Below are 56532 nucleotides of genomic sequence, written 5' to 3' on the forward strand. Positions count from 1 at the left end.
ACCGACGTCCCGTTGTAGGTCAGGTTCTTGATGCGGGAGCCCTCGGCCGCTGCGATGTCGATGTCGTACGAGACGCCCGCGGCGGTGTCGTACATGTAGTCCCAGAAGTTGTTGGCGTTGGTCAGCGTCGCGGTGTCCACGGCCGTGCCCGCCGGCACCTGGTGGTAGTACTTCGCCGCGTACTCCAGGTAGTCCTTGAGCTGGGCGCCGGTGAGCTTCTTGCCGTAGAGGGTGTTGTCGTAGATGTAGAGCCCGGCGATGTCCTTGATGGTGACGCTGCCCGCGGGGATGTCGGCGGTGCGGGAGAAGGGCGCGGCGACCGAGATCAGCGGGAGGGCCGCGTCGGAGGCCGACAGGCCCGCCTTGACGGTGTCCATCTGGACCTGGTGGATGAAGTCCATGATGGGGACGTCCTTCCAGCAGGACTCCGCCGCGGAGAGGTCCTCGGTACAGGTGCCGACGGCCGTGTTGACGTACTTCACGACCAGCTCGTGGTCGGCCTCCAGGAGCTTCTTGATCTCCGGGTCCTCGTCGACCGTGTTGGGGTTGAGGGTCTGGGCGGTCTTCTTGGTGACCTTCCACTGCCCGCGCACGAGTTCCAGCTCGAAGTCGAAGACGCTGAGCCGGTAGCCCCAGCAGTACGGCTCGGAGAGCAGGACGTCCTCGCCGGTCTCGTCGTTCTTCACGGTGTACGACGGCACCTCGACGTGGGTGTGGCCGACGAGGATCGCGTCGATGCCGGGGACCTGCTGGGCGACGAGGTTGGAGGCGTTCTCGACGTAGGGCAGCTCGTCGCCGTACGACGAACTGCCGTCCAGGCCCGAGTGGTCGGTCAGGAAGACCACGTCACAGCCGAGCGCGCGCAGCCGGGGCACGTACTTCTTCGCCTGCTCGACCAGGCCCGGGAAGACCATCTTCCCGCTGACGTTGTCCTTGTCCCACAGGGCGATGCCGGGGTTGGTCAGGCCGAGGATGCCGACCTTGATGTCGGGGGCGCCGGGGACGCAGATGCGCTTCACGGTGTACGGCTGGAAGGCGGGCCGCAGCGTCTTCGCGTCGAGCGCGTTGGCGGCAAGGAGCGGGAAGTGGCACTGGCTCTCGAACTTCCTGAGCACCTCGATGCCGTAGTTGAACTCGTGGTTGCCGAGGGCGGCGGCGTCGTAGCGCATGTGGTTCATGGCGACGGCCATGGGGTGCTTGGGCGCGCCCTTGTCCGTGATGGGCTGCACGCGCGCGAAGTAGTAGGCCAGGGAGGTGCCCTGGATGATGTCGCCGGCGTCGACGAGCAGGACGTGCTCCTCGCCCTTCGCCGCACGCTGCTGCTTGATCAGCGTGGCGACCCGGGCGACGCCGACGGAGTTGCCCTTGCTGTCGGAGTAGGCCTTGTCGAGGTAGTAGTCCCAGTCGAAGACGTGGCTGTGCAGGTCGGTGGTGCCGAGGACGGAGAACGACCAGGTGCGGTTCTTCTTCGCCGGCTTGACCGGCTTCTGCTCGGCGGCCTGGGCGGGAGCCGCCGCGACGCTGCCCGCGGCGGCGACGGCCGCCCCGGTGACGGCCGACTTCTTCACGAAGTCCCGGCGGTTGAGGGGGCTGACGGGCATGGAGGCTCCTGGGGGCAAGGGGCGGGAGGAACGGCACTACACGCGTAGATGCTGGTCTCACACCCGGGCGCCCGGGAACCAGGAAAAGGCCATGGGCCGGTCAAGGAAGTCCCCGACCGGCCCGACGGCTGACGAACAAAAGGGATTTACAGGAACGAGTTGATCTCGATCGTCTCGTCCCGGCCCGGGCCCACGCCGATCGCGGAGATCGGGGCGCCGGACATCTCCTCCAGCGCCTTCACGTAGTCCTGGGCGTTCTTCGGGAGGTCGGCGAAGGTCTTGGCCTTCGTGATGTCCTCGCTCCAGCCGGGGAGGTACTCGTACACCGGCTTCGCGTGGTGGAAGTCGGTCTGCGAGTACGGGAGCTCCTCGACGCGCTCGCCGTCGATCTCGTACGCGACACAGACCGGGATCTGCTCCCAGCCGGTGAGCACGTCGAGCTTGGTGAGGAAGAAGTCGGTGAGGCCGTTGACGCGGGTCGCGTACCGGGCGATCACCGCGTCGAACCAGCCGCAGCGACGGTCACGGCCGGTGGTGACACCCCGCTCACCGCCGATGCGGCGCAGCGCCTCGCCGTCCTCGTCGAACAGCTCGGTCGGGAACGGGCCCGAGCCGACGCGGGTCGTGTAGGCCTTGAGGATGCCGATGACCCGGCTGATCTTCGTCGGGCCCACGCCGGCGCCGGTGCAGGCGCCGCCCGCGGTCGGGTTCGACGAGGTGACGAAGGGGTAGGTGCCGTGGTCGATGTCCAGGAGCGTGCCCTGGCCGCCCTCGAACAGGACGACCTTGTCCTGCTCCAGGGCCTGGTTGAGCACCAGGACCGTGTCGGCGACGTACGGCTTGAGCCGGTCCGCGTAGCCCAGCAGTTCTTCCACGACCTGGCCGACCTCGATGGCCCGGCGGTTGAAGACCTTGGTGAGGAGCTGGTTCTTCCCGTCGAGGGCCGCCTCGACCTTCTGGGTCAGGATCGACTCGTCGTACAGGTCCTGGATCCGGATGCCCACGCGGTTGATCTTGTCCGCGTAGGTCGGTCCGATGCCGCGGCCCGTGGTGCCGATCTTGCGCTTTCCGAGGAAGCGTTCCGTCACCTTGTCCACGGTGACGTTGTACGGCGTGATGATGTGGGCGTTACCACTGATCAGGAGCTTGGAGGTGTCGACGCCGCGGTCGTTCAGTCCGTTCAGCTCGGAGAACAGGACCGACGGATCGACGACGACACCGTTGCCGATGACCGGGGTGCACCCCGGAGACAGGATTCCGGAAGGGAGGAGGTGGAGGGCGTACTTCTGATCGCCCACGACTACCGTGTGGCCGGCGTTGTTGCCGCCCTGGTAGCGCACCACATAGTCCACCGAGCCACCGAGCAGGTCGGTCGCCTTTCCCTTGCCTTCGTCACCCCACTGAGCGCCGAGCAGCACAAGTGCGGGCACGCGCGTACACCCCTTCCGGGCGGGGCATGTCCAAGGTCGGGGGCGTACGCGTACGGTTCCTCCGTCGCGTGCACCACGGCCGTCGTCGGCCGCTGCCCGTCGGACCCGGATGCCCCGGAATAGACGAAGCCCCTGGCGCAATAGCGCAAGGGGCTCTTGCACAAAGATGCTACCCGAGGAAGCGAGGCATGGCCGAGGTGGCGACTTCCGCGACGTCCGATCAGCTGCTGGTGGTGATCGACCCGGTCGCCCGGCAGACGGACGGCGAGTCCGTACGGATCGTGAAAGACGTGCTCAGCGCGGGTGCGGCGACGAAGGTGTGTCTGCCGGACGGGCCCGAGGAGTTCGCCCGGGCGCTCATGCGGCGGGGTTCTCGACGGCCGGTGGTCGTCGGGGACGACCGCGCCCTGATGCGTGCGGTGCTGCTGCTGCACCGCCGACGGGAGCTGGCCGGATGCGTGCTGTCGGTGGTGCCGGTCGGCCCGGTCCTGGGCGTCGCCCACGCGCTGGGGGTGCCCCTGGGGGCGGTGGCGGCCGCGCGGGCGGTCCTGGACGGGGCCGAGCGGCGGCTGGACATGCTGGTGGACGACAGCGACGGGGTGGTCCTCGGAGCGCTGCGGATCCCCGCGCCGGCCACGCGGCAGGAGTCGGTGGAGGCCGCACGGCCCTGGCTGCGGACCTGCCGGTCCCTCGTACGGACCCTGGTGCCGGCCCGTCCCGCCCGGGAGACCGCGCCCGCCGTACCCGGGCCCTCGCGGCTGCGGGTGGAGGTCGACGGGGTGACCCTGGTGGACCTGGACCAGCCCCTGGAGGCGGTCTCGGTGAGCCCTGGCTTCGGCGGTGGCCTGGCGTCGGTGGAGGTACGCCCGCTCTCGGTGGGGGCGGAGGCCTCCCCCCTGCTGGCCACCGGCAGGACGGTGACCGTGACCGGGGCGGACTTCCGCTACCGGGCGGACGCGGGGGTGGCCGGACCGGTACGGCGGCGGACCTGGACGGTGCGGGAGGGGGCGCTGGGGTTGGTGTTGCCGGAGGTGGGGTGAGGACGGGCGCCACCGGCCGTCAGCCGGTGCCCTCCCCTCGAACTCCCCTCGAAGCAGACCTGACACCCCTCAGAGCAGCCGGTCGGCCCCAGTGCTGTGATCGCTTTCGTCCTTGAGGCCCACCCCCGTCCCGCCCAGTTCGCGTGCCCTCCCCATCAGCCCCGCCAGCTTCCCGGCCGCCCCCTCGTACGACAGCCCCCGCGGCGGCCGGATGTTGGACAGGCAGTTGCGGTCGGCGTCCGTCGTCACGCCCGGCACCGGCCGGTACGTCAGATACGCGCCCAGGGAGTCCGCCGCCGACATGCCGGGGCGTTCGCCGATCAGGACGACCACCATCGCCGCGCCCATCGCATGGGCGACGTCGTCGCCGAGGGCCACGCGGGCCTGTTCGGCGAGGACGACGGGAGCGAGATGCCAGGAGCCCAGGCGGGCCGCCGTCTCCCGGACGACCGGCGCCGCGTGCTCGTGCACCGCCCGGCTGGAGAGCCCGTCGGCGACGACGAAGACCACGTCCCACTTCCCCACCGGGAGATGGGCGCGGTCCGTCGGGTCCAGGCGGCGGCCCAGGTCCGGGCGTTGGAGATACGTCAGCCGGTCGGGAGCCGCGCTGCGCACCCGTACCGTCGGCATCCCGGCCAGTCCCGCCGCGACGGTGCCCGGCTCGAACGGCGAGTGCACCGCGTCCCGCGCCGCCGCGTGCGCCGCCTGCAGTTCCAGGCGGTGCCGGGTGGGCAGGGCGGAACCGGCCCGGCCCAGGCCGATGCGGGCCTGGGTGCGCTGCCGCAGCGACGCCCACAACTCACCTGCCTGTACGGCCACTTCGCTCATGCCGCCAGCTCCTTCCCGATCGCCGTCAGCGGATGGCCCTCTCCGGAGACCTCACGGATGCCGCCCCGCTCGTCCAGCAGCCCGATCGAGGCGAGCCACGCCTCGAACTCCGGCGCCGGGCGCAGGCCCAGGACCTCCCGCAGGTACAGCGCGTCGTGATAGGAGGCGGACTGGTAGTTGAGCATGATGTCGTCGCCGCCCGGTGTGCAGATCACGAAGGACGCACCGGCCACGCCGAGCATCGTGAGCATCGTCGCGATGTCGTCGTCGTCCGCGTCGGCGTGGTTCGTGTAGCAGATGTCCAGGCCCATCGGCAGACCGAGCAGCTTGCCGCAGAAGTGGTCCTCCAGGGCGGCGCGCAGGATCTGCCGGCCGTCGTAGAGGTACTCGGGGCCGATGAAGCCGACGACGGTGTTCACCAGCAGCGGGTCGTAGCGCCGGGCGACCGCGTACGCCCGCGCCTCCACCGTCTGCTGGTCGACCCCGTGGTGCGCGCCCGCCGACAGGGCGCTGCCCTGCCCGGTCTCGAAGTACATGACGTTCTGCCCCACCGTGCCGCGCCGCAGCGCGAGCGCCGCCTCGTACGCCTCGTCGAGCAGCCCCAGCGTGACCCCGAAGGAGGCGTTCGCCGCCTGCGTCCCCGCGATCGACTGGAAGACCAGGTCGACGGGGGCGCCGCGTGCCATCAGGTCCACGCTCGTCGTCACATGGCACAGCACGCACGACTGTGTGGGGATCGCGTACCGCTGGATCACCCCGTCGAGCAGTTCCAGCAGGTCCCGTACGGCCCTGGGGCTGTCGGTGGCCGGGTTGATGCCGATGACCGCGTCGCCGGAGCCCAGCAGCAGTCCGTCCAGGAGGGCCGCCGCCACGCCCGCCGGGTCGTCGGTGGGGTGGTTGGGCTGGAGGCGGGTCGCGAGCCGGCCGGGCAGCCCGATCGTGGAGCGGAACGCGGTGACCACGCGGACCTTGCGGGCGACGGCCACCAGGTCCGCGTTGCCCATGAGCTTGCTGACCGCGGCGGCCATCTCGGGCGTGACCCCGGGCGCCAGCGCGGCCAGCGCCACCGCGTCGGCCCGCTCGGACAGCAGCCACTCCCGGAACCCGCCGACCGTCATCGAGGCCACCGGCGCGAACGCGGCCGCGTCGTGCGTGTCGAGGATCAGCCGGGTCACGTCGTCGCTCTCGTACGGGATCACCGGCTCCGTGAGGAAGTCCGCGAGCGGCACCTCTGCGAGCGCCCACCGCGCGGCGACCCGCTCCTGTTCCGAGTCGGCCGTGATCCCGGCCAGCCGGTCGCCGGAGCGCTCGGGGCTCGCGGCGGCGAGCAGTCGGGCGAGGGTGTCGAAGCGGTAGCGGTGACCGCCGAGAACGGACTCGTAGCTCATGCCGGGGACGCTACGAGCCGCGTGTTGCCACCAGATTTCTAAAGGTCTGGTTGACAAACATTTAACGCCCCGAGACCCTTGCTCGACTCATTCGGGCTACAGAGTTCCGGTCCAGTACGCAGTGGACGGGCAAGGAGAGAGGCCACCCGATGGCAGTGGACGAGGGAGTCGCCCCGGCGGCGAGGACAGACGAGGGCGGCACGGTTCACCGACTGAAGCCCAACGCCGTGGGCCTGCTCGGCGTGGTCTTCATGGCCGTGGCGACCGCCGCCCCGATCACCGCGATGACGGGCAACGTGCCCTTCATGGTGTCGGCGGGCAACGGCATCGGGGCCCCGGCGAGCTATCTCGTCGCAATGGTCGTACTGGCAATCTTTTCCGTCGGCTTCACCTCGATGGCGAAGCACATCACCTCGACGGGCGCCTTCTACGGCTTCATCTCCTACGGCCTCGGGCGCACCGTCGGCCTCGCGTCGGGACTGCTCGCCACCTTCGCGTACGTCGTCTTCGAACCGGCGCTCATCGGCATCTTCTCGTCGTTCGCGACGGGGACGCTGAGGGACCAGACCGGGGTGCACATCCCCTGGTGGGCGTTCGCGGCCCTGATGCTCGCCGTCAACGCGGTGGGCACCTGGTTCGGCGTCTCGGTCGCCGAGAAGCTCCTCGTGGTCCTGCTCGCCACCGAGGTGACGGTCCTCGCCGCGATGGCGGTCTCCGTCGCCTTCCACGGCGGCGGCCCGGACGGCTTCAACCTCGACCCGGTCAACCCGGTCAACGCCTTCAAGGGCACGTCCGCCGGCCTCGGCCTCTTCTTCGCCTTCTGGTCATGGGTCGGATTCGAGTCGACGGCGATGTACGGCGAGGAGTCCCGCAACCCGAAGAAGATCATCCCCAAGGCGACGATGATCTCCGTCCTCGGCGTCGGTGTCTTCTACGTCCTCGTCTCCTGGATGGCCATCTCGGGCACCGGTGAGGCGGACGCGGTCAAGGTCGCCACGGACAACCCCTTCGGGCTCTTCTTCGGCCCCACCGAGCGGTACGTCGGCCACTGGGCGGTCGACGTCATGCAGTGGCTGATGATCACGGGCTCGCTGGCCTGCGGCATGGCCTTCCACAACTGCGCAGCCCGCTACATGTACGCACTGGGCCGCGAGGGCGTCCTTCCCTCCCTGAAGAACACCGTCGGCCGCACCCACCCCCGGCACGGCTCACCGCATGTCGCCGGCCTGGTGCAGACGGTCGTGACGGCCGTACTCCTGGTGGCGTTCTGGGCGGCCGGCAAGGACCCGTACAGCGGCACGTACGTCCTGCTCGCCATCCTCGGCACCATGGCGATCCTGATCGTGCAGGCCGTGTGCTCCTTCGCGGTGCTGGCCTACTTCCGTACCCACCACCCCGAGACCCGCCACTGGTTCCGCACCCTCACGGCCCCGCTGGTCGGCGGCGTCGCGATGCTCGCGGTGGTCGCCCTGCTGGTCTCCAACATGAGCGCGGCGGCCGGCTCGGAGTCCGGTTCGCTGGTGCTCAAGGCCACACCATGGCTGGTGGCGGCGGTGGCCGCGCTGGGCATCGGGTACGCGCAGTACCTGAAGCGGCGCTCGCCGGAACGCTATCTGCTGCTGGGGCGGACGGTCCTTGAGGAGACCAAGGAGCGCTGACCGGCTCCTGACTACCGGTCGCCGAACAGCTGTCGGCGGTGCTCCCGCCATCGCTCCATCATGGCCGCGACCTCGCCCTCGACGAACTCGAAGAAGGCGAGCGTCTCGGCCATGCGGCGACCCGCCGGGGTCTCGGCGCCGAGACTGCTCACGCCCTCGCGCAGCGCGCCCTCCCACCGCTTGATGACGGCCTCACGGTTGGTCAGGGCCTCGTACCACTGGTCGCCGTGCACCCGGTAGCGCTCCCGGCGGGAACCGGGCTCGCGCTCCCGGGAGACCATGTGCGTCTGGGCCAGGTAGCGCACCGCCCCGGAGACCGCGGCCGGGCTGATCCGCAGCTGCTCCCCCAGTTGGGCCGAGGTCATGGAGCCCTCGTCGGAGGACAGGAGGGCCGCGAAGACCCTGGCCGGCATGCGCTGCATCCCGGCCTCGACGAGCTGGGCCGCGAAGCTCTCCACGAACTTCGAGACCGCGTCCGGGTCACGTCCCCTCGTATCCGACATGGTCACCACCCTAGCGGGGCTTCATACGCTTCCTTAACTTCACAAACTTCTGAAAGAAGCGTACGTTCTGAAGCATGACGAAGGCCATCACCGTCTCCGGACTGCACAAGTCGTTCGGCAGGACCCACGCGCTCGACGGCCTCGACCTGGACGTCGAGACCGGGGAGGTGCACGGTTTCCTCGGCCCGAACGGCGCCGGCAAGTCCACCGCCATCCGCGTCCTGCTCGGCCTGCTGCGCGCCGACTCCGGCGCCGCGCAGGTGCTCGGCCGCGACCCGTGGGCGGACGCGGTCGAGGTGCACCGCCGCATCGCCTACGTCCCCGGGGACGTGACCCTGTGGCGCAACCTCTCCGGCGGCGAGGTCATCGACCTCTACGGCCGGCTGCACAACGGGGGTCGCGCGAAGCACGTCAGGCAGGGTGGCGGCGGGCGACGGGCGGGCGGTCTCGACCTCGACAGGCGTGCCGAGCTGATCGAGCGCTTCGAGCTGGACCCCACCAAAAAGTGCCGCACCTACTCGAAGGGCAACCGCCAGAAGGTCGCCCTGGTCGCCGCGTTCGCCTCGGACGTGGACCTGCTGATCCTGGACGAGCCGACCTCGGGCCTGGACCCGCTGATGGAGGCGGTCTTCCAGCGCTGTGTGGAGGAGGAGAGGGAGCGCGGCCGCACCGTCCTGCTGTCCTCGCACATCCTGAGCGAGGTCGAGGAACTCTGCGACCGGGTCAGCATCATCCGGCGCGGCCGCACGGTGGAGTCGGGTTCACTGGCCGAGCTGCGCCACCTCACCCGCACCAGCGTCACGGCCGAACTCGCGGGCGCGCCCAACGGGTTGGCGCGGCTGCCCGGCGTCCACGACCTGGACGTCCAGGGCCACCGGGTGCGACTGCAGGTGGACACGGAACAACTCGACGCGGTGCTGAGGCAGTTGAGCGAATCGGGAGTGCGCTCGCTGACCTCGACACCGCCCACGCTGGAGGAACTGTTCCTGCGCCACTACCAGGACGACGAGGCGACGGCGTCATGACGTCCCTGACGGGCACCGGCGTTCTGCTCCGCTTCAACCTCCGCCGCGACCGGGTGATGATCCCGGTGTGGGTGGCGGCGAACGCCCTGATGGTCCTCTCCATGCCGAACACCCTGAAGGGCCTGTACGGCACCGCGGCCGAGCGCGCCGACCTGCTGCGCCAGGTGGCCACCAACTCCTCCTTCCGCGCGCTGATCGGCCCCGTCTTCGACGACTCCCTCGGTGCCCTCACCGCCTGGCGCGTCGGCGTCTACGCGGGAGCGCTCGCCGCCGCGACCGGTCTCCTGGTCGTCGTACGCCACACCCGTGACGAGGAGGAGAGCGGCCGGCAGGAGCTGCTCTCCTCGGGTGTGGTGGGCCGGCGGGCCTCGCTGACGGCCGCGCTGCTGGCGGCCGCCGTGGCGAACGGTGTGCTGGCCCTGCTGGTGACGGCGGGACTCGCGGGCCAGGGGGGCGTGGGCGCGCTGGCCTTCGGCCTGGGGCTCGCCGCGGTGGGCATGCTGTTCGCCACGACGGCCGCGATCGTCGCTCAGCTGACGGAGAGCGCGCGGCTGACGCGGGGGCTGACGGCGGGGGTCCTGGGAGCGGCCTTCGTACTGCGGGCGGCGGGGGACTCGGCCACGACCGACGGGTCCTCGGTGCTGACCTGGCTGTCCCCACTCGGCTGGTTGTCGCAGCTGCGTCCCTTCGCCGGCGAACGCTGGTGGGTGCTGCTGCTGTTCGCGGCGGCGATCGCGGGCCAGGGCACGGTGGCCTACGTCCTGGCGGGCCGCAGGGACGTCGGCATGAGCTTCGTGCCGACGCGCCCGGGACCCCCTTCCGGCCGCCTGGGCACGGCGGGCGCCCTGGCCTGGCGGCTGCAGCGGGGCGCCGTGCTCGGCTGGTCGATCGGTTTCTTCCTGGCCGGGGTGGTCTACGGCGGCCTCACGGACGGCGTGGCCGACCTGGTGGGCGACAACGACAAGGCTCGCGAGATCTTCGAGCGGATGGGCGGGCACTCCGGGATCACGGACGCCTTCCTCGCCTCGATGACCGGGATGCTGGGTCTGGTGGCCACGCTGTACGTCGTCGCGTCGGTGCTGCGGCTGCACGGCGAGGAGACGTCGATGCGGGCGGAACCACTGCTGGCGAACGCGGTGGGCCGACTGCGCTGGGCCTCGGGCCACCTGGTCATCACCTTCGCCGGCTCGGCACTCGTCATGCTGCTCGCCGGCCTCGGTTTCGCCGTGGGCTACGGCAAGGAGGTCGGCCCGGTCCTGGGCGCGTGCCTGGTGCAACTCCCTGCGGTGTGGGTGGTCGGGGGGCTCACGGTCCTGCTGTACGGGCTGGCCCCGCGGGTCGCTCCGCTGGCCTGGGCAGGAGCCGGGGCGGTGCTGCTGATCGGCTGGGTCGGCCCGGCACTCGACGTCCCGCAGCCGGTCCTGGACCTGTCCCCCTTCGGCCACCTGCCGAAGCTGCCGGGTGGCGAGATGGAGTGGGGGCCGGTACTGGTCCTGCTCGCGCTCACGGCGGTGCTCGTGGTCGTGGGCTTGGCGGGATTGCGGCGCCGGGATCTGACGACCTGAACCACGACCCGGACCAGGCTCGTCCCTTCCGGCATGAAGCGACATGGGGACGGAGTGACCTGCGGGGGCTGTGCGCTGTCGGCGGTGGGGGCGACCGCGGCACCGCTGCTGTGGCTGTCCACGTCCCGCACCCGGCGCCACCTGGGCGGCGGCTTCGAGAACGAGGGCAGGGACCTCGCGGTCCTGTTCACGGAACTGCCGTTCGTGGTGTTGGGGGGAGCGTTTCTGCCGCTCCTGGTCCTCACTCTGCTGGTGCGGCTGCGCGGTACGCGTTGAGCGAGGGGGCTGTCAGTCGACGTACTGCTTGAGTTTCTCGGTGTCGAGTTCGATGCCGAGGGGCTCGGGGAGCATCAGCTGCGCGCCAAAAGGCACAGTCCGGCTGTCGCGGTACCCCACACCCGGGTCCGGGTCGCTGTACAGCTTTACCGTGCAGGCGTCGCGGTCGATCAACAAGTAGAACGGGATCCCTGCCGCCCCGTACGCGACTGGCTTCTCCTGCCGATCACGCCGATCGGTGTCGGAGTCGTACGACGTGACCGCGACAACCATGAGCACACCGCTGGGGTCAGCCCATTCACCGTGCCCGGCGAAGTGTTCCGCCGGCACGAGCACCGCGTCAGGACGAGTCCTGCCATCACGGTACTTCTCCACTCGCAGTCCCCGGCCCTGGTAGAGATCGAGGTCAGGCCTGGCCTGCATGCAGCGCTTGCTCAGCCACACGACAACGGTGTCGTGGTCCCCGTCGGCCACCTTCTTGACCCCGATCCGTCCGTTGATGAACTCGAACCTGACGGTGTCGTCGGTCTCCTTGGCAGCGAAGGCGGCGATTTTCTCGAACTCCTCCACCGACATCTGGGACGCCTGCACTGTGCGCTCTGCCATAACGGTCATGGTGCACCCCCTCTCAGGCTGTGGCCAGTGTGGCGAGCCCTGGGCGAAGCGCGTGCCTGATCACCCGGTGATCAGTCGAACGAGTGATCACATCACCTCGACGCTCAGCCCTTCCAGCCCCCGGATCACGAAGTTCGGCTTCCTCTGCGGCTCCGCCGCCAGGGTCAGCGTCGGGGCCTTCTCCAGTACGGCCGTCATGGAGGCGGCCAGCTCGATACGGGCCAGGGGTGCGCCGATGCAGTAGTGGATGCCGGCGCTGAAGGAGATGTGCGGGTTGTCGGCGCGGGTGAGGTCGAGGCGTTCCGGGTTCGCGAATGTGGCCGGGTCGTGGTTCGCGGAGCCGAACAGCAGGGCGATCTCGGCGCCCCGCGGAACGGTCGTCCCGTCGATCTCGATGTCGTCCAGGACCCAGCGTTCGAAGAGCTGGAGCGGGGTGTCGTAGCGCATGAGCTCTTCGACGGCGCGGGGGACGAGGGAGTGGTCGGCGCGCAGTGCCCGCAGCTGCCCGGGGTTGCGGAACAGGGCGTACCAGCCGTTGACCGTGGCGTTCACGGTGGCCTCGTGGCCCGCGTTGAGCAGCAGGACGCAGGTGGAGATCATCTCCTGCTCGGTGAGCCGGTCGTCCTCGTCGTGCGCGGCGATGAGCCCCGAGATCAGGTCGTCCCCGGGTTCCTTGCGGCGCTCGGCGATCAGGTCGCGGAGGTAGTCGGAGAACTCGACCGACGCCCGCACCGCCCTCGCCGCCACGTCCTCGGACGGGTTCAGCTCGTACATCCCGCAGATGTCCGCCGACCAGGGCCTGAGCGGCGCCCGGTCCGCCTCCGGGATGCCCAGCATCTCGGCGATCACGGCGACGGGCAGCGGCTCGGCGACATCGGTCAGCAGATCACCGCCGCCCCGCGCGACGAGCCGGTCCACCAGCTCACCGGCCAGATCGGTCACGTACGGCCTCAGCTGCTCGACCGTGCGCGGGGTGAACGCCTTCGACACCAGACGCCGGATCCGGGTGTGGTCCGGCGGCTCCAGATCGAGCATCCCGTGGTCGTTGAGGGTGTGGAACGGCTCGTGCTCCACCGGGGGTGCCGTACGCCCGAAGTCCTCGTGCGTGAACCGGTGCTGGTAGGTCCGCCCGAGCCTGCGGTCCCTCAGCAGCGCGGAGACGTCCGCGTGGTGCGGGACGAGCCACTGGTTCGTTGGCTCGTAGTACTGCACACGGCCGTTCGCGCGGAGCTCGGCGTAGGCGGGGTACGGATCGGCGAGAAACGCCGGGTCCCAGGGATCGAAGGCGGTCATGCGGGGACGCTAGCCCGGCAGGCGGCCTTCTGACCAGGGGTGTTCCTTCAGGTGGTCGATGAGGGCGGTGAAGGCGGGGGTGGGGAAGGAGAGGGTGGCTCGGGCGGGGGCCTTGGAGTCTCGGACGGCTATGCGGGTGGGGAGGGGGGCTATCTCGACGCAGGTGTTGCCCTCACCGCCGCCCGAGTAGGTGGACTTTCGCCAGTTCATCAGAGTGCCTTCGCCATGCGGTGGATGAAGTCGCGCGACGCGATCGGGTCCAGCGACGCGCTCTCGATCCTACGAATCAGGGCCCGCATTCGATCCAGCTGGATTTCGGCATCGATGAACGCGACGCCGGTGGGCGAGTCCCGCATGCCGGTGTCCAGCCGGGACACGGGACCTCCGGCATACATCATCGACGCCCCGGAACCGGCAAACCCGTCCCGCCGCCCTGCGAGTGCGCTGGTCACCACCCGGCACTCTGCGCCTCGGCGCGTGGGACGCGGACCCCCAACCACCCGAGCCACCAAGCGCGTTGGCCCACCTCACCGACGCCGAGAACGGCCGCGGCCTCGCCCTGGTCCGCGCCTGCGCCGACCTGTGGGGCCGGCAGCCACTCTCCAGGAACGGCAACCGCGGCAAGTACGTCTGGTGCGAACTGGCCGCGGCGTAAGTCGCGCATGGATGCGCGCTCCGCCGGCACCTCGCACCGCGCCCCTACTGAGCCGGGTTGACCCTCGACCTTGTGCAGGGCCCAGAGTTCAGGACGTGGAGAACGACATGCGCAGCATCGGCGAGATGGCCCGCGACAGCGGACTGGGCGTGAGCGCCCTGCGGTTCTACGACCGTGCCGGTGTGCTCGTGCCGGCCTGGGTGGATCCCGTGAGCGGGTACCGCTGGTACGAGCCCGGGCAGCTCGAAGAGGCCCGGTTGCTGGCCCGCCTGCGCCGGGCCGGGATGCCGCTGGCGGACATCCGGCTGGTGCTGGCCAGTTGGGCCGGTGCCGACACCGATCTGGTCCGGAAACTGCTCACGGCGCACCTGCGCCGCCTCGAACAGGGGCTGTCCGATGCCCGCAGCGAGTTCTCCGCACTCCGCGCACTACTCGACCAACGGGAGAACCACATGACTTCGCTCCGCACCGCCACCGTCCGGCTGACCGTCGCCGCGCCCGAGCTGGGGGCCGCGCTGGACACCGTCCGATTCGCCGCGAGCACCGACCCGGAGCTGCCGATGCTCGGCGGGGTCCTGTTCGACATCGAGGGCGAGAGCCTCCATGTCGTGGCCACCGACCGGTACCGTCTGGCGGTCGCCCGGGCCGGCGTCACCGGGCACGAGGGGAGCCGGGTACAGGTCATCGTGCCCACCCCGCTCGCCGACGCGATGCGGGCGCTGCTGCACGGCGAGGGACCCGTGCGGTTCTTGCTCGACGGTGACCGAGTGGCCCTGGAGGCCGGGGACGGGCAGGTGGCCGGTCAGTGCCTCGACCACGACTTCCCCGACTACCGTCGTCTCCTGCCCCAGGCCGGTGACCGCCGCGCCCTCGTCGAGGTCGCGGACTTCCGCAGGACCCTGGAGACGGGTCCCGTCCGCAGCGACGAGACCGGAACACATGACCTGAGCCTGCTCAGGGTGGAGGACGACGGGACGGTGACCGTCTGCGCCGACGGCGACGCCGGTGATCCGGGCCGCGTCGCGGTCAACCGCGCGTTCCTGCTGGACGCGCTGGCCGCCGCGGGCCGGGACCGGCTGGTGCTGGAGCTCGCCGCCCCCACGGCGCCGATCGCGATCCGCCGACCCGACGACGAGGGGGGCTTCTCGATCCTGATGCCGGTCCGCCTGCACGACTGACACCCGGTCGCCAGAAGGGCCGCACACGCCTACCCCGGCGTCACCAGCCGCGCCTCGTACGCGAACACCGCCGCCTGTGTGCGGTCCCTGAGGCCCAGTTTCACCAGGATGCGGCTGACATGGGTCTTGATCGTCGACTCGGCCACCAGCAGGCGCTCGGCCATCTCCTGGTTCGACAGGCCCTGGGCGATGAGGATCAGTACCTCCGTCTCGCGGTCGGTGAGGTCGCCGTAGGCCGTGTGGGCCGCGGCCATGAGTCTGGGGGACTCGGAGAGTTTGGAGAACTCCGTGATCAGCCGCCTGGTGACCGAGGGGGCCAGAAGCGCCTCGCCGGAGGCCACCACCCGGACTCCCTCGGCGAGTTGACGGGCCGAGGCGTCCTTGAGGAGGAAGCCCGAGGCGCCCGCGCGCAGGGCCTGGTACACGTACTCGTCGAGGTCGAAGGTCGTCAGGACCAGGACCTTTGCCATGCCCTCGGCCGCGACGATCTCCCTGGTCGCCTCGATGCCGTTCAGCTCCGGCATCCGGATGTCCATCAGGACCACGTCGGGGGCGAGTTCACGGACCCGGTCCACCGCCTCGCGGCCGTTGACCGCCTCGCCGACCACCTCGATGTCCGGCATCGCGTTCAGCAGCACCGAGAAGCCCTCGCGGACCATCATCTGGTCGTCCGCGACCAGGACCCGGATCGTCATGCCTCGTCCTCGTCCCTGAGCGGCAGCGGCACCGGCAGGAACACCGCCACCTCGTACCCTCCCTCGTCCGTCGGGCCTGCCGTCATCTCGCCGTTCAGCATGGAGACCCGCTCCCGCATGCCCGTGATGCCGTGCCCCGCTCCGGGCGAGGGCTTCAGCAGCGACAGCTCGGGCCGCGGGCCGTTGACTACGCGCAGGCCCAACCCGCCCAGGACGTACCCGATCTCCACCCGTGCGCTCGCCCCCGGGGCGTGGCGCAGGGTGTTGCTCAGCGCCTCCTGGACGATCCGGTACGCCGACAGCTCGACGCCCTGCGGGAGTTCGCGCACCGCCCCGGTGACCGCCTTGTCGACGCTCAGACCCGCTCCCCGCACATTGTCGAGGAGGCCGTCGAGGTCGGCGAGGGTGGGCTGCGGGGCGTCCGGTGCCTCGTAGTCCTCGGCGCGGACCACGCCCAGGACCCGGCGCAGTTCGGTGAGGGCCGCCACCGCGTTCTCCCGGATGGTGGCGAACGCCTTCTCCAGCTCCGGGGGCGGGTTCTCCACCCGGTAGGGCGCGGCCTCCGCCTGGATGGCGACGACCGACATGTGGTGGGCGACCACATCGTGCAGCTCGCGGGCGATGGTCGTGCGCTCCTCCAGGAGCGTGCGGCGGGAGCGCTCGTGCGCGGTCACCGTCTGCTGGGCGGTCACCGTCTGCTGGGCGTCCTTGCGTATGTGCCACACAGTGATGGCGAGCAGCGGCAGGGCCGATATGAACAGCAGATCCATGGTGTTGGAGCGGTAGTAGTGGCTGTCGCCCAGGGTGGCCTGCCATATCAGGCCGTAGGCCCCGGTCAGCAGCCACATCCAGGCCGCTGTGCGCGGCCTGGTGCGCACGGCCACCACGGTGAGCACGACGAGGTGGCAGACGAAGCTGCCTGGCAGCCATGGCCAGTCCTGCTGCCAGGAGTTGACGAAAGCCATCGGATAGGCGATCGCGGTCGCGGCCAGCGACAGCCAGAAGGCCATGATCGGCCGCACCATGGTCAGCAGGATCGGGGCCAGGGCGAGCACACCGACGAGGACATTGGTGGTCGCGGCGCGGCCGCTGTTGTCCGCGGCGATGAACATCGCGAGCAGGCCGGCCGCGGTGATCAGCGCGTGCGGCGTCCAGGCCGCGTACTCCCGCGGCCGGCCGGACAGCAGGCGGGAGAGCCCCTTGTCGACGGGCGCCGGAGGCAACGGACGGTAGGCGAAGGCGTCACTGATCAGGTCCTGCCGCAGGCCACGCAGGGCGTTGACGGCGGCCCTGAACTCCGGGCTGCGGAACTGGTACGCGCCACTGCCGCCGTGCAGAGGTGTCATGTGCGTCTCGGTCGTATCGGTCACGTTCGAAACGGTAGGCGGGCGCGGGGGTCCCCGTCGTCACCAGCGAGACGGGTCCTTCGGCGTCCCTCTCAGGTACTACGGGTACCGGAGGGCGGCCGGTCAGTAGCCCGACGGCCGCACCAGCCCCGACTCGTAGGCGAACACCGCCGCCTGCGTACGGTCCCTGAGGCCCAGCTTCACCAGGATGCGACCCACGTGCGTCTTCACGGTCTGCTCGGCCACCACGAGCCGCCCGGCGATCTCGGCGTTCGACAGGCCCTGCGCGATCAGGGCGAGGACCTCCGTCTCCCGCTCGGTCAGCTCGCCGACCCGGGTCTTGAGCGGAGCGCGGGGCCGGTGGTCGAGACGGGAGAACTCGGCGATCAGCCGCCGGGTGATGCCGGGCGCGAGCAGTGCGTCCCCGGCCGCCACCACCCGCACCGCTTCAGCGAGCTGCTCCGCGGAGGCGTCCTTCAGCAGGAACCCGGAGGCACCGGCCCGCAGGGCCTCGTAGACGTACTCGTCGAGGTCGAAGGTGGTCAGCACCAGGACCCTGATCTCCGGGCGCTCGCCGGTGATGCGGCGGGTGGCCTCGATGCCGCCCAGCTCGGGCATGCGGATGTCCATCAGGACGACGTCCGGGACGAGTTCGTCGACCTTGGCGATCGCGTCCAGTCCGTCGACCGCCTGCCCGACCACCTCGATGCCGGGCTGGGCGCCCAGCAGCACGCTGAAGCCCTGCCGGACCATCTGCTGATCGTCCGCGATCAGTACGCGGATGTCTGCGCTGGTGCCGCTCGTCATGCGGTGCCGTCCTTGGAGTCGGTGACCTGGTCGGGCGCGCCCGGGGGTGCCGTCGGAAGATACGCGGCGACCTCGTAGCCGCCGTCGGGGTGGGGGCCGGCGCGCAACGTCCCGCCGAGCATCGCGGCCCGCTCGCGCATGCCGAGCAGGCCGTGCCCCGCGCCCGGAGAGGACGGCACGCTGCGGGTGGGCCGTGAGTTGACGACCCGCACGTCCACCCCGTGCACGTAGTGGACGAGCGCGACGGAGGCGGTCGCGCCGGGCGCGTGACGCAGGACGTTGCTCAGCGCCTCCTGCACGATCCGGTACGCCGACAGCTCCACGCCGGACGGCAGGGGCCGGCGGACGCCCCGCACGTCGACCCGCACACTCAGTCCGGCCGCCCGGGTGTTCTCCACCAGCGCGTCGAGCCGGTCGAGGGTGGGCTGCGGGGCGTGCGGGGCGGTGCCGGTGGCGGGGTCGTCGGACTCGTGGACCCTGTCGGGGTGTTCGGCCCGCAGCACACCGAGGACCCGGCGCAGCTCGGTCAGCGCCTCCAGCGCGTTCTGCCGGATGCCGTCGAGGTTCTCCCGGAGCTCCTCGGACGGGTTCTCGACGAGGTGCGGGGCGACCTGCGCCTGGATCGAGATGACGGACATGTGGTGGGCGACGACGTCGTGCAGTTCGCGCGCGATCCGGCTGCGCTCCTCCAGCAGGGTGCGGCGGGCCCGCTCCTCGGCGGTGAGGGTGGTCTGCCGGCCGAGCTCCGCGCGGGCCTCGCGGCGGCCGCGCAGCGCCGTGCCGAGCACCACGACGACCGCGGAGAGGCAGACCGCGACCACCCCGGTGGACTGGTAGTGGGACGCGCCCCACAAGCCTTGCAGGACATAGGTGACCAGCGCGGTGATCGCCAGCACCTCGGCGGAGACCCGGGTGGGCACCCGCAGGCCGACCAGCAGCAGGACGAAGAGGTGCGCGATGATCCCGGAGACGGTCCAGGGCCAGGTGAAGCCACTCCCGTCAGGCACGGTCACCTCGCCGTGCAGCGCGACGGCCCCGACCACCATGGCCCCGATCGACAGCCACCAGGCCGGGATCGGCCGCCACAGCGCGAGCACGGTGGCACCGCCCTGGGCGGCGGCGAGCGCGAAGGCCGGGCCGAAGCCCAGGTCTCCGCCGTCCATGAATTCCGCCGTGCCGGCCAGCGCGATGACCAGAGCCGTGAGGCACACCACGCCGTGCGCCAGCCAGCGCACCCAGACGGACGGGGGCAGCGGATCGACCCGGAGCGTGCACAGGTCCTCGCGCAGCACATGCAGCCAGCGCCGTATCCGGCCGGCCACCAGCTGCCGGCTCCCCGTCTCCGTCACGCCGACCACCCTAGGCACGACGCGCCTCCTTCGCTGCCGCGGGATCGGTACGGCGGTGGACCCGGACCACGCGTGACGTGCGGCCCCCGGCACGGCGCGGCCCCTGTTCGAGGGACCGGAAGGCCGACCGGCAGACCGCCAGGACGAGGACGAACACCGGGAGCCAGGCCAGTCTGGCCGCCACCCAGTCCAGCCCGTCGGGCACGGTGTGCAGACCGGGGAGCCTGCCGAGCGCGAGGCCGGTGGCGGTGGTGGCCATCAGTGCCGTCTGGTGCCACAGGAAGATCGTCATCGCGGAGAGGTTGACCAGCGCCACCGCCGCCCAGGCCGCGGGGCGCCGCATACCGCGGCGCAAGCGGTCGCGCAGCAGCAGGGCCAGGCCGCACTGGGCCAGACCGAAGGTGACGGCGGCCAGCGTCGGCGGGTTCAGGTTGGACACCTGAGCGCCCGGCACCCCGACCATCGAGGCCGGATACCCCGCCCACCCGACGAGCACCGCGGTCGCCACCGCACCGCCCCCGAGCAAAACCCATGCCACCCGCCGCCCCTCCAGCTCACCCCGGGTCCAGGCCGCGCCCAGGGTGTACGGGACCAGCCAACCGGCCGCCAGGTTCACCCAGCCCAGCCAGTCAGGGCCGCCCAGCCCGAAGCGCACGAGGTCGACGTGCAGGACGACGGCCAGCGGCCACAACGGGTGGAGGCGCAGCAGCAGCGGGGTCGCGGCCGTCAGGGCGCCGAAGACCAGGAGGAACCACATCGGGGACAGAGCGAGTTTCACCAGGGTGCGGACCGTCTCGAACGGGGCGCCCGTGAGCAGCAGGGCCGTCGCGGCCACCGTCCACAGGGCGAGGACGGCCGCCACCGGCTTGTACAACCGCGACAGACGGCTCGTCAGCCACTGTCGGTACGTCGTCCCGCGGGCGCGTGCCGAGCTGTAGCCGCGGGTCGCCACATGACCGCCGACCAGGAAGAACACGGCCAGGGTCTGGAAGGCCCAGGAGATCGGGGCCAGCCACGGCATGTGCTGCAGCGGGCTCGCGGTGTGCAGGGTGCCTCCGTCGGCGACCAGGGCGGTCACCAGCCAGTGGCCGAGGACGACACCGAGGATCGCGAGGGCGCGCAGAGCGTCGACGGCACGGTCCCGCCCGGGAGGTGTCGCCGCGTCGGTCCGGTCGGCGGCCCGGCGTATGCCGTCCGCGCTCCGGCGTATCCCGGCGCGTACGCCGTCCCGGGTGCGGTGGGTCTCAGTCACGGGTCACCTCCGCGGTGTCTCCGAGGACGATCCGGGCGAGGTTGGTCAGGGACACCGAGCCCGGGCTGAAGTAGTCGCTGTGTCCGCCCTTACCGGCGGCGAAGACCTGGGCGCCGAAGGCTGGGGAGATCGGGTCGGTGCCGAAGCCGACGGTGACGCCGAAGAGATCGGTCCTGACGTGGGGGACCTCGCCGACCCAGTCGTCCTGGCCCCGGGCCGCCCAGATCCGGGCCGGGGTGTGCAGGGCCGCGGCGGTGTCGGCGCCGGTGCCTGGGCTGCCGATCAGGGCCAGGTCGTCGATGTCCAGGTGGGCGGCTGCTTTGGCGCAGACCACCGTGCCGTAGGAGTGGCAGACGAGGGAGACGGTGGTGGCGCGGCCGACGACGCCCTGGAGTTGGCGTATGAAAGCGCGCAGGTGGGGAGCGGCCTGGTCGGCCCTGCCCACGGTCAGGACCGTGGTGCTGACCGTGGCCGGGGTGCGGTAGCCGAGCCAGGCGACCACCGCGGTCCGGGTGCCGTGCGGAGCGGTGGCGGTGAGCTGCCGGCGCAGGGCCGACGCCGTCGCCCGGAAGCGGTCGTAGGTGTCCAGGGAGGTGTCGGAGCCGGGGACGAGGACGGCCACGTGGTCGGCGTGGGCGAGGTCGCCGAAGACCTCTGCCGCCCTTCCGGGACCCCGTCCGTCGAAGGTGAGCAGCCTGCGGGTGGGGGCGGCCAGCTCCCGGTCCGCCGCGGCGCGGTGGGTGTCGCCGTGGGCCGCGGCCGAGCGGGCGGCCTCGGCGGCGTTGGCGCTGTTGGCGGCGTAGATCTCGTCGAGGGTGGCGGCGGTGGGCCTGGGGAGAGTGGCGGGGGGCGGGGACGGGATCTCGGGGCGGGCGGCCGCGGAGAGCGGGGCCACCACCGCCACGGTGATGAGGCCGGCGAGAAGGGCCCGGCGCCACCGATGGAAGCGCCGGTGCGCGGGCTCCCCACGGTCACCCGACGGGTCACGCATGTCCCGGTCACCTGACGCGTCACGCATGTCCCGATCACCTGACGCGTCCCGCACATCCCGATCGAACAGGGTGCCACGCACGTCCCGATCGCTACGGTCGCTCGTCGGGACGTCCACCCCGTGCCGCCGCGCGTCACCGCGGCCCGCGCGCCCGCCCCTCCACCTGCTCCCGCCCCTCCCACTGCTCCCCACAGTCCCCGTCCCTTCCCCTCCACCCGGCCATCGGGCTTGTCTGGAAGGGAAGTTACGGAGCCACGGCCGTCGTCCGCGTCACGCCAGGGAGCTCTTTGGCTTCGTAGCTCTCAGGTATTACGGGTATCACCGGGCAGCGGCGCGGACCGCCGCGGCCGACGTCACCACGCCAGCTGTGCGATCTCCTCCGCCACCACCGCGCACGCGTCCGCCGCCGGGTCGATCAGGGGGAAGTGGCCGACGTCCTCCAGCAGGGTCAGGCCCACCACCTCGCCCGCCTTGGCCGCCGCGTCCGCGTACGCCTCGGCGACCGCCTCCGGGACGACCGTGTCGGTGCGGCCCTGGACGAGGGTGGTCGCGATACCGGTGGGCAGCAGCAGGGCGGGATCGGCGTACGGCACCCGCGCGGTGAACCCCTCGGCTCCGCCCAGCAGTTGACGGCACGCCCCGCCGCACACGTCCAGTTTGTCGGCGACTGTGAAGTCGGCGATCGGGGCGAGGGCGACGACCCCGCGCAGGGGCGCCGGCCGGTCGATGCGCCAGGCGGCGTCGGCCGGCAGGAGGTGCCGGGCCGCGGCCCACAGCGCGAGGTGGCCGCCCGCGGAGTGACCGGTGACCACCATGCGGCGCGGGTCGGCCTGCGGGAGGGACTCCCGCACGAGCGCGGGCAGCGCGTCCATCGCGGCGGCCACGTCGTCGAAGGTCTCGGGCCAGCGCCCGGCCACCGGCCCGGCGCCCCCCGCAGCGCCCTGTGCCGGAACGGAGACCCCGCCCCGCCGGTACTCCACGTTGGCCACCGCGAACCCCCGCCGGGCCAGGAAGTCCGCGAACGGTGTCACATGCCGCCGGTCGTACGGCGCCCGCCACGCCCCGCCGTGCAGGACGACGACCAGCGGCGCGAGACCGCCCCCGGGGGACACCGCCACCCGCGGGGCGTAGAAGTCGATCACCTGGTCGGGGTCGTCGCCGTACGCCGCGGTGGCGTCGGGGTCGACCGCCGGGTGCGAGAAGGCCGACTCCTCCTCAGCCGCGGCTCGGGCTTCGGCCGCCGCACGGGCTTCTGCGGCGGCACGGGCTACGGCGTCGTCCGGCATGCTCCAACCTCTCAGCGACGAAACGGATCTGACGGACCGTGAAAGCATCCTGGAAGAGAATTCGGCCGTTGGCCGGGACGGTATCAGGCCCATGACGTGCGCGGACACACGGATGTCACGCTCGGTGAGGGCTAAACGGTTCTGCTGTTTCGTTACGCTGACGTGTCCGTCCCCACGGATCCGCCCCGCGGATCCCGAGCGCACCGAGGAGTCCGACATGTCCGCCGAACCCGGCACCGTCCGTCCCGGAGGGCGTACCGCGCGTGTCCGTACGGCCGTGCTGCGGGCGGCCGGGGACGTGCTCGCCGAGCAGGGCTTCGACCGCCTCGACCTCGCCGAGGTCGCCCGCCGCGCGGAGGTCGGCAAGACGACCGTGTACCGGCGGTGGGGGACGGTCACCGCGCTGGTCGCCGACCTGCTCGCCGACATGGCCGAACAGTCACTGCCCCGCACCCGCACCGGCGCGGTCCGCGACGACCTGCGGGCCAACGCCCTGCTGGTCCAGCGGACGCTCGCCGATCCCCGGCAGGGCGCGCTCTTCCGCGCGGTCATCGCCGCGGCGGCCTGCGACCCGCGTACCGCCGAGGCGCTGCGGCACTTCTACGCCGTACGGATCGCCGAGTGGGCCCCGTGCGTGAGCGAGGGCGTCGCGCGCGGGGAGCTCCCCGTCGGCACGGACCCGGCGACCGTCGTACGGGCGGTCTCGGCCCCCCTCTACTACGGCCTGCTCACCACCGGCACGGCCCCCGACCCGGCCGCCGCCGAACGCGCGGCGGATGCGGCGGTCGCGGCGGCGCAGGCCGGGGTGTACGCCGCCCCGGTCACACCCGTCACCCCGACCTGACGCCACGACGAGCCGATCAGCGGACGAGTGTCTCCCCCAGCACCCGCGCCGCCCGCTCCACGTCCGCGAACCCGACGTACAGCGGCGTGAAACCGAACCGCAGCACGTCCGGGTGCCGGAAGTCGCCCACCACGCCCCGCTCGATGAGCCGCTTCATCACCGCGCCCGCGTCCTCGCAGCGCAGCGCGACCTGGCTGCCCCGCTCCCCGTGCGCCAGGGGGGTCACGCACTCGACGCGCCCCTCCTCGACGTACGACGACACGCACTCCAGGAAGAAGTCCGTCAGGGCCAGCGACTTGGCGCGCACCGCCTCGACCGACACCCCGTCCCAGACCTCCAGCGCCGCCTCCAGGGCGAGCATGGAGAGGATGTCGGGCGTGCCGACGCGGCCCCGCAGCGCGCCCGGCGCCGGTTCGTAGGACGGCCGCATCCCGAAGGGCTCCACATGGGAGTTCCACCCAGGCAGCGGGGAGTCGAAGCGGTCCTGGAGCTCGCGGCGCACATAGAGGTACGCCGGTGAACCGGGGCCGCCGTTCAGGTACTTGTAGGTGCAGCCGACCGCGAGGTCGACGCCGTGCGCGTCGAGACCGACCGGCAGGGCGCCCGCGCTGTGGCACAGGTCCCAGACGGCGAGCGCGCCCGCCGCGTGCACGGCGGCCGTGAGACCGGGCAGGTCGTGCAGGCGCCCGGTGCGGTAGTCGACGTGGTTGAGCAGGACGGCCGCGGTACGTCCGCTCAGCACGCCCGGCACCTCGGCCGGAGTCACCGCCCGCAGGGTGCAGCCCGTCATCCGGGCCGCGGACTCGGCGATGTACCCGTCCGTGGGGAAGGTGGTGGCGTCGACGACCACCTCGTCACGGCCGGAGGCCGGACCACCCGCGAGCCGCACCGCCCCCACAAGTGCCTTGAAGACGTTGACACTTGTCGAGTCGCCGACCACGATCTGCCCGGCCGCCGCGCCGACCAGCGGAGCGATCAGGTCACCGATCCGCTCCGGCGCGGTCCACCAGCCGCTCTCCTCCCAGGACCGGATCCTGAGCTGCCCCCACTGACGGCGTACGACGTCCTCGACGCGCCCCGGGACGGCGGCCGGGAGCGCGCCCAGCGAGTTCCCGTCGAGGTACACCACGTCATCGAGCACGAACCGGGAGCGCACGCCGGCCAGTTCGTCGGCCGCGTCCAACTTCTCCGCGCGCAAAGTCAGTTCAGACATGGGACCGCGCCGTCCACAGCTCCGGGAACACGTTGTTCCGCGCGCGCTTCTCCAGCCAGGCCACCCCGGCGGAGCCACCGGTGCCGGCCTTGGAGCCCATCGCACGGCGGGTGGCGACGAGATGGTCGTTGCGCCAGCGCCACACCAGCTCGGCGACATCCGTCAACGCCTCGCCCAGGCGGGCCAGTTCGTCGTTCTCGGGGCCGGAGTAGAGGGCCGTCCAGGCGGCCTCGACCTCCTCCGACGGCTCGTACCGGCGCGACACGTCCCGTTCCAGGACAGCGGAGGGGATCGCGTGCCCGCGCCGCGCCAGCAGCCCCAGTACCTCGTCGTACAGGCTCGGCTCGTGCAGCGCCTTCTCCAGTTCGGCGTGGACGCGGGGCGCGCCCCGGTGCGGCACGAGCATGGACGCGGACTTGTCGCCGAGCAGGAACTCCATGCGGCGGTACATCGCCGACTGGAAGCCGGAGCCCTCGCCGAGCGCCGAGCGGTAGGAGTTGAACTGCGCGGGCGTCAGCTGGCCGAGCGGCTTCCAGGAGGCGGTCAGCGCCTCCAGCTCCCGTACGGAACGCTTCAGCGCGGCGACGGCCGTGGGCACGTCGTCGGAGCGCAGCGCGGCCGCCGCGGTCTCCCACTCGTGCACGATGACCGTGAACCACAGCTCCATGACCTGGGTCGTGACCAGGAAGACCATCTCTCCGGGATCGTCGGAGAGGGTGTGCTGGAGGTGGGTGAGCACGTCCGCCTTGACGTAGTCCTCGTACGGCGTCGTGCCTTGGAAGTCGAGATGCGGGGTCTCCGGCTCCTGCGGTTCCTGAGCCTCTTGGGACGACATCGCTGTCTCCTGGTGTGTACTCCGGGTAGCGGTCCGCCCTGCCGTTACCGACACGGGGCCCCGGTCCCCGCCGGGCATCCTCTTCCATGCTCCCCGGAAATGGCAAGGCCCGCCTGGTCACACAGGCGGGCCCGGAAAGCGGTGACGGATCGGCTCAGGCTCAGCCCAGCGTCTCGGCGGCCGTGAGCGAGGAGTCCTTCAGGAACTGCGTGCAGCGCTCGTACTCCGTCTGCTCGCCGATGGCTCCGGCGGCGCGGGCGAGGCCGTGCAGGGCACGCAGGAAGCCGCGGTTCGGCTCGTGCTCCCACGGGACCGGCCCGTGGCCCTTCCAGCCGTTGCGGCGCAGCGAGTCGAGGCCGCGGTGGTAGCCCGTACGGGCATAGGCGTACGACTCCACGACGCTGCCCCGCTCGAAGGCCTCGTCGGCCAGCTGGGCCCAGGCCAGCGAGGAGGTCGGGTACTTCGCGGCGACATCCGCGGGCGCGGTGCCGTTCGCCAGGAGCTCACGCGGCTCCGGGTCGTCGGGGAGGTGGGTCGGGGGCGGGCCCCCGAGAAGGTTCTCGTGAATGGACATGGGTCCAGTCTCCCTCGCCTGGGGCATGGTTTCGTCTGCGGGCCGGTGGGGGCCGGTCGCGCCCCGCGGTGGAGCCGCTGATGTCACAGCCCCGCGCCCCTGGGTGGGTGCGGTGAAGCCCTGTCGAGCCACAACGCACCCACAGCCGGCCTACGACAGCCGCCCCCGCGTGCGCTCACCCTCCAGCGGCGGTGCCATGACCGCCCCGTGCGTACGGCACTCCGGCCGACGGCACCCCGGCGGCAGCGACCGCACCGTCGCGAAGGCCACCGCGGACCCCACCACCAGCACCCCCGCACACACCGTCATCGCCCGCCCGAAGGCGTCGTCGAAGGCCCCCGGGGACCGGTACGCCTCCTCCCCCATCCCCGCGACCAGCGGCAGCGCCGCCACCGCGATGAGGCCCGCCGCCCGGGCCGCCGCGTTGTTGATCCCGCTCGCCAGACCGGCCCGAGAGGCGTCCACCGAGCCCAGCACGGTCGCCGTCAGCGGGGCGACCAGCGTGACCATGCCGGTGCCGAGCACGAGCAGCGCGGGCAGCACGTCGGCCGGGTAGGAGGCGCCCGGGCCGACCCTGAGCATCAGCAGCATCCCCGCCGCGCACAGCAGCGGGCCGACGGTGAGCGGGATGCGCGGTCCGATGCGGTCGGCGAGGGCGCCCGAGCGGGCGGAGAACAGCAGCATCAGGGCGGTCGTCGGCAGCAGTGCCGTACCGGCCTGGAGGGCCGACCAGCCGACCACCACCTGGAGCTGGAGCGCGGCCAGGAAGAAGAACCCGCCGAAGGCCGCGTACACGCACAGGGTCACCAGGTTGACCGCGGTGAACTGCCGGGACGCGAAGATCCCGAGCGGCATCATCGGATCGGGCCGCCGCTTCTCCACGGCGACGAAGGCCACCCCGGCGGCCACACCCGCGAGCGCCGTGACGACGACCACCAGGGACCCGGAACGCGCCTCGATCAGCGCGTATGTCACCAGCGCGAGCGCCAGCGCGCCGAGGACCGCGCCGAGCACGTCGAAGCGCCCGTGGTCGGCGCGCCCGTCCGCGGACTCGGGAACGTGCCGTACGGCGATCGGCGCGCACAGCAGTGCCAGCGGGACGTTGAGCAGGAACACCCAGCGCCAGCCGGGACCGTCCACCAGCCAGCCGCCCACGAAGGGCCCGACGGCCGCCCCGATGCCGCCGAAGCCGGACCACAGGCCGACGGCCCGGCCCCGGTCGTCGGGATGGAAGGAGGCCTGGATCAGGGCCAGGGACCCGGGTGTGAGCAGGGCGCCGCCGACTCCCTGGAGGGCTCGGGCGGCGACGAGGACACCGGCGTTCGGGGCGAGGCCGCACAGCAGAGAGGCGGCCGCGAACCACACCACGCCGACCACGAAGACCTTGCGGCGGCCGTACCGGTCCCCGAGGGAGCCGCCGAGCAGGATCAGCCCGGCCAGCGTCAGCATGTACGCGTTGACCGTCCACTGCAGGGCGGCGAGCTCGGCGTCCAGGTCGCGGCCGATGCGCGGCAGCGCGACGTTGACGACGGTCGAGTCCAGCAGCGCCATGCTGGAGCCGAGGACGGTGGTGAGCAGGATCCACTTGCCTTGCGGCGAGGCCAGCCGGACATCGGGCATGCCCCAGGTATACAGCGAGCCCGGTGCCGTAGCACCGGGCTCACCGCGATCAGCCGTGAAAGGGCCTTACTTGATCTTCGTACCCGCCGAGCGCAGGTTCTGCGTGGCCTCGACGACGCGGGCGGCCATCGAGGCCTCCGCGAGCTTGCCCCAGGTACGCGGGTCGTAGGTCTTCTTGGAGCCGACCTCGCCGTCGACCTTCAGGACGCCGTCGTAGTTGCGGAACATGTGGTCGGCGACCGGACGCGTGAAGGCGTACTGCGTGTCGGTGTCGATGTTCATCTTGACCACGCCGTTCTCCAGCGCGGTGCGGATCTCCTCCTCCGAGGAGCCGGAGCCGCCGTGGAAGACGAAGTCGAACGGCTGGGACCCGGCCGGCTTGCCGAACTTGGCGGCCACGCCGTCGTTCAGCTCCTTCAGCAGGTCGGGGCGGAGCACGACGTTGCCCGGCTTGTACACACCGTGGACGTTGCCGAAGGAGGCGGCCAGCAGGTAGCGGCCCTTCTCGCCCAGGCCCAGCGCCTCGGCCGTACGGATGGCGTCGTCGACCGTGGTGTAGAGGGAGTCGTTGATCTCGTGCGAGACGCCGTCCTCCTCACCGCCGGTCGGGGTGATCTCGACCTCAAGGATGATCTTGGCGGCGCGGGCGCGCTCCAGGAGCTCCTGGGCGATGGAGAGGTTGTCGGCGAGGGTCTCGGCCGAACCGTCCCACATGTGCGACTGGAACAGCGGGTTGCCGCCGGCCTTCACACGCTCCTCGGACACGGCGAGCAGCGGGCGTACGTACCCGTCGAGCTTGTCCTTGGGGCAGTGGTCGGTGTGCAGGGCGACGGTGACCGGGTACTTCTCGGCGACGATGTGCGCGAACTCGGCGAGGGCCACGGAACCCGTGACCATCTCCTTGCTGTACTGGCCGCCCAGGAACTCGGCACCACCGGTCGAGATCTGGATGATGCCGTCGCTCTCGGCCTCCGCGAAGCCGCGCAGCGCAGCGTGCAGGGTCTGGGTCGAGGTCACGTTGATGGCCGGGTAGGCGAACTTGCCTGCCTTCGCCCGGTCGAGCATCTCGTTGTAGACCTCGGGGGTTGCGATCGGCATGTGTCCGCTCCTTGTATCTGCGGGTTGGCGTACTGCGTGCTTACGGCCCTGACCTAGACCTTGTGTGGGGGTTCGACGTCATCGTCGGCCCCATCTTTCCAGACTTGGCCGGATGGTCCATCCCGCGGTCGGTCCGTGGTCAGTCCAGGCCCAGCTCGTCCTTCGAGTAGGCGAAGCGGTACGGCACGCCCGCGCCCTGTTCGATCTTCTCGGCGGCGCCCGTCGCGCGGTCGACGATCGTCGCGACCGCGACGACCTCGGCGCCCGCCTCGCGCACCGCCGCCACCGCTTCGAGCGGGGAGCCTCCGGTGGTGGAGGTGTCCTCGACGACCACGACCCGGCGGCCCGCGATGTCGGGGCCCTCCACGCGCCGCTGCATGCCGTGCGCCTTGGCCGCCTTGCGGACGACGAAGGCGTCCAGGCGCTTCCCGCGCGCGGCGGCCGCGTGCAGCATGGCGCCGGCGACCGGGTCGGCACCCATGGTCAGGCCGCCGACCGCGTCGAACTCCAGGTCCGCGGTCAGGTCCAGGAGCACCTGCCCGACCAGCGGGGCCGCCTCGCCGTCGAGCGTGACGCGGCGCAGGTCGACGTAGTAGTCGGCCTCCAGCCCCGATGAGAGGGTCACCTTGCCGTGCACCACGGCCTTGTCCTTGATCTGCTGCAGCAGCTCGCCGCGTACGTCCGTCATGCCTGTCAGCTTAGAGGCGGCGCCAGCTCCAGGTCGTCGAGGCCTCCAACGGCTCCAGGGGTGTGACCAGGCGCGGCACCGTGTTCAGGCCGTTGGGCGGCCCGGTCTGCGGCTCCACGCAGACGGCGGCCTCCTGCTCGTCGTACACCACGACCCATTCCTCGCGGCTGGCGACCTTCAGCTCCAGCTGCCCGGGCCAGGTGAGCGTGACGTCGACGCCGTCGGGCATGCCGAAGCAGTCGTCCCAGGGGCCCGGCCTCGGCTCGACGCGGTTGCCGGTCGGCAGGTGGTCGTCGCCCCGCTCCTCCTGCCAGGCGGCGGCGAAGTCGAGCCGGACGGGCTCGCCGCCGTCGAGGGTGCGGTGGAACCAGGGGTGCCAGCCGATCTGGGCCGGGAAGGAGGAGTCGTACGTCTCCACGGACATGGTGAGCGTCAGGGCGTCCGGGGTGAGCGCCGCGATCTGGGTGATGCGGCCCGGGTAGGGCCAGGGCGCCACGAGGTCGTACGTGAGGACCGCTTCGTCGGTGGTCGTGCGGGCGATGTTCCAGGCGCCGTCGCGGGCCGTGCCGTGGATGGCGTGCGGCGGGGAGTTGAGCGGCATCTGGTGGACGTCGGCGCCGTCACGGAACCGTCCGTCCCGGATGCGCCCGCACCAGGGGACCATCGGGAAGCAGCCGAAACGGTCGCCCTGGCGCAGGAGTTGGACGCCTGCGACCCGAAGTCCCCCGACCCGTCCGCCGTTTGCCGGCTGCAAGGTCACTTCCGCGTCGCCCGCGGTCAGTGTGATGTCTTCTTGGCTCACGGGACGACCCTACTCAACGGCTCCTCAACGGCGTTTCCTCAGCGCCCTTCCGACCACGATCGCCGATGCCAGGACCACTGCCGCCGCCGGCGCCGCCCAGCGGAGGGTCGCGCTCGACGTCACCGTCTGGGGCGCTGGGACGGGGGCGTAGCGGCCTCGCGGGGGCGCGTGGTCGACCTCCTCCGCGCTGCGGCCGATCATGGTGCGGCGGGCGTGGGCCGCCTCGGCCGGGGGGCCGACGGGTTCCGTGAAGTCGTCGACGAGGGGTGCCGGGGGCTCCTCGGCAGCCTCCACGACCTCCGGTGTCCGCGGCTGCGGCTGCTCCTGCTGTTCCGGCTGCTCGGGTTCCTCCTGCGCCTCGCCCAGCGCCTCCGCGAAACGGTTCAGCAGGCGTACGACGGCGGAGCCCACGGCGTCCGGCGGGAGCTCGGTGACACGGCCGTCCGCCGTGGCCGTGCCGCCGAAGGTCACGGTCGTGCCGCCGTCCGTGTCGCGCAGGCGGAGAGTGAGGGCGACTTTGACCGAACCGCTTCCGCGGGTCTCGGTGGCGTCCCCCTCGACGGCGTAGGAACCGTCCTCCCGGGCGGAGACGTGGACCGCTCCCCGGTAGGTGATGGAGTGGCTGCCGACCCGCACCTTCAGGCGCCCGGCGACGGGGTCCGCACCGGCGTCCTGCTGGAGCCCGGGAACCGCCCGGGCCACCCTGACGGGATCCCCCAGGGTCTGCCTCAGCCGCTCGACCGGAACCGGAACGAACACCTCATGCTCCATGGTTGCCGAGCCTACCCAGGGCCGACGGTCATGCACCCCCGTTGGTGGAAAGTGACGCGCTGTTCCGCCCGGGGGCGCGGATCAGTAGCGCGGATGCACCAACGTCGAGGCCTCCAGACCCCCGACCCGGGTCGCCTCCGCCGCCCGTTGATCGGCCCGCAGGGACCGCTGCGTCAGGGTCGCCGGCCGCGGCCCCCGGGGGTCAAGGCCGAGCACCGGGCGGTCTTGCCGCGAGGCCAGCACGAAGCCCCAGTCGTGGGGGGCACGGGCCGCTCCGGCCGTGCGCCCGGGACCCGCGGCGGAACCGGGGCCGCGGCCTTCGACGCGGTAGGGCGTGGTGCGCAGCCCCGCCGCGCGCAGGGTCGCGTCCACCGTCCAGAAGACACGGGGGCGGGGGGAGACCGGCCCCGCGTGCACGACGAGACGGCCGTCGGGAGCCAGGACGCGGCGGACGAGGCCGTAGAACTCCTCCGAGTACAGCTTGGCGCTCGCGGTGATGCCGGGGGCGGGCAGGTCGGCGATCACCACGTCGTACGACGGCACGGGCGCCGGCCTCCGCAGTCGGCGGAACGCGTCCTGCGTGCTCACGTGGACGCGCGCGTCGCCGTACACGTGACCGTTGAGCCGGGACAGCGCCGGGTCGCGGCGGGCCAGGTCGACCACCGGGGGGTCGAGCGCCACGATGTCGACCCGCCGCACACCCCGGTGTCTGAGCACCTCGCGGACGGCGAGTCCGTCGCCACCGCCGAGGACGAGCACGCGCGCGTGGGGGCCGTCCATCGCCGGGTGGACGAGGGCCTCGTGGTAGCGGTCCTCGTCACGGCCGCTGACCCTGAGGCTGCCGTCGACGTACAGGTCGAGGGGGCGGCCGTCGGTGCCGCCGGTGAGGGCGACCTCCCGGACGCCGGTCTGCAGGGCGACGCGCACGTCCTCGCCGTAGACCGCCTCCCGCGCGGCCCGCTCGAAGTCGTCGACGAGGACGGTGGCGGTGGCGAGGACGCCGAGCACGGCGAGGTTGGCGACCAGCAGCAGCCAGCGGGCCCGGGGGGTCAGGTCGCGGCGGAACAGACCGAGGACCAGGGCGCCGCCCGCGATCGCGTTGACCGCGCCGGTGAGCATCGCGCCGGTCAACTGGCCCAGCAGGGGCAGCAGCAGGAACGGGAAGGCCAGACCGCCGACCAGTGCGCCGACGTAGTCCGCGGCGAACAGGTCGGCCACCGCGCCGCCCGCGTCCTGGCGGCGGATGCGCTGGATCAGCTCCATCAGCAGGGGGACCTCGGCGCCGATGAGCAGACCGATGGCGAGCGAGAAGGCGACCAGGAGCCAGCGCGGACCGCTCGCCCACAGCCCGCCCCAGTCGCCGGTCCACGCGAAGAGGGCGTACAGCGCCATCGCGCTGCACCCGCCGACCAGTGCCAGCAGCGCCTCCAGGGCCCCGAAGGCCATGGCCGCGTGCCGGCGCAGCCGCTTGGCCGCCAGCGAGCCGATGCCCATCGCGAAGACCATGACGGACAGCACCACGGACGCCTGGGTGACCGAGTCGCCGGTCAAGTACGAGGCCAGAGCGACCAGTTCGAGCTCGTACACCAGTCCGCAGGCCGCGCAGACGAAGACACAGGCGAGGACCAGGAACCTGCCGGTGGCAGGGCGGACCGGCAGCCGCGGGGGCCCGACCCAGGGCGGCGGAGCGCCGGGCGGGGCGGGGGCGTGCGACTCGATCACGGTGCGACGTTACGTCACGGGTACGGCACGCTTCGTCACCCACACGTGTGAAACTGGGAGTGAACCGGGAGAACAGGGGTTTCTGCGGCTCAGCCCGACGTCCCCACCGGGACCCGGACCCCGACGCGCGTCCGCGTGGCCACCAACTGCCCGTCCTGCGGATACGCGTGCCAGGTCCGCCAGTACACCTGCCCCTCGTACCACTGTGCCAGCAGCGCCGTGAACGCGTGCGGGCTGCCGGGAAAGACCCCGGCGAGGCCGTGCGGATGGTCGGACACCAGCGCGAGCAACTCCTGTGCCCGGCCCGCGAACTGACCCGGTGACAGCACCTCGACGCGCGCGGCGAACTCGTACTCCCAGTCCCCCACCCGCTTGGCCACGCCCAGCGGCAGCGGCGTACTGCTGCCGGCGATGCACGCCACCGTCTCCGAACACATGCCCCGGTCCTCCTCCAGGAGCACTTGGTGGGATGCGCCGAGGAGTCTCAACTGAAGCTTCGCCCCGCCGATTTCGAGGTCGCGCGTGGCGAGGGCGGGCAGCGGCTCACGCCCCAGGGCCCAGGCGAGGTCGGTCGCGCGCGTGTCGGTGTACGAGGTGTTCAGGGTCGTGAGCATGGATCGGCTCCGCTAGCACGCAAAGAAAGGGTGGTGTGGGGTTCCGGCGCACCCGGGCGACTGTGGGGGGATCGGCCCGGTCAGCCCAGTCGGTAGGTCAGGACGTGTCCTTGTCCGCAGGACGTCCGAGGGGCTGCGTTGGTGAGGTAGAGGGAATCATGAACGGCGATGCCGCCACAGTGTTTTTACCCAACTTCGTGCGGTTTCCATCCCTGGGTGGGCTCCCCAGCTCATCTGTTCAACCACGGCGCGCGCCACGGCGGCCGGAGCGTGCGCCGGAGCACCGGAGTGAAGATGCGACAAGCGGGGGCGTGCGGCCCCGACCCAGGTCCGGACGCACGCCCCCGCGTTCCCCCGTGCTCGGATGCGGTTCCCCCTGCTGGAGCTCAGCTGCCCCGTGTCAGCTGCCTCCCCCGCATCCGCCCCCGCCGCCGCAGGACGACCCGCCACCACAGGACGACCCACCGCCGCAGGAGTGCCCGCCACCGCAGGAGTGCCCACCGTGGTGCCCTCCGCCGTGGCCCCCGCTGTGACCCCCGGAGCTTCCGCCCGACGACCCGCACGAGGAGCCGGCACCCGTCGAGCCTCCGGCCCACCAGCTGTCCCGGTGCGCCCGGGACCGGCCCCCGCGGGGCTCCTTGACCAGCTTGACGCGCTGCTTCTTGTTCGCGGCGGACACGAGAGACCCGACGAACAGGACCGCGAACACCGCCAGGATGATGCCGATGACCATGGCGCCACCCTCCTTCCATTACCCCCCGAAGCGACCCCCCGTGGGCGCCTCGCCGGTTGCGTGAGCTGGAGATGCCCTTCCGTCTCACGCCCCAAAGCAGAGTTGAGGAACTCCAGAGCTTGGGCGCAGGATGACCTGCATGACCTCCAGCGCGCGCCCCCTGCTCAACCGCCGTCTCGCCGAGTTCGGGACGACGATCTTCGCCGAGATGTCCGCCCTGGCCCTGCGGACCGGTTCGATCAACCTGGGGCAGGGCTTCCCCGACACGGACGGCCCCGAGGAGGTCAGGGAGGCGGCCGTGCGGGCGCTGCGCGACGGACGCGGCAACCAGTACCCGCCGGGCCCGGGCGTACCCGAGCTGCGCACCGCGGTCGCCGCGCACCAGGAGCGCCGCTACGGCCTGTCCTACGACCCCGACACCGAGGTCCTGGTCACGGCGGGCGCCACGGAGGCGATCGCCGCCGCCCTGCTGGCGCTCGTGGAGCCGGGTGACGAGGTCGTCGCGTTGGAGCCGTACTACGACTCCTACGCGGCCTGCATCGCGATGGCGGGCGGGACCAGGGTCCCGGTCACCCTGCGGCCCCATGAGGGAAGCTTCCGCCTGGACCTCGACGAACTGCGCGCCGCGGTCACCGACCGGACCCGCCTCCTGCTCATCAACACCCCGCACAACCCCACCGGCACGGTCCTCACCCGCGCGGAGCTGACGGCGATCGCCGAACTGGCCGTGGAGCGGGACCTGCTGGTGGTCACGGACGAGGTGTACGAGCACCTGGTCTTCGACGAGGCCGAGCACCTGCCCCTGGCGACCTTCCCGGGGATGCGGGAGCGCACGGTCACGATCGGCTCCGCCGGCAAGACCTTCTCCTTCACCGGCTGGAAGGTCGGCTGGATCACGGCCGCACCCGCCCTGGTCTCGGCGGTCCGCTCGGCGAAGCAGTTCCTGACGTACGTCTCCTCCGGCCCCTTCCAGTACGCGGTCGCCGAGGCCCTCGCCCTCCCCGACAGCTACTTCGCGGCCTTCCGCGAGGACATGCGGGCCAAGCGGGACCTGCTGTCGGCGGGCCTGGCCGAGGCGGGCTTCGAGGTCTTCCGGCCCGCCGGCACCTACTTCGTCACCACCGACATCCGCCCCCTCGGCGAGAGCGACGGCTTCGCCTTCTGCCGCGCCCTGCCCGAACGCGCGGGCGTCGTCGCCATCCCGAACGCGGTCTTCTACGACCATCGGGAGGCGGGGGCGCCGTTCGTGCGGTTCGCGTTCTGCAAGCGGACCGATGTCCTGGACGAGGCTGTGGCCCGCCTCAAGAGGCTCGCCGTCTGAGAGCGCGCCGGACGACCACCGTGGAGGGAGTACCTCCCCAAGCTGGGTCAGGGTCGGGCTTGATGCGGGCGGTTGCCCGCCACGAGACGATCGCTCGGAGATCGTGGCCGCCTTGTGGGCGCCCGCTGCGAAGTAGCAACGCGGTCGAGCCGTACGGCGTAGGCCGCTGGGCCGCCCCGCTCGACGGCCCGGTGGATCGGGTCACGGCGGGCGACGAGGCGCTCGACCATCTCAACGCTGCGAAGCTGCGCCAGGATGGCCGGCACGCGCTCGCGCGGAAGATCTTCCACGGCCGGGCCGGGCAGCTCTACCACTCGTGCTGTTCAACACCCGCTACATGGACGCCGCAGTGAACCCGCTGCGCGCCGACGGCTTCGGCGTCCGCGACCAGGGCGTCGCCCGCCTCTCCCCGTTCGTCCGCCACCGCATCGACGTGCTGGGCCGGTACTCCTTCCAGTTCCCCGACCTGCCCGGCGGCCTGCGGCCCTCCGCTCGCACCGTCGTGGGAACTCTATGCGTCGGCCTCCTGGACGCGGACGGCTCGGGCGCGGACCACGAAGGGCCGGGAGAAGACGGTGATGGCGATGGAGACGGCGGCCACAAAGGTGATGACTGCGCCAGAAGTGAAGTGCTGGGCAATGCCGCCGGCGATCGCGGCTCCGATACCTTGCCACGTCATCCGGCCGGCGGACTCAACTCCCTGGACCTGGCCACGGACCGGATCAGGGGTCAACTCCAGAAGCTGCTCCTGAAGCGGCAGGGTGGCAGCGAAGCCGGCACTGGCGATGAACACCGCGGCTGTCGCCACCAGCACGGGCGGGTGGACAGCGAACAGCAGGTAGGGGGCGGCGAGCAGCAGGCGCAGGGCGAATGCGTAGCGGCGCCGCTGCTCGGCAGTGAACAGCCGCCCGACCGCAAGGTCACCGAAGAGCATGCCTGCCGATCCGGCGGCCAGGAAGACGCCGGCGTGATGAGGGGCGTAGGAGATGAACAGGGCCTCGCAGCCAACGATCAGACCGTTGGGGACCCACAGGTTCAGCAGCAGCGCGCGCCGGCCGGAGTGGGAGAAAAGCTCGGTGTTCGTCGTCCAGGTCTGGCGCAGTCCAGGGCGACGGGTCAGACGGATCGAACGTTCCCGGACCGTCACTGCCACAATGATCAATCCACCGCCGGTCAGGGCTGTCGCGACGGCGAAGACCTCCTGCGGGCTCAGGAACCGCAGCAGTACGGCGCCGATGGCGTAGCCGAGGATGGCCATGCCTCCCGAGGTGATGTTCATCAGCGAACGGGCCAGTGCGTAGGTGGAGGTCGGCACCACCTCGGCGAGCAGCCCCATCCGTGCCCCCGTTCCCAGGGACTGGAAGAACCCCAGTACGAGGAGCAGACCGAACCGGGCGGCGAGCGGCAGCCCTGGAACCGCCTGTGCCGCGACACCTGCGAGCGAGACGCACTGGAGCGCGACGAGGGTCCGGCGGGGACGGCTTCCGTCCGCGACCGACATCAGTGTCAGCGCACCGAGTACGGTCGCGAAGGTGGCGCCGTACATGCTCACAGCGGTCAGGAACGGGGACTTGGTCTGCTGGTTGACCAGCGTGCCGAGTGCGAAGCCCGACAGGGTGCTCGCGGCGACCGACAGTGTGAAGCCGGCGTACAGGCCGACGAATTCACGGTTGCGGAGCAGGTCACGGTAGGTGGTGGGAGGAGTGCCGTAGGGAGATGTGTCAGAAGGCATGAAAAAAGCCTTCGCGCGCACCCAACTCGGGGCGCCGAAGGCCGACTGTCGGATTATAGCAAGCACCCCAGTCCCCACCACGGCTCGACCGGGCCCGGCACGCGTACGGCGGCAAGCCCCGGCTGCACCGCGTCAGGGCGGCCCGCGAACGGATCCGGGAGGAGCTGCGCCGGCGGAGCAACGTGGAAAAGTTACCCACAGGCTGTGGACGGGAGCAGCGCTCACCCCGCAGGGGCTGCCATCCCCTGCGCTGGTGCCGAAGGCGACAGCCCGGCCCCGGCACGCGGCCGTGGTGGCCCGTGCCCTGGCCGGGCTGTCGTTCGCCTACGGCGCGTATCCGGTCGTGATCGCCGATACGCGCCTGCAGCGGGAGGACGCCTACTCGTCGTCCTCGGGCTTCTCGGCGTCGTTGACGTCCTCCTCGAGGCCGAGCTGTTCGACGAGCCACTTGTCGAACTCGATGGCGGCGCGCACCCAGCTGACGGTCGAGGAGACGAAGTGCTCCAGGCTGACGCCGGTGCCGATGAGCATCTGCGCCTCACCGATCAGACGGACGGTGCCGTCGTCATGGGTGTGGCTGTAGACCTTGGGCCACAGGGTGCGCCGGTTCCAGTCGTCGATGGACTCCAGCAGCGCGGGCTTCTCGTCGATCTGGTGGGGCCGGTCGTAGAACGTCCGCACCGAGAAGACCTGCTGGTCACCCTCACCGCGGAACATGAAATACGTACGGAACTGCTCCCACGGCGCCGCGAGGTCTCCCTCGTCGTCGACGACATACTTCAGCTCCATCTGGTCGAGGAGCTGCTTCACAAGATCCTGATCCGGGACGACGGGGCCCGCCGGTCCTTGCTGCGGCTCGGGCTGGCCCCCGAAGTTCGGAATCGAGGACGGGTCGATGGTCACCGTGAATTTCCCTTCGTACGGATCCTGCCATCCTCCCCCATGCGGGGAGGGGGGTGGCAAGCCCAGACGGACCCTGTCCTCCCAGGGCTGACATGATCCGGTCAGCCACGTAGACCACGTGCCGAGGAAACGGGGATGACATGACGCTGACGCCGACCGAAACGGTGACGGAACAGGGCGGGTCGGGCAGGACCAGATGGGGGGTCTTCCTGGCGATCCTGGCCGTGCCGACACTGGTGGTGGCGGCCCTGATCGCGCTGCTGATCGCCTGGTTCTTCACGGACGACTCGGTCGCCTCGGACGTGAAGAAGACCTCGTGCGCCGAGGCCCTGGCCTTCGGCGGGGTGAAGCTGCCGGAGGGGGCGTACGACGCCTGGTGCGGGCTCGACGCCGGGCCTGAACCCCGCTACACAGCCCGCTTCCGGATGCCGCGCGGCGAGATCGACTCCTGGGTGGCGGCCGGCTTCCCACAGGGGCCGGAACTGCGGACCACGCAGTGCGGCGACGCCCAGGTCGACGCGTGTCTGAACGCGGGCCCGGTCGCGGGAGAGCGGGCATCCGTGCAGATCGACATCACCCACGAAAGCCGCAAGTGGTCCGAGGTGCGGTTCGTGGCGTTCACCCCGTGAGAGGCGGCGGGGGCCGTCACGGCCCCCGCCGCACCCCTCAGAGCGTCTTGCCGGTCGCCGGACCCACGATCAGCCCGTCACCGAAGGCGTCCACCCGGACCGTGTCGCCGTCCTTGACCTCGCCGGACAGGATCTCCTTGGCGAGTCGGTCGCCGATCGCGGTCTGCACGAGGCGGCGCAGCGGGCGGGCGCCGTAGGCCGGGTCCATGCCCTCGACGGCGAGCCAGTCCAGGGCCGCGTCGGTGACCTCCAGGGTGAGCCGGCGCTCGGCGAGCCGCTTCGCGAGCCGGTCGATCTGGAGCCGCGCGATCCGGCCGAGCTCGTCCTTGGTGAGGGCCGAGAAGACGACCAGGTCGTCGAGCCGGTTGAGGAACTCCGGCTTGAAAGAGGCCCGTACGACCTCCAGGACCTGTTCCTTCTTCTCCGTCTCGCTGGTGATCGGGTCGACCAGGAACTGGCTGCCCAGGTTGGACGTCAGCACCAGGATCGCGTTGCGGAAGTCGACCGTGCGGCCCTGACCGTCCGTCAGGCGGCCGTCGTCCAGCACCTGGAGCAGGATGTCGAAGACCTCAGGGTGCGCCTTCTCCACCTCGTCGAGCAGCACCACGCTGTACGGCCGCCTGCGGACGGCTTCCGTCAACTGGCCGCCCTCCTCGTAGCCGACGTAGCCGGGAGGCGCGCCGACGAGCCGGGAGACGGTGTGCTTCTCGCCGTACTCGCTCATGTCGATGCGGACCATCGCCCGCTCGTCGTCGAAGAGGAAGTCGGCGAGCGCCTTGGCGAGTTCGGTCTTGCCGACGCCGGTGGGACCCAGGAAGAGGAAGGAGCCGGTGGGCCGGTCGGGGTCGGCGATGCCGGCCCGAGTGCGCCGTACGGCGTCGGAGACGGCCCGCACGGCCTCTCCCTGGCCGATGAGCCGCTTGCCCAGCTCCTCCTCCATGCGCAGGAGTTTCTGGGTCTCGCCCTCCAGGAGACGCCCTGCCGGGATGCCGGTCCAGGCGGCCACGGTGTCGGCGATGTCGTCGGCGCCGACCTCCTCCTTGACCATGGTGTCCTTGGAGACCTCCTCCTCGGCCTCGGAGGCGGCCTCCAAGTCCCGTTCCAGGGTGGGGATCTCGCCGTAGAGCAGCTTGCTGGCGGTGTCGAAGTCGCCGTCGCGCTGGGCGCGTTCGGCCTGGCCGCGCAACTCGTCCAGCTTCTCCTTCAGTTCACCGACCCGGTTGAGGGACTGCTTCTCCTTCTCCCAGCGGGCGGTCAGGCCCCGCAGCTCCTCCTCCTTGTCGGCGAGGTCGCGGCGCAGCCGCTCCAGGCGCTCGCGGGAGGCCGGGTCGGTCTCCTTGACCAGGGCGAGCTCCTCCATCTTCAACCGGTCGACTCCGCGCTGGAGTTCGTCGATCTCCAGGGGCGAGGAGTCGATCTCCATACGGAGGCGTGAGGCCGCCTCGTCGACGAGGTCGATGGCCTTGTCGGGCAGGAAGCGGGAGGTGATGTACCGGTCGGAGAGGGCCGCCGCGGCCACCAGCGCGCTGTCGGCGATCTGGACCTTGTGGTGGGCCTCGTAGCGCCCCTTGAGCCCGCGCAGGATGGCGATGGTGTCCTCGACCGTCGGCTCGGCGACCAGCACCTGCTGGAAGCGCCGCTCCAGGGCGGGGTCCTTCTCGATCCGCTCCCGGTACTCGTCGAGGGTCGTCGCCCCCACCATCCGCAGCTCACCGCGGGCCAGCATGGGCTTGAGCATGTTGCCGGCGTCCATGGAGGAGTCCCCGCCGGCGCCCGCGCCCACGACCGTGTGCAGCTCGTCGATGAAGGTGATGATCTGCCCGTCGGAGTCCCTGATCTCGGCGAGGACGGTCTTCAGCCGCTCCTCGAACTCACCGCGGTACTTGGCGCCGGCCACCATGGCACTCAGGTCGAGCGACACGAGCCGCTTGTCCTTGAGCGACTCGGGCACGTCCCCCTTGACGATCCGCTGGGCGAGCCCCTCGACGACGGCGGTCTTGCCGACGCCGGGCTCGCCGATGAGGACGGGGTTGTTCTTCGTACGGCGGCTCAGCACCTGCACGACCCGGCGGATCTCCTGGTCGCGGCCGATGACGGGGTCGAGCTTGCCGTCGCGTGCGGCGGCGGTGAAGTCGGTCCCGAACTTCTCCAGGGCCTTGTACTGCCCCTCGGGGTCGGCGGTGGTCACCCTGCGCCCTCCTCTGGCCTTCTGGAAGGCGTCGATCAGCTTCTTCGGGGTGGCGCCCTGCCCGGTCAGCACCTCGGCGGCCGGGCCGCCCTTGGCGGCGATGCCGACGAGCAGGTGCTCGGTGGAGAGGTACTCGTCGCCGAGGTCCTTGGCGCGGGACTGCGCGTCGGCGATGACGGCGAGCAGGTCGCGGTTGGGCTGCGGCGGCGCGACGGTGGACCCGGCCACGCTGGGCAGCGAGCCGAGCGCCTTCTCGGCCCCGGCCCGCACGGCGGCCTGGTCGGCGTCGACGGCGGCGAGCAGATCGACGATGTTCTCGTTGTCCTGCCCCTGGAGCAGCGCGAGGAGCAGGTGGGCGGGGGTGAGGTCCGGATGTCCCTCGGTCACGGCCCGGTTGCCGGCCGCGTTGATCGCGTCCCGGCTCCGGTTGGTCAGCTCGGCATCCACGTGTCCGTACTCCTCCTTCGGTGTCAGCTCCTGTACCGACTCCTGTGCTGACTCATTCAGCGTACATAAAGTTGAGTCTATTCCACTCAAGGCAGTCCGCGGGAGGAATGAGGGACTAGCTTCCCGGCATGACCTCCTACGCCCAGGATCCGGGTGCCCCGGACCCGTCGTTCCTCAGCTTCTGGCGCGAACGGCATCTGTGCACGCTGACGACACCCCGCCCGGACGGGAGCCCGCACGTGGTGCCCGTCGGGGTGACCTACGACCCGGAGGCCGGTCTCGCCCGGGTGATCACGAGCCGGACCAGCGCGAAGGCACGGCACGTGCTGGCGGCCGGGGAGGACGGGGCCGCGGTGGCGGTGTGCCAGGTGGCGGGGCGGCGGTGGGCGACGCTGGAAGGGCGGGCGCGCGTGCGCACCGAGCCGGAGCGGGTGGCGGAGGCGGTGCGCCGGTACGCCGAGCGCTATGAGCGGACGCCGGCACCGAACCCGCTGCGGGTGGTCATCGAGATCTCGCTCACGGGAGCGATGGGGCATTTCTGAGCCACGGCCCGATCGGCCGATACCCCGAAATGTCGCCCAAAACTGCAGCGGCGTCACCGTGTTCAGGTCACGGTGACGCCGCTGCGGGGGGAAGCACCTGAGCGATCTGTTACGACGGGGGAATCGCGTCAGGCACTGCGGGGGGTGGCTGAGATGGTCCGCGGGGTGGGGGTTTCCGGTTCCACCAGCCGATGGTCTCGTTGGTCCAGGTTCACAAAGATCATTCCGTACCGGACGGCACACCGAACGGGCTGCGGCGCCCCCCGAGGCCGCCGCAGACACCGGTACGCCCGTACGTCCTCGTCCTCGTCGCGCGTGACCACCACCGGTTCACCGAAGACGGTCACCATCAACGAGTCACCGGAGTGGGGGATCGCGGTGACGAGGTCGATGAAGTGCCAGCCGGAGCGGTAGGCGGTGGCCATTTCTCTGCGGAAGGAGCGGTCGTCGGGTGGAGTAGTCATGTCAGTCCCAGACCGTGTCCGCCGGGAATGCCTGCGCCTCGTCACCGGCGACCACGGTTTGCGCGGTCTCGGTGGCACCCACTCCATGAACGTCGCTCTTCGCACCGGAGAGGCCGGCGAACGCGCCGAGCGCCACAACGGTGGAGAAGGCGGCGACAAGCACCGAGCGAAGCATTCTGTTACGCATAGTCGGCTTCGTCCTCACTTGAAGGTCCCCTTTTCCCCCGTCGAGTAAGACGATGGCTCATTCGGGCACGTCATGGCCACACGAACGGTGCATCATGTTCCTGCATGTTCAGGACCCTGGGGGGTGGAAATTTGGTATCGAATGGGACAAAGGTGACACATCCCCATGCGGTGACCGAGTTGTGTGAGGAAGGTGGCCGTCTTTACGCCAACGCTCTGCGGACAGGACGCGTCTCCCGCGCGGACGTGGAGTCGGTTCCCTGTCTGCTGGAGTTCGCCCTTCTGCACCCCGACCCGGACGACGCGAACTGGATGCTTCCGGTTCCGCCGTCGGTCGCGCTCGCCCAGCGCCTCAACCCGCTGGAGCACGAGATCACCGAGCGCAGACGCATGTCGATCGAATTGGCCGACGCTTTCGAGCCGTTCATGGCGCTGAGCGCCCAGCAGGTGGCACCGGCGCACTCGATCACGGTCCTGGAGGGGCTCGACCGGATCAACACGGCACTCGACCTGGCGACGTCCCAGTGTCAGTCCGAGGTGCTCACGGTCCAGCCGAGCCGGGGCCAGCGTCCCGAGAACCGGCTGATCGAAGGGCTGGAACGCGACCGGACCCTCATCGAGCGGGGCGTCCGGATCCGGACCCTCTACCAGCACGTCGCCCGGTACAGCCCCGAGCGGCTGGCCTACATGGAGCAGTTCGCCGACGGCAAGGTGGAGTACCGCACCATCGACGAGCTGGTGGAGCGGCTCATCATCTGCGACGAGACGGTGGCCTTCATCCCGGTCCGGGACGACCGGCAGGTCGCCCTGGAACTGCGGCACCCGGGCCTGGTCGGCTACCTGGTCAAGGTCTTCGAGTTCATGTGGAGCCGGGCGGTCCCGCTCAGTGCCGGAGCTCCCTACGAGACCGCGCCGGACGGGATCACGGACATCCAGCACTCCATCGCCAAGCTCCTCGTCGAGGGGCACGTCGACGAGGCGATCGCCCGCCGCCTGGGCATGAACGTACGCACCTGCCGCGCCCACATCGCCAAGCTGGCGACCGTCCTGGGCAGCGGGAGCCGCGCTCAACTCGGCTTCCTCATCGCACAGTCGGGCCTCCTCGACCAGGGCAAGCCGGCCTCGGAGGGGGACGGCCGCCCGTGACCGGGGCTCACCCACGACCGGTGTCCTCCAGCAGGAGGGGAGTGACCGAGTGATCACGGTGCCCCATCCCGAGCACGGCGTGGAAAACCTGTGCGCGGCAGGGACGGAGCTGTACGCGCGTGCCCTGCGCGAGGGGTACGTGCTCGGCGTGGACGCCGAGGAAGTGCCCTGTCTGCTCGACTTCGGGCTCCTGCACCCCGCCGTCACGCACCCGGAGCGGCTGGAACCGGTCGCCCCCGCCGTCGCCCTGCACCGCATGCTGCGGATCGCGGAGGAGCGCATCGCGGACGAACGGCGGCGCGAGGCCCGGCTGGCCGAGACGTTCGAACCCCTGATGCGGATCGACGGCGGCCGTACGGGCGCCGACGACTCCCCGTCGATCAGTGTCCTCAGCGGTCTCGACCTGATCAGCCGGGTCATCGGCCAGGCCGTGGCCGCCGGTTCCGAACTGCTGGCCGTCCAGCCGAACACCAGCGACAGACACGCCCAGCAGCCCCCGCCCGTGCATGCCGAGGCCTTCGACCGCGACCAGGCCCTGCTCGACCGCGGCGGCCGTATCCGCACCCTCTACCAGCACACACTCCGGCACGCGCCGAGCATCGTGGCCCGCTACGAGCGTCTGAACGGCGATGTGGAGGCCCGCAGCCTGGACGAGGTGACGGAGCGTCTGATCATCGTCGACCGGACCGTGGCCTTCATCCCCGCCAACAAGGACCGCACCCTCGCCCTGGAGATCCGCCACCCCGCCCTGGTCGCCTTCTTCGTCACCGCCTTCGACCGGCTGTGGCGGCTGGCCACCCCGATGTACCCGGAGGCGGTGCAGCAGCCCACGCGCAACGGCATCACCCCGCGCCAACGGGCCATCGCCGCCCTCCTCGTCGAGGGCCACACCGACGCCGTCATCGCCGACCGGCTCGGCATGAACATCCGCACCGCCCGCGTCCACATCGCCAAACTCGCCGCCACCCTCGGCAGCGAGAGCCGCGCCCAGCTCGGCTACCTCATCGGGCAGTCCGGGATTCTCGGCCAGGAGGACACGGGCGAGTGAGCACGGCGGCGGTCCATCGGGAGCACGGCCCGGAAGACCCGTGCCCGGACGGCATCGAGCTCTACGCGCGGGCCCTGCGCGAGGGCGGCATCGACAGCCAGGACGCCTCGCCCGTGCCCTGTCTCCTCGACACCGGGCTGCTGCGGCCCCACGTCCGGAACGCCGCCCGGCTGGAGGCCGTACCGCCCGCTCTCGCCCTGCACCGCATGCTCCGCGCCACCACGGACCGCGTGGCGCACGAACGCCGGCGCGAGGAGCGGCTCGCCGAGGCGTTCGCGCCGCTCCTGCGGATCGACGAGCGCGGCGCGGCGGCCGCGGAGAACCCGGCGATCAGAGTCATCAGCGGTACCGGCCCCATCAACGAGGCCATCACCGAGGCCATGGCCGGCACCGTCCGCGAACTCCTGTGTGTGCAGCCCAACGTCCACTACAACGACAGCCGGGGCGCCGCCGCCCAGGTCGTGGCGATGGACCGGGACCAGGCGTTGCTGGATCGCGGGGCCCGTATCCGCACCCTGTACCAGCACACCCAGCGCCACATGCCGCTGGTCCTCGCCCGTTACGAACAGCTGCGCGGCGACGCCGAGGCCCGCTCCCTGGACGAGGTGACCGACCGGCTCATCGTCGCCGACCGGGACGTGGCGTTCATCCCCGCCGGCGAGGACGGCACGGTCGCGCTGGAGGTGCGGCACCCGGCCCTGGTCGCGTTCCTGGCCACCACCTTCTACCGGCTGTGGTGGCAGGCCACGCCCATGTATCCGCAGACCGTCCACCGGCCGAGCCTGAACGGCATCACGCCCCGCCAACGGGCCATCGCCGGACTGCTGGTGGAGGGGCACACCGACGCCGTCATCGCCGACCGGCTCGGCATGAACATCCGCACCGCCCGCGTCCACATCGCCAAACTCGCCGCCACCCTCGGCAGCGAGAGCCGCGCCCAGCTCGGCTACCTCATCGGACGGTCCGGGATTCTTGACCGGGGAGCGTGATCGAGGGGACGGCCGTCGGACCGTCCAGGCCCACCTGCGCTATCCGCACGCCCAGTTGCGTACGACTGGCCGCCCCGAGCGTCTCCGACAGCCGCGCGATATGGGCCCGGCAGGTGCGTACGCTGATCCCCAGCCGTTCCGCGATCACCGCGTCCTGGTGGCCCTCGGCCAGCAGGGCGGCGATGGACTGCTCGCGGTGGGAGATGCCCTCGATGCCGGTGTCGGGCAAGGGGGCGGTCAGGGGGATCGCCAGGCGCCACAGCCGCTCGAAGACCGTCACCAGGTACTCCACCAGCGCCGGGTGCCGCAGTTCCAGGGCGAGGGTGCGGTCGGCGTTGGCGGGGATGAAGGCCACCGTGCGGTCGAAGAGGATCAGCCGGTCGATGACCTCGTCCAGCGTCCGCGCCTGGACCGTGCCGCCCATCAACTCCAGGTAGTTCAGCAGCCCTTGGCCGTGCCGGGCGACATGGGTGTACAGGTCCCGCATCCGTACGCCCCGGCCGCGCAGCGCCAGCGCCCGGTGCAGGCCCTCGGTCAGCTCGTGCTCGGGGCGGATGCCGCCGGGCTGGACCGTGAGGACCTCCGTCGTGCACGCCTCGGTCGCCTCGTCCATCGCGGCCTGGATCCGGGAGAGGCCGTCGAGGACCCGGATCGCGGTCCCCTCACCGGCGCCGGGCACGACACTGGGCCCGAGTCCCGCGTACCGCTCCACCGCCGCGACCGCCGCCCCCACCCGGCGCTGGCTCTCGCTGACCTCGTCGTGGACGCCGCGCAGCAGCCGGGTCATGACCTCCTGCGGTGCCGTGGGCACCAGCCAGTCCATGTCGTCGGGGTCCGGGTGCAGCAGGGCCAGTTCCAGCAGACAGGGCACCGGTTCGGCGTCGGCGCGCGGCACGCGGCCGCGCCGTACGGCCCGGGAGTACACCCGGTCCCCGGCCTCGCACAGCCGGTCAGCACCGTGTGGATGGTCGTCCGCCCCGAGCCCGGCCATTGCCCATCCCACCCCCGGTTCCAGCGTCTACCGCCCTCTTGTCCTGTTCCCCATCGGAGCGTCGAAGCCCCCTCGGCTCCGCAACTATGCGCGGCCCGGACCGGCTCCGCAACACGGCTCCTCGCGCCAGGGGCGGGGAAATCGGCAGGTATGCGCCATTATCTACGGCCCTCCGTCCGCCCGTCTGCAACAAGCTGACGGTGCCACGGCCACCCTCACGGGTGCATCGCGGAGCGTCAACTCGCGGAAACCCGTAAGTGATCACCCCGTTACGTGTCGCACTTAACGTCGGGCCATGGCGGACATATTTGACGCGTACGCGTTGGCCGACGCGTGGGACGAGATGTTCGAGCGGCCGGGCGAGGTCAGGACCGCCTACGAGCCGGTGCTGGCGGCGCTTCAACCGATCGAGCCGAGCGAACTGCGGTTCCGGGCCGACCAGATGGCCCGCGCCTTCACCGACCGGGGCGTGACCTACGCCTTCGCGGGCGAGGAACGGCCCTGGCCCCTGGACCTGGTGCCCAGGATCCTGGACGCCCTCGAATGGGATCTCATACAACGCGGGGTGGGCCAGAGAGTCAGGGCCCTGGAGGCCTACCTCGCCGACGCCTACGGACCGGCCCGTGCCTTCGAGGACGGGGTCGTGCCCTGGCGGCTGCTGCTGAACTCCCCGCACTTCCACCGGGCCGCGCACGGGCTCGAACCCGTGGGCGGCGTGCGCATCCATGTCGCCGGCATCGACCTGGTACGCGACGAACAGGGCGACTTCCGGGTCCTGGAGGACAACGTCCGGGTGCCCAGCGGCGTGTCGTACGTGATCGAGAACCGGCGCGCCATGACCCGGGTCTTCCCCTCCCTCTTCGCCGAGCAGCATGTGCTCCCCGTCGACGGTTACGCGCAGAAGCTGCTCGCCGCCCTGCGCGCCGCGGCGCCCGACGGCGCCCAGGACCCCCGGGTCGTGGTCCTCACCCCCGGCCCCAGCAACGCCGCCTACTTCGAACACGCCCTGCTCGCACGGCTGATGGGCGTACAGCTGGTCGAGGGGCACGACCTGGTGTGCCGGGGCAACCGGGTGTGGATGCGCACGACCCGCGGAGAGGTGCCCGTCCATGTCGTATACCGGCGCCTGGACGACGACTTCCTCGACCCGCTCCACTTCCGCCCCGACTCGGTGATCGGCTGCCCGGGCATCCTCGGCGCGGCCATGGCGGGTCATGTCACCCTCGCCAACGCGGTCGGCAACGGCATCGCGGACGACAAGCTGCTGTACACCTACGTCCCGGACCTGATCCGCTACTACCTCTCCGAAGAACCGATTCTTCCCAACGTGGAGTCGTTCCGGCCCGACGAACCCGGCCAGCTCGACGCCGTCCTCGACCAGCTGGACCAGCTCGTCGTGAAACCCGTCGACGGGGCCGGCGGCCAGGGCATCGTCATCGGGCCCAAGGCCGACCGCGCGACGCTCGAGAAGACCCGCAGAGCCGTGGCCGAGAACCCCCGCGGCTTCATCGCCCAGCGTCCGGTCGCCCTGTCCACCTCTCCCACCCTCACGGGCGAACGCATGGCACCCCGCCACATCGACCTGCGCCCCTTCGCCGTCAACGACGGCAACGACATCTGGGTCCTGCCCGGCGGCCTGACCCGGGTCGCCCTCCAGGAGGGCAACCTGATCGTCAACTCCAGCCAGGGCGGCGGCTCCAAGGACACCTGGGTGCTCGCCGAGGGCCCCGCGGAGCCGCCCACGCCCGCGGACAGCTCCGCCCGTCTGGACATCGCCCCACGTCAGCACGGTCCCGACGGCACCCCCACCGTCGTACAGGAAGGGGCGCAGCAGCAGTGAACGACGTGATCCTCTCCCGGATAGCCGAGGCACTGACCTGGACCGGCCGCTACGTCGAACGCGCGGACAACACCGGCCGGATCCTCGACGCCTACCTCCACCGCCTGCTGGAGGACCCGTGGCGCGACGAGGACGTGGCCTGCCGGTCGCTGTACGCGATCCTCGGCGTCGACGCGGGCGGCGCCCGGGTCGACATGCAGCAGGTCCTCGACCAGCTCGCCTTCGACGCCCGCTCGACCTGCTCCATCGAGGGAGCGCTCGGCGCGGCCCGGCTCAACGCCCGCAGCGCCCGTGAGGCCGTCTCCTCGGAGATGTGGGAGTGCCTGAACTCCACCTGGCACGCCCTGGCCGACCAGCGGCTCGCGGCCCGCCGTACGGGCCCCTACGCCTATCTGGAACTCGTACGACGGCGCGCGGCCCTCTTCTTCGGGCTCGCCGACTCCACCATGAGCCGTGACGACAGCTGGCGCTTCGTGGTGCTTGGCCGGAGTCTGGAGCGGGTGGACATGACCGTGCGGCTGCTGTCGGTCCGGGTGCTGGACGCGGCCCACGCGCCCGACTGGCCGACCCTGCTGAGCGCTTCGGGCGCCGACGAGGCGTACGCGCGCGTGTACGGCGGTTTCGGCGACACCCCGCGCGTGGCCGAGTTCCTGCTCCTCGACCGCGACTTCCCGCGCTCCGCGCTGCACGCCCTGACGACGGCCGAGGAGTGCCTGACCGCGCTCGGCCGGCCGCGCCAGGATCCCGCGCGCCGCCCCATCGGCCGGATGCGCACCCGTCTCGAGTATCTCGACCTGCACGCCCTGGAGGAGCAACTCCCGCTGCTGCTCAGGGACTTGCAGACCGCGTGCATGGCCTCCGCGGAGGCGGTGGCGGAGCGGTTCTTCCCGTACCAGGGGCCCGTCGAGTGGGCCCAGGAAGGAGCGTGAGCATGACCAGCCGCCTCCGGATCAAGCACGTCACGACGGTCTCGTACGCCCAGCCCGTGGCCTCGTCCCACAACGAGGTCCGCATGACCCCGTTGACCCTGCCCGCCCAGACCACCCTGGACTCCCGGGTCACCGTCAACCCGGCCACGCCCACCTGGTCGTACTGGGACTACTGGGGCACCCAGGTCACCGGCTTCGACCTGATGGACCCGCACGGCCATCTCAGCATCACGGCCTCCAGCCTGGTCGAGACCCACCCGGCGGGCCCGCTCCCCGACCCGCCCACCTGGGCCGAGCTCGGCCGGCGGACCGCGGACTCACGCCTGTTGGAGTTCCTCGACTCCACCGTGCGGACGACCGTTCCCGCCGCACTGGTCGAGACGGCACAGGAGGTCTCGGCCGGCCTCGACGTCCACGCGACGGCGGTCGCCGTGTCCGCCCTCGTCGCCGACCGGGTCTCCTACCTGCCCGGCACCACGGGCGTGAACACCTCCGCCGCCGAGGCCTGGGAGCAGGGCGCCGGTGTCTGCCAGGACATCGCCCATGTCACCCTCGCGCTGCTGAGGGGCCTGGGCCTGCCGACGCGGTACGTCTCCGGCTATCTGCATCCCGAGCGGGACGCGGAGCTGCACCGGCCGGTGGCGGGACAGAGCCACGCCTGGGTGGAGTACTGGGCGGGCGAGTGGTGCGGCTACGACCCCACCAACAGGGTCCGGGCCGACGAGTCCCACGTGGTGGTGGGCCGGGGCCGGGACTACGACGACGTGACCCCGCACAAGGGGATCTACCGGGGTGTGGCGGGAGGGCCGCCGGAGGTGACCGTGGAGTTCACGCGGGTGGCGTGAACGGCGAAGAGGGGGCCGCGGGGAAACCCCTGCGGCCCCCTCCGCACGGCTACTTCAGGCCCGCCGCCTGGCAGGCGCTCTGGTACTGCGAGGTGCAGATGTCCTTGACGGAGTAGATGCCGTCCTTGACGACCGTGCTCTTGATGTTGTCCCTCGTCAGCGCGACGACCTGGACGAGCTGGGCCGGGATGTCCTTGTTGGTGGGGCTGTCGACGCTGTCCGTGGCGAGGGCGTCGAACTGGATGCCCTTGCCCTGGATCTTCGTCACGGCCATCTCGGCGGCGGCCTCGGCCTCGTCCGGGTACGGCTTGTAGACGCTCATGTACTGCTCGCCCGCGACGATCCGCTGCACCGCGGCCAGCTCCGCATCCTGGCCAGTGATCGGCGGGAGCTTGCTCATGCCCGCGTCCTCCATCGCCTGGATGGCGGCGCCGGCCATGGCGTCGTTGGCGGAGTACACGGCCTTGATGTTGCCCTTGCCGACCGCGCTGATCGCCTCGGCCATGTTCTTCTGCGCGGTCTCCGGCTTCCAGCCGTCGACGTCGTAGCTCTTGGCGATCGTCACCTTGCCGTTGAGCTCGGACATCGCGCCCGCCTTGAACTGCCCGGCGTTCGGGTCGGACGGCGAACCGTTGATCATCACGATCTTGTCGGAGGTGTCGATGCCCGAGCCGAGCGACTCCAGGAGGGAGCGGCCCTGCACCTCGCCGACGAGCTCGTTGTCGAAGGAGACGTACCCGTCGATCGGGCCCTCGGCGAGCCGGTCGTAGGCGATGACCGGGATGCCCGCGTCCCTGGCCTTCTCCACCATGCCGGCGATGGCGTGCGAGTCCACGGCGTCCAGCAGGATGACGTCGACCTTCTGGTCGATCATCTGCTGCATCTGCGTGGCCTGCTTCTTGGCGTTGGCCTCGCCGTTGGCGTAGACGGTCTTGCCCTGCTTGTTCGTGAGCGCGGCGACCTTCTTCTGGATGATCGGGTAGTCGAACTCCTCGTAGCGGGTGTTCGTCTTCTCCGGCATCAGCACACCCACGGTGATGTCGTTGCCCTTGGTCGGACTCGCCTCGCTCCCGCTCGCGGCGCCGAGCGCGCCGCAGGCGGCCAGCGAGAAGGTCATCGTGGACGCGGCCACGGCTATGGCGATACGACGCATGGGGCTGCTCACTTCTGGTGCTTTCCGGACGCGGGCGCGGCATTGCGGCCCATGTGACTGAAAAGCCAACGCGGGGCCGCCCACCGACGTCAAGCGGAATCACTTAACGAGTGCGCAACGCCACTCTCCGCCGATGGTGTGAAGGCTTGGCGCGAACACTAGTACAACCAACTTCACACCTCGCGAGTCATGATCACAGCAGCCGCACAACTGCTGTTCCTTACTCGACCAGAGGACCGAATGAAGTCAGCCAGACGGACGACTGCCGGCGCCGTCGTTCTCGCCACCGCAGGCGCCCTCTTCACCATCACCGCGACTCCCGCCTCCGCGGCGACCACCTGCGCCTCCCCCGTGTTCACGCGGCAGTTCTACGCGAACACGAGTCTGTCCGGCACCCCGAAGAAGACCGACTGCGACAGCGCGATCGACCAGTCCTGGAGCGGCGCCCCCGTCACCGGCCTGCCGAAGGACAACTTCGGCGTTCGCTGGACCGTGACCCGCGACTTCGGCTCCGGCGGCCCCTTCGCGCTGAGCGCCACCGGCCTCGACGGCATCCGCGTCCATCTCGACGGCGTCCGCAAGATCGACCTCTGGAAGAACGTCTCCACCACGGTGGCGAAGACCGCCAACGTCACCGTCCCGTCCGGCAGGCACACCCTGCGCATCGACTACGCCAACTGGACCGGCGCCGCCAAGGTCAAGGTCACGTACACGCCCCGCACTTCGGCCGACGTCGACAAGGTCAAGCCCCTCACCCCGGCCGGCACGTCCGTCACGTACGACAAGAGCACCCGCAAGGCCAAGGTCACCTGGGCGCGGAACCAGGAGATGGACCTCGCCGGGTACCAGGTCTACCGGCGGCTCAAGGGCACGTCGTTCGGCACCAAGCCGCTCACGACGACCACCTCGACCTCGTACACGGACACCCCGCCGCCCACCGGCGCCACGTACTACTACGAGGTCCGCGCCCGCGACAGGGCCGGCAACACCTCGGGCGGCACCGCCGACCAGCCCGTCACCACCGTGGACACGACTCCGCCCGCGGCGCCGTTCCTGGAGATGGACGCGTGCCCGGACGACCAGCCCTTCGCGGCTCCGGAGCTCGTCACCACCGCAGAGAACCGGGCCGACATCGCCTGGTACGAGCTCCAGCGGCTCGACCCGGCCACGAACGCCTGGGCCACCGTGTACACCGGCGCCAAGGGCGCGGTCTGCGACACGGGGCAGCCCGCCGACGGCAGCAAGGTCACCTACCGCGGCCGGGCCCGGGACGCCGCCGGGAACTGGTCCGTGTACTCGGCGGCCACCCCGTTCACCACCTTCGACATGACGCCGCCGGCGACCGCCGCCGACGCCCGCGTCGCGTACCGCTCGGGCGTGCCGCACCTGGTGTGGTCGGCCGTCGACGGAGCCGCGCGGTACGAGGTCCTCCAGTACGACCCGAAGACCGGCGGCTGGCTCGACGCGCTGCCCGGAGCGGCCGGCACCACCACCCGGACCGACGTCGTACCGCGCCAACTGGCCGCCGTCGCCGACTCCTACCGGTACGCGGTGCGCGCCCAGGACACCAAGGGCAACGCCTCCGCTCCGGTGGAGACCACCCTGGACATGGCGGACCGGCCGGAGGCGATCGCCCCGTACGAGACCACCGCGACCCGCTCCGGCGAGGGCGTGTCCGTCTCCTGGGCCAGTGCCGACCCGTGGGCCCACGACAGTGCCCCGCTGCTCACCTACCGGATCGAGCGGACCGACCCGGCGACCGGTGAGACCGTCGTCGTGGACACGTGCGGGCGGGACAGCGCGGATCCGTCGGTGGACTGGTGGTGGGCGGGCGACGACGCTCCCTCCTACGCCGGGCGCCAGGTCCTGCGCGGCACCTGCCAGGACGTCTCCGGAGCCTCCGAGACGACGTACGAGTACCGGGTCGTCACCGTCGACCCGTACGGACACACCTCACAGCCCGGTCCGGCGGCCACCGCGACCACCCCGGACACCAAGCGTCCGGACCCGGTGCAGAACCTGACCGCCGAGCAGGTCCCGCTCGGCGTACGCCTGAGCTGGACCCCGCACGCCGACGACGACGTCTTCACGTACTACGTGTGGCAGGGCGTCACCGACCCGGAGTCCGGCGAAACGCTCTGGAAGCGGAACTGCTGGAGGGGGGAGTCCCTTGCCGAGACCGAGATCCTCTGCCCGACCGTCGCGGACGGCGCGACCCACGTCTATCGGGTGGCCGCCGTCGACGCCCTCTGGGACGAGGGGCCGGACTTCTTCCACACGGCCGACGTCTCCGTGACCCTGCCCGACACCCGGCCGCCCGGCTGGACCGGCACCGAGATCGTCGAGGACAGCTACCCGGACCTGTCCGTCGGCTGCTTCGAGAGCTCCGGCCTCGGGGACTGCGCCCGGTTCACGCGCTACCGCGTGGAGCGCTGGGACCCGGCCACGGGCGCCTACGCCACCCTGAGCGAGGGCGCGACGGGTGACGCCCACTCCTTCATGGACACGACCGTCCACGAGGACCGGCTGGCCCTGTACTACTACCGCGTCGTCCTCCTGGACTCCGCGGGCGCCGAGACCGTGGCCAGGTCGGCGGCGTACGGCATCTGGGAGTACGAGTTCTGACCCGGAACACAGGGAAGGGGCCCGGAGAGATCTCCGGGCCCCTTCCCCTGACTGCCGCCTAGTCCTTCGCCTTCTTCGGCCGCCACACCACCAGCGCGCTGGTCTGCTGGACCTCCTGGTACGGCACCAGGTCACGGCGGTACGACGCGTGCACCGCCGCCTCGCGCTGCTGGATGGCCGCCGCGGCGCCCTCGACGGCCGCCTGGAGCTCGGCCACCCGGGACTGCAGCGCCGCGACCTGGTTCTCCAGCTCGATGATGCGCTTGATGCCGGCGAGGTTGATGCCCTCGTCCTGCGACAACTGCTGGACGGTGCGCAGCAGTTCGATGTCCCGGGCCGAGTAGCGCCGGCCCCGGCCCGCGGTGCGGTCCGGGGACACCAGGCCCAGGCGGTCGTACTGACGCAGCGTCTGCGGGTGCAGGCCGGAGAGCTGGGCCGCCACCGAAATGACGTAGACCGGGGTTTCCTCGGTCAGTTCATACGGGTTCCGTCGACGACCGTCCATCTGCGTCATGCTCCTTTCGCGGCCTGGAACAGCTCCGCCCGTGGATCCTCACCCACGGTCGCCTCGCGATACGCCTCCAGCGCGTCACGAGCCTTCCCCGACAGCTCGGTCGGGACACTCACCTCTACGGTGACCAGCAGGTCGCCCCGGGTGCCGTCCTTGCGGACCGCGCCCTTGCCCCGCGCCCGCATGGTGCGGCCGTTGGGCGTGCCCGGGGGCAGTTTCAGGGTCACCGAGGGGCCGCCCAGCGTCGGCACCTTGACCTCGCCGCCGAGCGCCGCCTCGGAGAAGGTCACCGGGACCGTCACCGTGAGGTTGTCGCCCTTGCGGCCGAAGACGGGGTGCGTGTCGACGTGCACGGTGACGTACAGGTCGCCCGCGGGGCCGCCGCGTTCACCGGGCGCCCCCTTTCCACGCAGCCGGATCCGCTGGCTGTCCGACACCCCGGCCGGGATGCGGACCTGCATGGTGCGCGAGGACTTGGCCCGCCCGGAGCCCTTGCAGATCTCGCAGGGGTTCTCCGCGATCAGGCCGCGGCCCTTGCAGTCCGGGCACGGGTCCGTGAGGGAGAAGCCTCCCCCGGAGCCCCGGGCCACCTGGCCGGTGCCCACGCAGGTCGGGCACACGCGCGGGTTGCCGTTGGCGTCGCCGGTGCCCGAACAGGCCTTGCAGGGGGCCTGCGAGGACATCCTGAGCGGGACGGTCGCACCCTCGATCGCCTCGGTGAAGCTGAGGGTGACCTCGGTGTCGATGTCCTGGCCGCGCCTCGGCTGGACGCGCGTGGTTCCGGAGCTGCCCCGGTTGAACAGGCCCCCGAAGACGTCTCCGAGTCCGCCGCCGAAGCCGCCGGCGCCCTGGCCCCCGCCCTGGGCGCCGCCTCCGAAGAGGTCGCCCAGGTCGAAGTTGAAGGAGCCGCCCGCGCCGCCCGGCCCCGGGCGGAAGCCGCCGTTGCCGAACAGGGCGCGGGCCTCGTCGTACTCCTTGCGCTTCTTGGGGTCACCGAGGACGTCGTTCGCCTCGGAGATCTCCTTGAAGCGCTCCTCGGCCTTGGTGTTGCCCTTGTTGGCGTCCGGGTGGAACTCGCGGGCGAGCTTCCGGTACGCCTTCTTGATCTCGGCCTCGGTGGCGTCCTTGGGGACGCCGAGGACCTTGTAGTAGTCCTTCTCGATGAAGTCCTTGGTGCTCATCCTCAGCGTCCCTCCTTCCGCTCATTCCCTGCGATCTCAGCCCTCTTCAGGGCCGTTGTCCTTCTCCTCGCCGGCCTCGGACTCGTCCTTGACCGTCTGCGCGCCCGGCTGCGGTTCGGCGACGGCCACCCGCGCGGGGCGGATGGTGCGCTCGCCGATGCGATACCCGGGCTGCAGAATCGCCACGCACGTCGTCTCGGTGACATCCGGCGCGTAGCTGTGCATCAGGGCCTCGTGGATCGTCGGGTCGAAGGGCTCGCCCTCCTTGCCGAACTGCTGCAGGCCCATCTTCGCCGCGACGGTCTCCAGGGACTCCGCGACGGACTTGAACCCGCCCAGGAGTTCCCCGTGTTCCCGCGCGCGGCCGATGTCGTCGAGTGTGGGCAGGAGTTCGGTCAGGAGGTTCGCGATGGCGATCTCCTTGACCGTGATCCGGTCCCGCTCCACGCGGCGGCGGTAGTTCTGGAACTCGGCCTGGAGCCGCTGGAGGTCCGCGGTGCGCTCGTCGAGCGCCTTGCGCGACTGGTCCAGCTGGGCCGTCAGGCCGGCGATCTGCGCTGTTGCGTC

The 56532-nt window shown here is 71.2% G+C and carries 53 protein-coding genes and 2 pseudogenes (2 of these 55 cut by a window edge); 19 read left to right on the forward strand and 36 right to left on the reverse strand.

The features are described 5' to 3' along the window. Positions 1-1601, reverse strand: the 5' portion of a protein-coding gene (locus D1369_RS18690) for a 5'-nucleotidase C-terminal domain-containing protein (protein ID WP_007383589.1). The gene continues 217 nt to the left of window position 1, outside the view; only the first 1601 of its 1818 coding nucleotides appear in the window; the start codon lies at positions 1599-1601; its stop codon lies off the left edge, out of view. A gap of 146 nt (positions 1602-1747) precedes the next feature. Continuing rightward, positions 1748-3031 (reverse strand): adenylosuccinate synthase, encoded by a 1284-nt coding sequence (locus D1369_RS18695; protein ID WP_007383588.1) that lies wholly within the window; start codon positions 3029-3031, stop codon positions 1748-1750. 188 nt (positions 3032-3219) lie between these two features. On the opposite strand from D1369_RS18695, the gene D1369_RS18700 reads away from it, so the two are divergent. Beyond that, positions 3220-4071: a hypothetical protein gene (locus D1369_RS18700; RefSeq protein WP_007383587.1), complete on the forward strand. Its 852-nt coding sequence runs from the start codon at positions 3220-3222 to the stop codon at positions 4069-4071. A gap of 69 nt (positions 4072-4140) precedes the next feature. Here D1369_RS18700 and eutC read toward each other — a convergent pair whose 3' ends face one another. Both eutC and D1369_RS18710 read right to left on the reverse strand, forming a co-directional pair. Then, a complete protein-coding gene (gene eutC / locus D1369_RS18705) occupies positions 4141-4899 on the reverse strand; it encodes an ethanolamine ammonia-lyase subunit EutC (protein ID WP_007383586.1) in 759 nt (252 codons plus the stop codon). After that, positions 4896-6287 carry an ethanolamine ammonia-lyase subunit EutB gene (locus tag D1369_RS18710; RefSeq protein ID WP_007383585.1) on the reverse strand — a complete coding sequence of 464 codons (1392 nt, stop codon included), beginning with the start codon at positions 6285-6287 and terminating at the stop codon, positions 4896-4898. The genes eutC and D1369_RS18710 overlap by 4 nt, the downstream gene beginning before the upstream one ends. Positions 6288-6436: 149 nt before the next feature. Here D1369_RS18710 and D1369_RS18715 point away from each other — a divergent pair, with 149 nt between their 5' ends. Further along, complete coding sequence (locus D1369_RS18715) at positions 6437-7945, forward strand: APC family permease (protein ID WP_007383584.1); 1509 nt, start codon at positions 6437-6439, stop codon at positions 7943-7945. 11 nt (positions 7946-7956) lie between these two features. Here the strand turns inward: D1369_RS18715 and D1369_RS18720 are convergent, their stop codons facing one another. Beyond that, the gene (locus D1369_RS18720) at positions 7957-8448 is read right to left on the reverse strand and encodes a MarR family transcriptional regulator (RefSeq protein ID WP_007383583.1); all 492 of its coding nucleotides are present in this window, start codon (positions 8446-8448) and stop codon (positions 7957-7959) included. Positions 8449-8522: 74 nt separating this feature from the next. Between D1369_RS18720 and D1369_RS18725 the strand changes: the two genes are divergently transcribed. From D1369_RS18725 to D1369_RS18735, 3 genes are read left to right on the forward strand one after another with little or no spacing between them, the layout of a single operon-like run. Then, complete coding sequence (locus tag D1369_RS18725; RefSeq protein WP_007383582.1) at positions 8523-9473, forward strand: ABC transporter ATP-binding protein; 951 nt, start codon at positions 8523-8525, stop codon at positions 9471-9473. Next, positions 9470-11038 carry a hypothetical protein gene (locus D1369_RS18730; RefSeq protein ID WP_007383581.1) on the forward strand — a complete coding sequence of 523 codons (1569 nt, stop codon included), beginning with the start codon at positions 9470-9472 and terminating at the stop codon, positions 11036-11038. The genes D1369_RS18725 and D1369_RS18730 overlap by 4 nt, the downstream gene beginning before the upstream one ends. 33 nt (positions 11039-11071) lie before the next feature. Next, the gene (locus tag D1369_RS18735) at positions 11072-11314 is read left to right on the forward strand and encodes a hypothetical protein (protein ID WP_007383580.1); all 243 of its coding nucleotides are present in this window, start codon (positions 11072-11074) and stop codon (positions 11312-11314) included. A 12-nt stretch (positions 11315-11326) separates the two neighbouring features. Here D1369_RS18735 and D1369_RS18740 read toward each other — a convergent pair whose 3' ends face one another. From D1369_RS18740 to D1369_RS18755, 4 genes are all read right to left on the reverse strand, one after another. Continuing rightward, complete coding sequence (locus D1369_RS18740) at positions 11327-11929, reverse strand: Uma2 family endonuclease (protein WP_037900897.1); 603 nt, start codon at positions 11927-11929, stop codon at positions 11327-11329. 87 nt (positions 11930-12016) lie between these two features. Then, positions 12017-13222, reverse strand: a complete 1206-nt coding sequence (locus tag D1369_RS18745) for a cytochrome P450 (protein ID WP_007383578.1) — start codon at positions 13220-13222, stop codon at positions 12017-12019. Between the two features lie 9 nt (positions 13223-13231). Next, entirely contained in the window at positions 13232-13432 is a 201-nt protein-coding gene (locus D1369_RS18750; RefSeq protein WP_007383577.1) for a DUF397 domain-containing protein, read from the reverse strand. After that, positions 13432-13674, reverse strand: a complete 243-nt coding sequence (locus tag D1369_RS18755) for a hypothetical protein (RefSeq protein WP_342364923.1) — start codon at positions 13672-13674, stop codon at positions 13432-13434. Before D1369_RS18755 ends, D1369_RS18750 begins: the two co-directional genes overlap by 1 nt. On the opposite strand from D1369_RS18755, the pseudogene D1369_RS18760 reads away from it, so the two are divergent. Continuing rightward, positions 13647-13877, forward strand: a pseudogene (locus tag D1369_RS18760) (ATP-binding protein); the annotation flags it as partial. The gene D1369_RS18755 and the pseudogene D1369_RS18760 overlap by 28 nt on opposite strands. A 95-nt stretch (positions 13878-13972) precedes the next feature. Continuing rightward, positions 13973-15055, forward strand: a complete 1083-nt coding sequence (locus tag D1369_RS18765) for a MerR family transcriptional regulator (RefSeq protein ID WP_037900896.1) — start codon at positions 13973-13975, stop codon at positions 15053-15055. Positions 15056-15084: 29 nt separating this feature from the next. Here the strand turns inward: D1369_RS18765 and D1369_RS18770 are convergent, their stop codons facing one another. From D1369_RS18770 to D1369_RS18800, 7 genes are all read right to left on the reverse strand, one after another. Then, positions 15085-15750, reverse strand: coding sequence for a response regulator transcription factor (locus tag D1369_RS18770; RefSeq protein WP_007383573.1), 666 nt, complete (start codon positions 15748-15750; stop codon positions 15085-15087). After that, a complete protein-coding gene (locus D1369_RS18775; protein ID WP_086023212.1) occupies positions 15747-17096 on the reverse strand; it encodes a histidine kinase in 1350 nt (449 codons plus the stop codon). Before D1369_RS18775 ends, D1369_RS18770 begins: the two co-directional genes overlap by 4 nt. A 123-nt stretch (positions 17097-17219) precedes the next feature. Then, on the reverse strand, positions 17220-17903 hold the full coding sequence (locus tag D1369_RS18780; protein WP_007383571.1) for a response regulator transcription factor: 684 nt from the start codon (positions 17901-17903) through the stop codon (positions 17220-17222). After that, positions 17900-19252: a histidine kinase gene (locus D1369_RS18785; RefSeq protein ID WP_240436083.1), complete on the reverse strand. Its 1353-nt coding sequence runs from the start codon at positions 19250-19252 to the stop codon at positions 17900-17902. Before D1369_RS18785 ends, D1369_RS18780 begins: the two co-directional genes overlap by 4 nt. Before the next feature lie 10 nt (positions 19253-19262). Next, on the reverse strand, positions 19263-20504 hold the full coding sequence (locus D1369_RS18790; protein ID WP_007383569.1) for an acyltransferase: 1242 nt from the start codon (positions 20502-20504) through the stop codon (positions 19263-19265). Continuing rightward, complete coding sequence (locus tag D1369_RS18795; protein WP_037903528.1) at positions 20497-21495, reverse strand: alpha/beta hydrolase; 999 nt, start codon at positions 21493-21495, stop codon at positions 20497-20499. Before D1369_RS18795 ends, D1369_RS18790 begins: the two co-directional genes overlap by 8 nt. A gap of 353 nt (positions 21496-21848) precedes the next feature. Next, positions 21849-22781 (reverse strand): alpha/beta hydrolase, encoded by a 933-nt coding sequence (locus D1369_RS18800; RefSeq protein ID WP_118082527.1) that lies wholly within the window; start codon positions 22779-22781, stop codon positions 21849-21851. A 217-nt stretch (positions 22782-22998) separates the two neighbouring features. Between D1369_RS18800 and D1369_RS18805 the strand changes: the two genes are divergently transcribed. After that, positions 22999-23625, forward strand: a complete 627-nt coding sequence (locus tag D1369_RS18805; RefSeq protein WP_007383566.1) for a TetR/AcrR family transcriptional regulator — start codon at positions 22999-23001, stop codon at positions 23623-23625. 16 nt (positions 23626-23641) lie between these two features. Here the strand turns inward: D1369_RS18805 and kynU are convergent, their stop codons facing one another. The 10 genes from kynU to D1369_RS18855 form a co-directional block, all read right to left on the reverse strand. Continuing rightward, positions 23642-24838 carry a kynureninase gene (kynU, locus tag D1369_RS18810; RefSeq protein ID WP_007383565.1) on the reverse strand — a complete coding sequence of 399 codons (1197 nt, stop codon included), beginning with the start codon at positions 24836-24838 and terminating at the stop codon, positions 23642-23644. Beyond that, a complete protein-coding gene (locus tag D1369_RS18815; RefSeq protein WP_007383564.1) occupies positions 24831-25673 on the reverse strand; it encodes a tryptophan 2,3-dioxygenase family protein in 843 nt (280 codons plus the stop codon). Before D1369_RS18815 ends, kynU begins: the two co-directional genes overlap by 8 nt. Positions 25674-25833: 160 nt before the next feature. After that, complete coding sequence (locus D1369_RS18820; RefSeq protein ID WP_007383563.1) at positions 25834-26247, reverse strand: DUF3151 domain-containing protein; 414 nt, start codon at positions 26245-26247, stop codon at positions 25834-25836. 150 nt (positions 26248-26397) lie between these two features. Then, complete coding sequence (locus D1369_RS18825) at positions 26398-27867, reverse strand: MFS transporter (RefSeq protein WP_007383562.1); 1470 nt, start codon at positions 27865-27867, stop codon at positions 26398-26400. Between the two features lie 66 nt (positions 27868-27933). Further along, the gene (gene fbaA, locus D1369_RS18830; RefSeq protein ID WP_007383561.1) at positions 27934-28965 is read right to left on the reverse strand and encodes a class II fructose-bisphosphate aldolase; all 1032 of its coding nucleotides are present in this window, start codon (positions 28963-28965) and stop codon (positions 27934-27936) included. Positions 28966-29104: 139 nt separating this feature from the next. Further along, the gene (gene pyrE, locus D1369_RS18835) at positions 29105-29653 is read right to left on the reverse strand and encodes an orotate phosphoribosyltransferase (RefSeq protein ID WP_007383560.1); all 549 of its coding nucleotides are present in this window, start codon (positions 29651-29653) and stop codon (positions 29105-29107) included. Positions 29654-29663: 10 nt separating this feature from the next. Continuing rightward, a complete protein-coding gene (locus tag D1369_RS18840; protein WP_007383559.1) occupies positions 29664-30455 on the reverse strand; it encodes an aldose 1-epimerase in 792 nt (263 codons plus the stop codon). Positions 30456-30479: 24 nt separating this feature from the next. Next, positions 30480-31226: an SRPBCC domain-containing protein gene (locus D1369_RS18845; protein WP_202477048.1), complete on the reverse strand. Its 747-nt coding sequence runs from the start codon at positions 31224-31226 to the stop codon at positions 30480-30482. 81 nt (positions 31227-31307) lie between these two features. Next, entirely contained in the window at positions 31308-32948 is a 1641-nt protein-coding gene (locus D1369_RS18850; RefSeq protein ID WP_118082528.1) for a polyamine aminopropyltransferase, read from the reverse strand. An 89-nt stretch (positions 32949-33037) separates the two neighbouring features. Continuing rightward, a complete protein-coding gene (locus D1369_RS18855; protein WP_007383556.1) occupies positions 33038-33562 on the reverse strand; it encodes a DUF2617 family protein in 525 nt (174 codons plus the stop codon). Positions 33563-34425: 863 nt separating this feature from the next. Here D1369_RS18855 and D1369_RS18865 point away from each other — a divergent pair. Together D1369_RS18865 and D1369_RS44775 are read left to right on the forward strand one after the other, a co-directional pair. Then, entirely contained in the window at positions 34426-35616 is a 1191-nt protein-coding gene (locus D1369_RS18865) for a pyridoxal phosphate-dependent aminotransferase (protein WP_007383554.1), read from the forward strand. Positions 35617-35867: 251 nt separating this feature from the next. Then, a pseudogene (locus D1369_RS44775) lies at positions 35868-36103 on the forward strand (Tn3 family transposase); the annotation flags it as partial. Positions 36104-36127: 24 nt separating this feature from the next. Here D1369_RS44775 and D1369_RS18880 read toward each other — a convergent pair. Next, positions 36128-37348: an MFS transporter gene (locus tag D1369_RS18880; RefSeq protein ID WP_007383553.1), complete on the reverse strand. Its 1221-nt coding sequence runs from the start codon at positions 37346-37348 to the stop codon at positions 36128-36130. Between the two features lie 378 nt (positions 37349-37726). Then, positions 37727-38251, reverse strand: coding sequence for a YbjN domain-containing protein (locus D1369_RS18885; protein WP_007383552.1), 525 nt, complete (start codon positions 38249-38251; stop codon positions 37727-37729). Positions 38252-38391: 140 nt separating this feature from the next. Between D1369_RS18885 and D1369_RS18890 the strand changes: the two genes are divergently transcribed. Then, positions 38392-38880, forward strand: coding sequence for a hypothetical protein (locus tag D1369_RS18890; RefSeq protein WP_007383551.1), 489 nt, complete (start codon positions 38392-38394; stop codon positions 38878-38880). Between the two features lie 37 nt (positions 38881-38917). Here D1369_RS18890 and clpB read toward each other — a convergent pair whose 3' ends face one another. Then, entirely contained in the window at positions 38918-41515 is a 2598-nt protein-coding gene (clpB, locus tag D1369_RS18895; RefSeq protein ID WP_007383550.1) for an ATP-dependent chaperone ClpB, read from the reverse strand. A 128-nt stretch (positions 41516-41643) separates the two neighbouring features. Here clpB and D1369_RS18900 point away from each other — a divergent pair, with 128 nt between their 5' ends. Then, positions 41644-42057 carry a TIGR03618 family F420-dependent PPOX class oxidoreductase gene (locus D1369_RS18900; RefSeq protein ID WP_007383549.1) on the forward strand — a complete coding sequence of 138 codons (414 nt, stop codon included), beginning with the start codon at positions 41644-41646 and terminating at the stop codon, positions 42055-42057. A gap of 128 nt (positions 42058-42185) precedes the next feature. Here D1369_RS18900 and D1369_RS18905 read toward each other — a convergent pair whose 3' ends face one another. Together D1369_RS18905 and D1369_RS42995 are read right to left on the reverse strand one after the other, a co-directional pair. After that, positions 42186-42521, reverse strand: coding sequence for a hypothetical protein (locus tag D1369_RS18905; protein WP_007383548.1), 336 nt, complete (start codon positions 42519-42521; stop codon positions 42186-42188). A 1-nt stretch (position 42522) separates the two neighbouring features. Next, a complete protein-coding gene (locus tag D1369_RS42995; protein ID WP_162950985.1) occupies positions 42523-42684 on the reverse strand; it encodes a hypothetical protein in 162 nt (53 codons plus the stop codon). A 128-nt stretch (positions 42685-42812) separates the two neighbouring features. Here D1369_RS42995 and D1369_RS18910 point away from each other — a divergent pair, with 128 nt between their 5' ends. From D1369_RS18910 to D1369_RS18920, 3 genes are read left to right on the forward strand one after another with little or no spacing between them, the layout of a single operon-like run. Further along, positions 42813-43853, forward strand: coding sequence for a helix-turn-helix transcriptional regulator (locus D1369_RS18910; protein WP_237557651.1), 1041 nt, complete (start codon positions 42813-42815; stop codon positions 43851-43853). A 49-nt stretch (positions 43854-43902) separates the two neighbouring features. Then, positions 43903-44901, forward strand: a complete 999-nt coding sequence (locus D1369_RS18915) for a helix-turn-helix transcriptional regulator (protein WP_118082529.1) — start codon at positions 43903-43905, stop codon at positions 44899-44901. Continuing rightward, complete coding sequence (locus tag D1369_RS18920; RefSeq protein ID WP_118082530.1) at positions 44898-45890, forward strand: helix-turn-helix transcriptional regulator; 993 nt, start codon at positions 44898-44900, stop codon at positions 45888-45890. Before D1369_RS18915 ends, D1369_RS18920 begins: the two co-directional genes overlap by 4 nt. On the opposite strand, the gene D1369_RS18925 is transcribed toward D1369_RS18920, so the two are convergent. Next, a complete protein-coding gene (locus tag D1369_RS18925) occupies positions 45853-46881 on the reverse strand; it encodes a LuxR C-terminal-related transcriptional regulator (protein ID WP_037900892.1) in 1029 nt (342 codons plus the stop codon). The genes D1369_RS18920 and D1369_RS18925 overlap by 38 nt on opposite strands. A 295-nt stretch (positions 46882-47176) precedes the next feature. On the opposite strand from D1369_RS18925, the gene D1369_RS18930 reads away from it, so the two are divergent. Genes D1369_RS18930 through D1369_RS18940 form a run of 3 tightly spaced genes read left to right on the forward strand, consistent with a single transcriptional unit; the run spans position 47177 to position 50495 of the window. Beyond that, positions 47177-48721: a circularly permuted type 2 ATP-grasp protein gene (locus D1369_RS18930; RefSeq protein ID WP_007383543.1), complete on the forward strand. Its 1545-nt coding sequence runs from the start codon at positions 47177-47179 to the stop codon at positions 48719-48721. After that, entirely contained in the window at positions 48718-49650 is a 933-nt protein-coding gene (locus D1369_RS18935; protein WP_007383542.1) for an alpha-E domain-containing protein, read from the forward strand. Before D1369_RS18930 ends, D1369_RS18935 begins: the two co-directional genes overlap by 4 nt. Before the next feature lie 2 nt (positions 49651-49652). Then, a complete protein-coding gene (locus D1369_RS18940; protein ID WP_007383541.1) occupies positions 49653-50495 on the forward strand; it encodes a transglutaminase family protein in 843 nt (280 codons plus the stop codon). Positions 50496-50544: 49 nt separating this feature from the next. On the opposite strand, the gene D1369_RS18945 is transcribed toward D1369_RS18940, so the two are convergent. Then, on the reverse strand, positions 50545-51648 hold the full coding sequence (locus D1369_RS18945; protein ID WP_037900890.1) for a substrate-binding domain-containing protein: 1104 nt from the start codon (positions 51646-51648) through the stop codon (positions 50545-50547). 240 nt (positions 51649-51888) lie between these two features. Here D1369_RS18945 and D1369_RS18950 point away from each other — a divergent pair, with 240 nt between their 5' ends. After that, positions 51889-54273 (forward strand): PA14 domain-containing protein, encoded by a 2385-nt coding sequence (locus tag D1369_RS18950; protein ID WP_037900887.1) that lies wholly within the window; start codon positions 51889-51891, stop codon positions 54271-54273. Positions 54274-54331: 58 nt separating this feature from the next. Here D1369_RS18950 and D1369_RS18955 read toward each other — a convergent pair whose 3' ends face one another. The 3 genes in view from D1369_RS18955 to grpE are tightly spaced (at most 36 nt apart) and all read right to left on the reverse strand, a layout consistent with a single transcriptional unit that may run on beyond the window. Beyond that, positions 54332-54778, reverse strand: a complete 447-nt coding sequence (locus D1369_RS18955; RefSeq protein WP_028807951.1) for a helix-turn-helix transcriptional regulator — start codon at positions 54776-54778, stop codon at positions 54332-54334. A 5-nt stretch (positions 54779-54783) separates the two neighbouring features. Next, entirely contained in the window at positions 54784-55965 is a 1182-nt protein-coding gene (gene dnaJ, locus D1369_RS18960) for a molecular chaperone DnaJ (protein ID WP_037900884.1), read from the reverse strand. A gap of 36 nt (positions 55966-56001) precedes the next feature. Continuing rightward, positions 56002-56532, reverse strand: partial view of a nucleotide exchange factor GrpE gene (gene grpE / locus D1369_RS18965; RefSeq protein WP_007383536.1) — the 3' portion only. Its footprint extends 111 nt past the window's final position; the window shows 531 of its 642 coding nt (coding positions 112-642); its start codon lies beyond the right edge, outside the window; it ends in the stop codon at positions 56002-56004.

Origin of the sequence: Streptomyces sp. CC0208 (assembly GCF_003443735.1) — a bacterium.
In the GTDB taxonomy this organism is placed as follows: Bacteria; Actinomycetota; Actinomycetes; order Streptomycetales; family Streptomycetaceae; genus Streptomyces; species Streptomyces sviceus.

Bases quoted from the DNA above. Each gene is read 5' to 3' on its own strand.
- D1369_RS18700 (WP_007383587.1), top strand. From the start codon at position 3,220: ATGGCCGAGGTGGCGACTTCCGCGACGTCCGATCAGCTGCTGGTGGTG.
- eutC (WP_007383586.1), bottom strand. From the start codon at position 4,899: ATGAGCGAAGTGGCCGTACAGGCAGGTGAGTTGTGGGCGTCGCTGCGG.
- D1369_RS18710 (WP_007383585.1), bottom strand. From the start codon at position 6,287: ATGAGCTACGAGTCCGTTCTCGGCGGTCACCGCTACCGCTTCGACACC.
- D1369_RS18715 (WP_007383584.1), top strand. From the start codon at position 6,437: ATGGCAGTGGACGAGGGAGTCGCCCCGGCGGCGAGGACAGACGAGGGC.
- D1369_RS18720 (WP_007383583.1), bottom strand. From the start codon at position 8,448: ATGTCGGATACGAGGGGACGTGACCCGGACGCGGTCTCGAAGTTCGTG.
- D1369_RS18725 (WP_007383582.1), top strand. From the start codon at position 8,523: ATGACGAAGGCCATCACCGTCTCCGGACTGCACAAGTCGTTCGGCAGG.
- D1369_RS18730 (WP_007383581.1), top strand. From the start codon at position 9,470: ATGACGTCCCTGACGGGCACCGGCGTTCTGCTCCGCTTCAACCTCCGC.
- D1369_RS18735 (WP_007383580.1), top strand. From the start codon at position 11,072: ATGAAGCGACATGGGGACGGAGTGACCTGCGGGGGCTGTGCGCTGTCG.
- D1369_RS18740 (WP_037900897.1), bottom strand. From the start codon at position 11,929: ATGACCGTTATGGCAGAGCGCACAGTGCAGGCGTCCCAGATGTCGGTG.
- D1369_RS18745 (WP_007383578.1), bottom strand. From the start codon at position 13,222: ATGACCGCCTTCGATCCCTGGGACCCGGCGTTTCTCGCCGATCCGTAC.
- D1369_RS18750 (WP_007383577.1), bottom strand. From the start codon at position 13,432: ATGAACTGGCGAAAGTCCACCTACTCGGGCGGCGGTGAGGGCAACACC.
- D1369_RS18770 (WP_007383573.1), bottom strand. From the start codon at position 15,750: ATGACGATCCGGGTCCTGGTCGCGGACGACCAGATGATGGTCCGCGAG.
- D1369_RS18775 (WP_086023212.1), bottom strand. From the start codon at position 17,096: ATGACACCTCTGCACGGCGGCAGTGGCGCGTACCAGTTCCGCAGCCCG.
- D1369_RS18780 (WP_007383571.1), bottom strand. From the start codon at position 17,903: ATGACGAGCGGCACCAGCGCAGACATCCGCGTACTGATCGCGGACGAT.
- D1369_RS18795 (WP_037903528.1), bottom strand. From the start codon at position 21,495: ATGCGTGACCCGTCGGGTGACCGTGGGGAGCCCGCGCACCGGCGCTTC.
- D1369_RS18800 (WP_118082527.1), bottom strand. From the start codon at position 22,781: ATGCCGGACGACGCCGTAGCCCGTGCCGCCGCAGAAGCCCGTGCGGCG.
- D1369_RS18805 (WP_007383566.1), top strand. From the start codon at position 22,999: ATGTCCGCCGAACCCGGCACCGTCCGTCCCGGAGGGCGTACCGCGCGT.
- kynU (WP_007383565.1), bottom strand. From the start codon at position 24,838: ATGTCTGAACTGACTTTGCGCGCGGAGAAGTTGGACGCGGCCGACGAA.
- D1369_RS18815 (WP_007383564.1), bottom strand. From the start codon at position 25,673: ATGTCGTCCCAAGAGGCTCAGGAACCGCAGGAGCCGGAGACCCCGCAT.
- D1369_RS18820 (WP_007383563.1), bottom strand. From the start codon at position 26,247: ATGTCCATTCACGAGAACCTTCTCGGGGGCCCGCCCCCGACCCACCTC.
- D1369_RS18825 (WP_007383562.1), bottom strand. From the start codon at position 27,867: ATGCCCGATGTCCGGCTGGCCTCGCCGCAAGGCAAGTGGATCCTGCTC.
- fbaA (WP_007383561.1), bottom strand. From the start codon at position 28,965: ATGCCGATCGCAACCCCCGAGGTCTACAACGAGATGCTCGACCGGGCG.
- pyrE (WP_007383560.1), bottom strand. From the start codon at position 29,653: ATGACGGACGTACGCGGCGAGCTGCTGCAGCAGATCAAGGACAAGGCC.
- D1369_RS18845 (WP_202477048.1), bottom strand. From the start codon at position 31,226: ATGGAGCATGAGGTGTTCGTTCCGGTTCCGGTCGAGCGGCTGAGGCAG.
- D1369_RS18855 (WP_007383556.1), bottom strand. From the start codon at position 33,562: ATGCTCACGACCCTGAACACCTCGTACACCGACACGCGCGCGACCGAC.
- D1369_RS18865 (WP_007383554.1), top strand. From the start codon at position 34,426: ATGACCTGCATGACCTCCAGCGCGCGCCCCCTGCTCAACCGCCGTCTC.
- D1369_RS18880 (WP_007383553.1), bottom strand. From the start codon at position 37,348: ATGCCTTCTGACACATCTCCCTACGGCACTCCTCCCACCACCTACCGT.
- D1369_RS18890 (WP_007383551.1), top strand. From the start codon at position 38,392: ATGACGCTGACGCCGACCGAAACGGTGACGGAACAGGGCGGGTCGGGC.
- D1369_RS18900 (WP_007383549.1), top strand. From the start codon at position 41,644: ATGACCTCCTACGCCCAGGATCCGGGTGCCCCGGACCCGTCGTTCCTC.
- D1369_RS18905 (WP_007383548.1), bottom strand. From the start codon at position 42,521: ATGACTACTCCACCCGACGACCGCTCCTTCCGCAGAGAAATGGCCACC.
- D1369_RS18910 (WP_237557651.1), top strand. From the start codon at position 42,813: ATGTTCAGGACCCTGGGGGGTGGAAATTTGGTATCGAATGGGACAAAG.
- D1369_RS18925 (WP_037900892.1), bottom strand. From the start codon at position 46,881: ATGGCCGGGCTCGGGGCGGACGACCATCCACACGGTGCTGACCGGCTG.
- D1369_RS18930 (WP_007383543.1), top strand. From the start codon at position 47,177: ATGGCGGACATATTTGACGCGTACGCGTTGGCCGACGCGTGGGACGAG.
- D1369_RS18940 (WP_007383541.1), top strand. From the start codon at position 49,653: ATGACCAGCCGCCTCCGGATCAAGCACGTCACGACGGTCTCGTACGCC.
- D1369_RS18945 (WP_037900890.1), bottom strand. From the start codon at position 51,648: ATGCGTCGTATCGCCATAGCCGTGGCCGCGTCCACGATGACCTTCTCG.
- D1369_RS18950 (WP_037900887.1), top strand. From the start codon at position 51,889: ATGAAGTCAGCCAGACGGACGACTGCCGGCGCCGTCGTTCTCGCCACC.
- D1369_RS18955 (WP_028807951.1), bottom strand. From the start codon at position 54,778: ATGGACGGTCGTCGACGGAACCCGTATGAACTGACCGAGGAAACCCCG.
- dnaJ (WP_037900884.1), bottom strand. From the start codon at position 55,965: ATGAGCACCAAGGACTTCATCGAGAAGGACTACTACAAGGTCCTCGGC.